The sequence below is a fragment of the Rhodocytophaga aerolata genome, assembly GCF_030503435.1.
Taxonomy (GTDB): domain Bacteria; phylum Bacteroidota; class Bacteroidia; order Cytophagales; family 172606-1; genus Rhodocytophaga; species Rhodocytophaga aerolata.
The window spans coordinates 57,672-113,971 of the sequence record NZ_JAUKPO010000023.1 but is presented as its reverse complement, the minus strand read 5'-3'; the positions used below and the strand labels follow the sequence as shown (position 1 = coordinate 113,971).

At 42.2% G+C, this 56,300-nt stretch carries 54 protein-coding genes and 1 pseudogene (1 of these 55 only partly in view); 41 read left to right on the top strand and 14 right to left on the bottom strand.

Annotation, left to right across the window (positions count from 1 at the left end):
- Positions 1-181 precede the first annotated feature (181 nt).
- From Q0590_RS27015 to Q0590_RS26970, 10 genes are all read right to left on the bottom strand, one after another.
- A complete protein-coding gene (locus Q0590_RS27015) occupies positions 182-1,624 on the bottom strand; it encodes an alginate export family protein (protein WP_302040758.1) in 1,443 nt (480 codons plus the stop codon).
- A gap of 168 nt (positions 1,625-1,792) precedes the next feature.
- On the bottom strand, positions 1,793-3,691 hold the full coding sequence (locus Q0590_RS27010; RefSeq protein WP_302040757.1) for an amidohydrolase: 1,899 nt from the start codon (positions 3,689-3,691) through the stop codon (positions 1,793-1,795).
- 47 nt (positions 3,692-3,738) lie between these two features.
- Complete coding sequence (locus Q0590_RS27005; RefSeq protein WP_302040756.1) at positions 3,739-4,464, bottom strand: hydrolase; 726 nt, start codon at positions 4,462-4,464, stop codon at positions 3,739-3,741.
- A 577-nt stretch (positions 4,465-5,041) separates the two neighbouring features.
- Positions 5,042-5,404 carry a cupin domain-containing protein gene (locus Q0590_RS27000; protein ID WP_302040755.1) on the bottom strand — a complete coding sequence of 121 codons (363 nt, stop codon included), beginning with the start codon at positions 5,402-5,404 and terminating at the stop codon, positions 5,042-5,044.
- Positions 5,405-5,443: 39 nt separating this feature from the next.
- Positions 5,444-6,376 (bottom strand): ring-cleaving dioxygenase, encoded by a 933-nt coding sequence (locus Q0590_RS26995; RefSeq protein ID WP_302040754.1) that lies wholly within the window; start codon positions 6,374-6,376, stop codon positions 5,444-5,446.
- 61 nt (positions 6,377-6,437) lie between these two features.
- Positions 6,438-7,004, bottom strand: a complete 567-nt coding sequence (locus Q0590_RS26990; protein ID WP_302040753.1) for a YceI family protein — start codon at positions 7,002-7,004, stop codon at positions 6,438-6,440.
- Between the two features lie 121 nt (positions 7,005-7,125).
- A complete protein-coding gene (locus Q0590_RS26985) occupies positions 7,126-8,088 on the bottom strand; it encodes a zinc-dependent alcohol dehydrogenase family protein (protein ID WP_302040752.1) in 963 nt (320 codons plus the stop codon).
- A gap of 159 nt (positions 8,089-8,247) precedes the next feature.
- Positions 8,248-8,718, bottom strand: a complete 471-nt coding sequence (locus tag Q0590_RS26980; protein WP_302040751.1) for a hypothetical protein — start codon at positions 8,716-8,718, stop codon at positions 8,248-8,250.
- Positions 8,715-9,362 carry an alpha/beta hydrolase gene (locus tag Q0590_RS26975; protein WP_302040750.1) on the bottom strand — a complete coding sequence of 216 codons (648 nt, stop codon included), beginning with the start codon at positions 9,360-9,362 and terminating at the stop codon, positions 8,715-8,717. Before Q0590_RS26975 ends, Q0590_RS26980 begins: the two co-directional genes overlap by 4 nt.
- Before the next feature lie 112 nt (positions 9,363-9,474).
- A complete protein-coding gene (locus Q0590_RS26970) occupies positions 9,475-9,726 on the bottom strand; it encodes a phosphoribosylpyrophosphate synthetase (protein WP_302040749.1) in 252 nt (83 codons plus the stop codon).
- Positions 9,727-10,399: 673 nt separating this feature from the next.
- On the opposite strand from Q0590_RS26970, the gene Q0590_RS26965 reads away from it, so the two are divergent.
- From Q0590_RS26965 to Q0590_RS26880, 18 genes are all read left to right on the top strand, one after another.
- Complete coding sequence (locus tag Q0590_RS26965) at positions 10,400-10,789, top strand: RidA family protein (protein ID WP_302040748.1); 390 nt, start codon at positions 10,400-10,402, stop codon at positions 10,787-10,789.
- 49 nt (positions 10,790-10,838) lie between these two features.
- The gene (locus Q0590_RS26960; RefSeq protein WP_302040747.1) at positions 10,839-11,768 is read left to right on the top strand and encodes a DUF5996 family protein; all 930 of its coding nucleotides are present in this window, start codon (positions 10,839-10,841) and stop codon (positions 11,766-11,768) included.
- A 101-nt stretch (positions 11,769-11,869) separates the two neighbouring features.
- Positions 11,870-12,370: a GNAT family N-acetyltransferase gene (locus Q0590_RS26955; RefSeq protein WP_302040746.1), complete on the top strand. Its 501-nt coding sequence runs from the start codon at positions 11,870-11,872 to the stop codon at positions 12,368-12,370.
- A 372-nt stretch (positions 12,371-12,742) separates the two neighbouring features.
- Positions 12,743-13,603 (top strand): alpha/beta fold hydrolase, encoded by an 861-nt coding sequence (locus Q0590_RS26950; protein WP_302040745.1) that lies wholly within the window; start codon positions 12,743-12,745, stop codon positions 13,601-13,603.
- A gap of 146 nt (positions 13,604-13,749) precedes the next feature.
- On the top strand, positions 13,750-14,625 hold the full coding sequence (locus Q0590_RS26945) for an alpha/beta fold hydrolase (RefSeq protein ID WP_302040744.1): 876 nt from the start codon (positions 13,750-13,752) through the stop codon (positions 14,623-14,625).
- A gap of 120 nt (positions 14,626-14,745) precedes the next feature.
- Positions 14,746-15,549, top strand: a complete 804-nt coding sequence (locus Q0590_RS26940) for an alpha/beta hydrolase (protein WP_302040743.1) — start codon at positions 14,746-14,748, stop codon at positions 15,547-15,549.
- Between the two features lie 320 nt (positions 15,550-15,869).
- The gene (locus tag Q0590_RS26935) at positions 15,870-17,231 is read left to right on the top strand and encodes an FAD-binding oxidoreductase (RefSeq protein ID WP_302040742.1); all 1,362 of its coding nucleotides are present in this window, start codon (positions 15,870-15,872) and stop codon (positions 17,229-17,231) included.
- A 289-nt stretch (positions 17,232-17,520) separates the two neighbouring features.
- Entirely contained in the window at positions 17,521-18,702 is a 1,182-nt protein-coding gene (locus Q0590_RS26930; RefSeq protein ID WP_302040741.1) for a cation:proton antiporter, read from the top strand.
- Entirely contained in the window at positions 18,695-18,952 is a 258-nt protein-coding gene (locus Q0590_RS26925; protein WP_302040740.1) for a glutaredoxin family protein, read from the top strand. The genes Q0590_RS26930 and Q0590_RS26925 overlap by 8 nt, the downstream gene beginning before the upstream one ends.
- Positions 18,953-19,063: 111 nt before the next feature.
- Positions 19,064-19,801, top strand: coding sequence for an SDR family NAD(P)-dependent oxidoreductase (locus Q0590_RS26920; protein WP_366970523.1), 738 nt, complete (start codon positions 19,064-19,066; stop codon positions 19,799-19,801).
- Positions 19,802-20,016: 215 nt separating this feature from the next.
- Complete coding sequence (locus Q0590_RS26915; RefSeq protein WP_366970522.1) at positions 20,017-21,033, top strand: NAD(P)/FAD-dependent oxidoreductase; 1,017 nt, start codon at positions 20,017-20,019, stop codon at positions 21,031-21,033.
- Between the two features lie 89 nt (positions 21,034-21,122).
- The gene (locus Q0590_RS26910; RefSeq protein ID WP_302040738.1) at positions 21,123-21,287 is read left to right on the top strand and encodes an SDR family oxidoreductase; all 165 of its coding nucleotides are present in this window, start codon (positions 21,123-21,125) and stop codon (positions 21,285-21,287) included.
- Positions 21,288-21,296: 9 nt separating this feature from the next.
- Entirely contained in the window at positions 21,297-21,467 is a 171-nt protein-coding gene (locus Q0590_RS26905) for a hypothetical protein (protein ID WP_302040737.1), read from the top strand.
- A gap of 86 nt (positions 21,468-21,553) precedes the next feature.
- Positions 21,554-21,907 carry a nuclear transport factor 2 family protein gene (locus tag Q0590_RS26900; protein ID WP_302040736.1) on the top strand — a complete coding sequence of 118 codons (354 nt, stop codon included), beginning with the start codon at positions 21,554-21,556 and terminating at the stop codon, positions 21,905-21,907.
- Between the two features lie 52 nt (positions 21,908-21,959).
- On the top strand, positions 21,960-22,325 hold the full coding sequence (locus Q0590_RS26895) for a DUF4260 domain-containing protein (protein WP_302040735.1): 366 nt from the start codon (positions 21,960-21,962) through the stop codon (positions 22,323-22,325).
- Positions 22,326-22,443: 118 nt separating this feature from the next.
- Complete coding sequence (locus tag Q0590_RS26890; RefSeq protein ID WP_302040734.1) at positions 22,444-23,400, top strand: alpha/beta hydrolase; 957 nt, start codon at positions 22,444-22,446, stop codon at positions 23,398-23,400.
- 183 nt (positions 23,401-23,583) lie between these two features.
- Entirely contained in the window at positions 23,584-23,745 is a 162-nt protein-coding gene (locus tag Q0590_RS26885) for an alpha/beta fold hydrolase (protein WP_302040733.1), read from the top strand.
- Positions 23,746-24,453 (top strand): alpha/beta fold hydrolase, encoded by a 708-nt coding sequence (locus tag Q0590_RS26880; protein WP_366970524.1) that lies wholly within the window; start codon positions 23,746-23,748, stop codon positions 24,451-24,453.
- A gap of 93 nt (positions 24,454-24,546) precedes the next feature.
- Here the strand turns inward: Q0590_RS26880 and Q0590_RS26875 are convergent, their stop codons facing one another.
- Positions 24,547-26,535, bottom strand: coding sequence for a sigma 54-interacting transcriptional regulator (locus Q0590_RS26875; protein ID WP_302040732.1), 1,989 nt, complete (start codon positions 26,533-26,535; stop codon positions 24,547-24,549).
- Positions 26,525-28,996, bottom strand: coding sequence for a tetratricopeptide repeat-containing sensor histidine kinase (locus tag Q0590_RS26870; RefSeq protein WP_302040731.1), 2,472 nt, complete (start codon positions 28,994-28,996; stop codon positions 26,525-26,527). The genes Q0590_RS26875 and Q0590_RS26870 overlap by 11 nt, the downstream gene beginning before the upstream one ends.
- Positions 28,997-29,933: 937 nt before the next feature.
- On the opposite strand from Q0590_RS26870, the gene Q0590_RS26865 reads away from it, so the two are divergent.
- Positions 29,934-30,383 (top strand): cupin domain-containing protein, encoded by a 450-nt coding sequence (locus tag Q0590_RS26865; protein ID WP_302040730.1) that lies wholly within the window; start codon positions 29,934-29,936, stop codon positions 30,381-30,383.
- Between the two features lie 137 nt (positions 30,384-30,520).
- A complete protein-coding gene (locus Q0590_RS26860; protein WP_302040729.1) occupies positions 30,521-31,519 on the top strand; it encodes a type I glyceraldehyde-3-phosphate dehydrogenase in 999 nt (332 codons plus the stop codon).
- A 69-nt stretch (positions 31,520-31,588) separates the two neighbouring features.
- Here Q0590_RS26860 and Q0590_RS26855 read toward each other — a convergent pair whose 3' ends face one another.
- Positions 31,589-32,320 (bottom strand): adenylate/guanylate cyclase domain-containing protein, encoded by a 732-nt coding sequence (locus Q0590_RS26855; RefSeq protein ID WP_302040728.1) that lies wholly within the window; start codon positions 32,318-32,320, stop codon positions 31,589-31,591.
- 9 nt (positions 32,321-32,329) lie between these two features.
- The gene (locus tag Q0590_RS26850; RefSeq protein WP_302040727.1) at positions 32,330-32,560 is read right to left on the bottom strand and encodes a 2Fe-2S iron-sulfur cluster-binding protein; all 231 of its coding nucleotides are present in this window, start codon (positions 32,558-32,560) and stop codon (positions 32,330-32,332) included.
- 738 nt (positions 32,561-33,298) lie between these two features.
- Here Q0590_RS26850 and Q0590_RS26845 point away from each other — a divergent pair.
- From Q0590_RS26845 to Q0590_RS26745, 21 genes and pseudogenes are all read left to right on the top strand, one after another.
- Complete coding sequence (locus Q0590_RS26845; protein ID WP_302040726.1) at positions 33,299-33,712, top strand: DUF6157 family protein; 414 nt, start codon at positions 33,299-33,301, stop codon at positions 33,710-33,712.
- A gap of 180 nt (positions 33,713-33,892) precedes the next feature.
- Positions 33,893-34,435 carry a dihydrofolate reductase family protein gene (locus Q0590_RS26840; protein WP_302040725.1) on the top strand — a complete coding sequence of 181 codons (543 nt, stop codon included), beginning with the start codon at positions 33,893-33,895 and terminating at the stop codon, positions 34,433-34,435.
- 605 nt (positions 34,436-35,040) lie between these two features.
- On the top strand, positions 35,041-35,664 hold the full coding sequence (locus Q0590_RS26835; RefSeq protein ID WP_302040724.1) for an RNA polymerase sigma factor: 624 nt from the start codon (positions 35,041-35,043) through the stop codon (positions 35,662-35,664).
- Positions 35,665-35,847: 183 nt separating this feature from the next.
- Entirely contained in the window at positions 35,848-36,894 is a 1,047-nt protein-coding gene (locus Q0590_RS26830) for a FecR family protein (RefSeq protein ID WP_302040723.1), read from the top strand.
- Positions 36,895-36,898: 4 nt separating this feature from the next.
- A complete protein-coding gene (locus Q0590_RS26825; protein ID WP_302040722.1) occupies positions 36,899-40,369 on the top strand; it encodes a SusC/RagA family TonB-linked outer membrane protein in 3,471 nt (1,156 codons plus the stop codon).
- Between the two features lie 77 nt (positions 40,370-40,446).
- Positions 40,447-41,925, top strand: coding sequence for a RagB/SusD family nutrient uptake outer membrane protein (locus Q0590_RS26820; RefSeq protein ID WP_302040721.1), 1,479 nt, complete (start codon positions 40,447-40,449; stop codon positions 41,923-41,925).
- Between the two features lie 24 nt (positions 41,926-41,949).
- Positions 41,950-43,404: a sulfatase family protein gene (locus tag Q0590_RS26815; RefSeq protein ID WP_302040720.1), complete on the top strand. Its 1,455-nt coding sequence runs from the start codon at positions 41,950-41,952 to the stop codon at positions 43,402-43,404.
- A 135-nt stretch (positions 43,405-43,539) separates the two neighbouring features.
- Positions 43,540-44,952, top strand: a complete 1,413-nt coding sequence (locus Q0590_RS26810) for a sulfatase family protein (RefSeq protein ID WP_302040719.1) — start codon at positions 43,540-43,542, stop codon at positions 44,950-44,952.
- Positions 44,953-45,238: 286 nt separating this feature from the next.
- Positions 45,239-45,487, top strand: a complete 249-nt coding sequence (locus tag Q0590_RS26805) for a hypothetical protein (protein ID WP_302040718.1) — start codon at positions 45,239-45,241, stop codon at positions 45,485-45,487.
- A 1,307-nt stretch (positions 45,488-46,794) separates the two neighbouring features.
- Complete coding sequence (locus tag Q0590_RS26800; RefSeq protein WP_302040717.1) at positions 46,795-49,482, top strand: winged helix-turn-helix domain-containing protein; 2,688 nt, start codon at positions 46,795-46,797, stop codon at positions 49,480-49,482.
- Positions 49,483-49,700: 218 nt separating this feature from the next.
- Complete coding sequence (locus Q0590_RS26795) at positions 49,701-49,904, top strand: DUF8691 family protein (protein WP_302040716.1); 204 nt, start codon at positions 49,701-49,703, stop codon at positions 49,902-49,904.
- A gap of 49 nt (positions 49,905-49,953) precedes the next feature.
- A complete protein-coding gene (locus Q0590_RS26790) occupies positions 49,954-50,574 on the top strand; it encodes a hypothetical protein (RefSeq protein ID WP_302040715.1) in 621 nt (206 codons plus the stop codon).
- A gap of 178 nt (positions 50,575-50,752) precedes the next feature.
- Entirely contained in the window at positions 50,753-51,127 is a 375-nt protein-coding gene (locus Q0590_RS26785; protein ID WP_302040714.1) for a DUF6567 family protein, read from the top strand.
- Positions 51,128-51,443: 316 nt separating this feature from the next.
- Positions 51,444-51,923, top strand: a complete 480-nt coding sequence (locus Q0590_RS26780) for a hypothetical protein (RefSeq protein WP_302040713.1) — start codon at positions 51,444-51,446, stop codon at positions 51,921-51,923.
- Between the two features lie 203 nt (positions 51,924-52,126).
- Positions 52,127-52,744: a hypothetical protein gene (locus Q0590_RS26775; protein WP_302040712.1), complete on the top strand. Its 618-nt coding sequence runs from the start codon at positions 52,127-52,129 to the stop codon at positions 52,742-52,744.
- A gap of 93 nt (positions 52,745-52,837) precedes the next feature.
- Positions 52,838-52,951, top strand: a pseudogene (locus Q0590_RS37785) (Crp/Fnr family transcriptional regulator); the annotation flags it as partial.
- Between the two features lie 17 nt (positions 52,952-52,968).
- Positions 52,969-53,658, top strand: a complete 690-nt coding sequence (locus Q0590_RS26765; RefSeq protein ID WP_366970521.1) for a hypothetical protein — start codon at positions 52,969-52,971, stop codon at positions 53,656-53,658.
- 22 nt (positions 53,659-53,680) lie between these two features.
- Positions 53,681-54,322 carry an alpha/beta hydrolase gene (locus tag Q0590_RS26760; protein WP_302040711.1) on the top strand — a complete coding sequence of 214 codons (642 nt, stop codon included), beginning with the start codon at positions 53,681-53,683 and terminating at the stop codon, positions 54,320-54,322.
- Between the two features lie 354 nt (positions 54,323-54,676).
- On the top strand, positions 54,677-55,597 hold the full coding sequence (locus tag Q0590_RS26755) for an NAD(P)-dependent alcohol dehydrogenase (protein WP_302040710.1): 921 nt from the start codon (positions 54,677-54,679) through the stop codon (positions 55,595-55,597).
- Complete coding sequence (locus Q0590_RS26750; RefSeq protein ID WP_302040709.1) at positions 55,590-55,835, top strand: DUF4249 family protein; 246 nt, start codon at positions 55,590-55,592, stop codon at positions 55,833-55,835. The genes Q0590_RS26755 and Q0590_RS26750 overlap by 8 nt, the downstream gene beginning before the upstream one ends.
- 97 nt (positions 55,836-55,932) lie before the next feature.
- Positions 55,933-56,300, top strand: the 5' portion of a protein-coding gene (locus tag Q0590_RS26745) for a hypothetical protein (protein ID WP_302040708.1). It continues 46 nt past the right edge of the window; 368 of the gene's 414 nt are visible here — the first part of the coding sequence; its start codon is at positions 55,933-55,935; its stop codon lies beyond the right edge, outside the window.

The window sequence follows — 56,300 nt, the reverse complement described above, 5'->3', positions numbered from 1 at the left end:
CCTCTGGCCTACTTTTGAATTAATACACTGGCGTATCAATCGACTAATATATACATCCTGAATTTTTTTACTCAACCACTCATGTAAGTAGCCAATACTTCTAAACAGGGGCTACAGAAGATTGATGGTTTTTGATTTACCTGAGAATTGAAATCGTGGGAAAAGAAACTAAAAATTTATATTAGAATTTAACACTCATTCTGGCTGATAAGTAGGTTAAATTTTTGCTAACTCCTGTCTGTTTAAGAAAATCACCTGTCCGGAAAAACGTATAAAATCCTTCTATTTGCAGGTGTCGGTTGAATTGCCACTCAGCCTCAACTGATAATTGATTACCAATGTAGGCTGCTTTGCTTCCACTGCTTTCGCGGATAAGTACATAGGGTACACCATACAATCCGTCATGTACACTTTCCCGCCAGAAGAAATCCCAATCAGTGATAAGCTCCAGATTTTTAACTGGCCGTAGTGTAATGGAGGGGTGCACATCAATCAGGTTGGCTGGACCGATAAGAGCTACCTGGCCGAAGTAGGCACCTTTGGGAAATAGTGGATTGAATGTTTGCAAGTCCGGATTTCCCTTGCTGCGGTCTCCGCTGATGATTTCTGTATTCACCTTCAGGGTAGGTGCTAAGGGTAGTTGGGCTAGTTCATAACTCAGTTCCGCTGAAGAAGTCCATGCCCGGATCTCGCCAATGCCGTACCTGCCCAGCTGATACACCCCTTCCAGATTATAATTCAACCGTGTCTCTTTGCTCCATAGCCGGACGCCTGTTGAGTGGCGTAGTTCCCTTGCCTCTCCTTGTTCAAAGCGAGCTCTTTTATCTTCCAAACCCAAATAGTACAAATCGACATGGCTTTGTAAAATTGACGGGAAATCTCGAGTAGTATATACTCCCCAGAAAAGCACATTCTGATCACTGCCATTGTCAAAAACACCTGTTTTGGTCTCTGCAGGCCTGCTTACAAAAGCATCTGCCTGAAACGCATGTGTTTTATAAATCAGTTTACCAGCATCGAAAGACAGGCGGACGTTGGGGCCTTCTCGTACAGTAACCAGTCTGGAGGAACCATAATTCATTTCCTGTCTGCCTATGCGTAAAATAATCTGGCTTTTCTGATAAGGAAGCGTAAGTTCGGCAAAAGCCTGGTGAACATCTAATACATCTTTATCAGGTAAATCCAGCTCACCCGTTTTTCCCTGAACGATGCCACTTTTCAACTGTCCAAAAATGCGGAAGAGTTTTCCAAAGTGCCAGTCGGTGTGCAGCATATACCGCTGCAACAGATAGCCGTCTTTATCATCTGGTGCTTCCCCCCAATCGATGTGGCGTATGTATTCATATTGATAGCGCAACTCTCCCCCAATTGATAAGTAGTTTTTTTTATGCCGGCTCAATGGTATAAACTTAATCGCATCAAAAAACCCTGGTACTCTTGCAGAGTCACTCTTCAGGTAAGAATAATCTTCCTCCCAGCGAATACTTTTGAATTCCATAGCTGTCGCATCAGAGCTTAACTGAGCTATAGCCTGACTATAGCAGGCACTAAGTAATGATAAAAGTACCGGCAATAGATGAACAGGCGGCCTGGCAAAGAAGCCAAATCTGTAACATACATTCATACAGCATACATTAAGTGTTAAAACCTGCGGATGAGACTAACTCCAATTATCAGAAAGACGCTAAGTAGAACAAGTTCAGAAAAGTAATAGAGGCCGCAACCATAAATTATGAATATGAAACTCTATGGGTTACAAACAAGATTAAATAGAGCACAAGCCTACGATAAATTACAAGCCTTTTTTTGCTCCACCATAGCCATTATAATAAGCTGCCGGAGACCAGGTAGGTATCACAGGTAAGGCAGCCGGAGCAAGCGTTTCATATCTTCCAACGCCATACACTATCTTGCCATCCATTACCGTCAGCAACGATTCTATAGACGGAATTTTTGCTTCTTCTACCGTCATAAAATCATGCGAGAGCAGGGCCATATCAGCGTAGTAACCTGGCTTTATTCGTCCTTTTATTCCCTCTTCCCCGGTTAAGCTTGCACTTCCAAGCGTCATAAGACGAAGTGCTTCGAGGCGGTCCAGCCGGTTTTCTAGGGAATACAATTGCATGTCTCCGGCAGTGCGCCCGCTGATAAGCCAATACAAAGCCATCCATGGATTATAGGAAGACACGCGCGTGGCATCTGTACCTAAGGTAAGGGGTATACCCATTTGGAGAATTTTCTTGACAGGAGGTGCAGAAGTAGCTGCCTCTTTACCATAGCGGGCCACAAAGCTTTCCCCTTGATAAGACATACGATTCTGTATGGCTATGCCCCCACCCAGGGCTTTTACTCTTTGCAGGTTCTTTTCCGATATGGTTTCCGCATGATCAAAATACCAGCGAAGGCCATTAAATGGCGTTTGCTTATCAATCTCCTCAAAAACATCCAGGAAACGGCTGATAGATTCATCATAAGTAGCATGCAGGCGGAAAGGCCAGCGGTTCTCTACCAGTAAGCTTACAACCTTTTTCAATTCTGATTCCATGGAATCTTTCAGCACCGGTCTCTCTTGCCTGAAGTTCTCAAAGTCTGCGGCTGCCATCACTAAATTTTCGCCACCTCCTTCCAGAAAATAGTGATGATGTATTTCTTCATCCATGCTATTCTTTTCTTTAGCTAATTCCACCCAGCGCAGATAATCATTGTATTCCGAACCGGCTTTCTGGGCAAATAAATAGAAGGGAATCCGCAGGTTGAGTTCACCTCTTTGAGAGAGGGTATCCGTAGTCGCATAATCATCCGGGAAATTCTGGAATCCGCCGCCTGGATCTACCACACTGGTAATGCCAAAGCGGTTGAGTTCACGTACATATTGCTTGGTGGAGTTGAGCTGTTCTTCAAAGGAGAGCATTGGTGCTTTGGCAATAGTAGAATACAGAATAAAAGCATTAGGAGCGGCAATCAACCGGCCGGTAGGTGTACCACTTTCATCCCGCTCAATAATGCTTCCCGGAGGATTGGGTGTATTTTTATCAATACCTGCTGCTTTTAAGGCGGCTTCGTTCATAAGAGCTTCTCCATACAGATAAAGTACAAGCACTGGCCGGTGAGGGGCTACCTCTCTGATTTCTTTTATGGTTGGCATGCGCTTTTCTTCAAACTGCCTTTCAGACCATCCGCCTACCACTTTTACCCACTGGCCTTCCGGTGTGCGGTCTGCCTGTTCACGAATCATTTGCAGGCCTTGTTTCAAACTCTTTACACCGTCCCAGCGGAGTTCAGTGTTATAAAACCTGCCACCTCTGATTACATGACTGTGTGAGTCGTTAAGCCCCGGAATCAGGGTTTTGCCTTCCCCATCAATGAGTTTTGTGGAGGAGCTTGCATATTTTTCTATTTCCTCATTTGTACCGACAGCTACCACTTTTCCCTCCTTGATCGCCACTGCCTCTGCCATAGGATTTTGCTCATCCAGGGTGATTACTTTGGCATTTCTAATAATCAGGTGCGCTTTTATATCCCTTTCCTTATCCTTCGTTTGTTGAGGTTGGCAAGCGGCCAGAATTAAACTCATGTACAGTAAGATGTTTTTAAAATACAGGCTTATACTCGTTTTCCTGTGAAGAAAGCTTTCTTTCCTGTAAATAAGGTTGAACATTACTATAGAAGATGGATTGATTAATTTTTTCATAGATAGGTAAGTTTAAGGAAGGGGTTGTTAATGTTTGCAGCTATACTTTATTCATTCCCTCTACTACTGGATTTACCTTCATTTGCTTTACTTCCCAGTATTTTGCGTGCGTAAATAACCCCCAAGCCGTAGTTCCCTGTGTGTTGCATGACAATTTGATTTACGCCCTCATAGGTTTCTTTGCGGGCCCAGTCACGTTGCCATTCCAGCATTACCTGCAACCAGTTTACTGGTATGGTACCGGCCTGTAACATCCGTTGTATAGCATTGTCATGAATCTCCTGGCTTACATCTCCGGATGCATCAGTGACAAAGTATACTTCATAGCCTTCATTGAGTGCAGAAAGTGCGACAAATGCCCCACATACCTGTGTCCATAAGCCCGCTAAAACAATCTTTTTACGCCCTGTTTTCCGGATTGCTTCCACCACACGGGGATCTTCCCAGGAGTTCATCGTAGTGCGTTCTATAATGGTATTATTCGGGAAAACATTTTTTATTTCCGGCCAGAGAGCTCCTGCAAATTCTTCAGATACCGTGGTAAGCACGACAGGCACTTTAAATAACTGGGTGGCTTTGGATAATCCGGCCAGGTTATTTCTGAGTGTGGCTACTTCTATGTTTTTTACGGAAAAACCCATTTGAGGCTGATGGTCAATGAGAAGTACCACACAGTTATCTGGGGTAAGCAGCATAGGACTCGGTTTTTGAGCCAATAAGGGCATAGACAGGACAATTGCTAGAAGGATGAGTAGAATGGTTAGTTTTTTCATACTAATGAGGGTTGAAAAGAAAAGTGTTGTGGAAAGATGTGTGAAGAATGATTGTCTCACACACTGTTTCAAGTGTTGTACCAGAGGTGTAAAATAAAGTTAAAAACACCTAAAACAGCTGTAATTCGCTATTAATGAGGTTTATAGTTCTGCATACTCCAGAGCAGGAGATACAAATAGTTAGCACAGACTCCACGGGCTTGGGGATTTATATCATTACCCTCTAAAGTGATGGAGATCGTGCTACATAGAGCTTTCTATGAATTATTAATGCTTCTGGCTTTGATAGAATACACCAATGAAGGTGAACGTTTCTTTGAATTATGTCTACATTTATCCCGTGGAGAAATGAGTATAATAAAACGAATTCAAAAACCCAACCAACATTGAATGCTGCTAGGAGCTTTACGAGTTCACCTACAAGTTGAAAGAACAACAAATTACCTTATCATACATATAAGTCAAACAGATATTAAAAAGCCTCAGCAAAATGAAATCGCCATTCTGCTGATGCATATATCCATCTACTGTATTTGTCCTTTGACTACTTAGGTATATGTAAGGCTTTATCGGAATCTCACAGACCAAGAACTATGAAAAGAGAATTTCGCATTACAGGTGTCAAATTCCGTGTTTTGTGGCCTTTGCCGGTGGTGTGTTCTAATAATACTACCTGTCCGCCTTTAAATTGTCTTTTTTCTCCCAGAGACGTTTCTATTTCAATCTCACCATCGAGCAGCACAATGTACTGGCGCCTGGGAGCGGTATGGAAATCATAGTCATAACAGGGTAATACTTGCCGGAAAATAACAGATTCTACCGGGTGTGCCCCGGACAGAAAACCAATGGTGCCCGACTCTTCCAAAGGAATAGCTACCTGTCCAAAGTGACTTTCCCCCTGCTCATTTGCATATATGCGGGTGATGGTAAGCTCTTTCATGGAAGTGGATAAAAGGCGTTAAAGTATGGGTATAGATTACTACAATGCCGGCAGCTGCATCATGATTTTTTTACGCAAGGGCTCATGCTGCTGTGGCAACATCAGGTTCTGCCCTAGTTGCTCTAATGGCTCATCTACCATAAAGCCCGGATTATCTGTAGCAATCTCAAATAATACACCCCCGGGTTCACGGAAGTATAGGGAATGGAAATAATTACGGTCTATTTGTTGGGTAATATTAAGTCCTTTTCCTTCTATCAGTTGCCTGAACTTTAGCTGGGTAGCATCATCTTTTACCCGGAATGCCACATGGTGAATTGTCCCTCCCGCTACTATGCCATTTCTTTCACCTGGAACTTCTACCAGATCTACAATGGCGGCATTATCCACCGCTTGGGTAGCAAAACGGTATACGTTGCCATGTTGGGCGATCAAGATATATCCAAATATACCGGTAAGTATATCAGCTGTCGATTTTATTTTACCAAGGGTTAAGGTAATGCTGTGAAATCCTCTGGTAGCTACCTCTGCCTTTACTTCTCCATTCTCCCAGGACTTACGACCATCGGGTGTTTTTGAAATAATTAACTCCAACGTCAGCCCATCCGGATCTTGAAAAGTCAAACTTGGTTCACCAAACTTTTCGGAGGGTTTTGTATAGGGCACTTTGTATTTTTCAAAACGGTTGATCCAGAAGTCGAAGCTGCCTTCCGGAACAGAATAGCCGATTTCTGTAGCCATACCTTTGCCAATTCTTCCTTGCTGTACCCCTTCCCAGGGAAAAAACGTAAGAATGGTACCGGCTGAACCTACCTCGTCTCCAAAATAAAAGTGATAGGTAAATGGATCATCAAAATTGACTGTCTTTTTGACAAAGCGTAATCCGAGCACGTTTGTATAAAAATCATAATTGCGTTTGGCATTGCCGGCTATAGCCGTAATATGGTGCAAGCCCAGAATAGTTTCTTCCATAATGTAGTATAGGTTTAAATGAGGAGTGAATACTGTAAGAATACTAGTTACAAGGGTTTTTTTACCCTTGTTTTACTAACTGCACTTCACAGTGAATTTTAATTTCATCGCTTACTACCACACTGCCGGCTTCTGTTACTGCATTCCATGTTAAACCAAATTCTTTGCGGCTAATTTTTCCTTCTACTGTAAATCCGGCCTTGGTTTGCCCGTAAGGATCTTTCACAATGCCTCCAAATTCGACTTGCAAAGTAACAGGTTTGGTAACGGTGCGGATAGTAAGATTTCCATGTAAGCGGTAGTTACCAGAAGCTTTTTCCAACGTAGTACCGGTGTATTCAATCTGGCTATGGTTAGTAGCATCAAAGAAATCAGGGGACTTTAAATGTGTATCCCGCTGTTCATTATTCGTGTTGATAGAATTGATATCTGCTCTGAAAACGATAGAAGAAGCTTTCGTAAAATCCTCTCCTTCGGTTTCCACATCTAAGCTAAACTTACTAAAATAGCCGGTTACCGTAGTGATCATCAGGTGTTTTACTTTAAATTGAATTTCACTGTGGGCAGGATCGATCAGCCATTTAGTAGCAGATTGCGTACCTGAATTTATTTGTTGGATAGTTGTCATCGTAGTAACATTTATAGTACTAAATAATTGGTTTTTTAAAAAGAGGTGGTTTATTTTTAGATGTGTATAAGAGTAGGGATGCTTTAGCAAATATACTTGCAAAGATTAGAATCAGACTTACTCACAACTCAATTACAATCTTGCCAAATAAGTCTTTTACTCGGTTCTTACCTTCCAGGCGTTTATGCGCTTCACTGATTTCTTCCAGGCTGAACACAGAGTCAATTACCGGCTTCACTAAACCTTGTTCTGCCAGTCTGGTAATAGAGTCTAGTTTACCCCGGTTTTGGCGGGTAAATACGAAATGATAGGTTGCATTTTTTCCCCAGGCATGAATCAGATTCTGAGGCGTTGCTATATCTACTATGCTAACAATTCGTCCAAGCTGAGCCAGAATTGTTGGGCTCTCCGCTAAAGTCTGCCCGCCGATAGAGTCAATGATCACATCTACTCCTCTTCCTTGCATTAAGGTGTCTACCGCTGACAAATACTCTTCATTCTGGTAGTCAATCACATAATCGGCACCCAGATTCTTTAAGGCTTGCGTATGGGCACGTTTGCCAGTGGTGTAAACGGTAGCGCCCATTGATTTAGCCAGTTGAATGGCAATGGAGCCTACCCCACCTGCTCCGCCATGTATAAGAACAGTTTCTCCAATACTCAGACGGGCACGGGTTACTAACATCTCCCAGGCTGTGCCTGCAGCCAGTGGTAAACTGGCTGCTTCCGTATAGGTCAGGTTAGCAGGCTTTAAGGAAACAATAGATTCATCTACTGTGTGAAATTCTGCATAACTACCCTGGCCGTGAAATATTTTTGAGCAATAATATACAGCATCTCCCACCTTAAAATCTTTCACAGCAGAACCAATAGCCACTACATCGCCTGCAACGTCCTGCCCTATGATAGCCGGAAGCGGCACCTCCTCAGGATAATCCCCCCGCCGGATCTGATAATCAAGCGGATTAACTGAAGTAGCCCGGACACGTACGAGTACTTCGGTTGGTGTTGGAATGGGCTCATCCACATAAGCTACCCTTAGGACTTCAGGCCCTCCGAACTGACTGATGACAACTGCTTTCATAGACGGTTTTGTTTGATACTAAAATGAAATTTGATTTATGTAATAACTAACTGAAGCCGAAAGGAGCAATTTTCTAAATTCCATAGTGTGCCCAAACCACTACTTGTACCTGCTATTTTACGCTGAAAGGAGAGCCTTACTTTTTACTTGATACTTGTTTTAGATGATATCGAAAATAATGTACTCTATTTCACCGAGGTGAAACTCTGTATGTTCTTTGAGTCCATCCATCTTCTTGTAAAGAGATGAGTTTGTTGTAATTCCTAAAACTTTCTGCTCACCAAACACAAAAGACCAAGAAGCAACACCTACCAGAATAAATCCTATATTGGCCCGTATCAAAGCTCCATGCGCCACATGCGTATAAGCTTTAGTAAGATCAATCCGTTTTAACGTATCAATGTCTGCTTTCACCCCATCTACCCTGGTGGCCTGTAACTCTATTTCAGCCATCATTTGCTGCCTGGGGCTTTCCAACAGATCCCCTTTATCTATATCTTCAAGGTTAGCATTTTCCAGTTTTTCCTTCTGCTCCAGCATCAGCCGTTGAAACTGCTCTTGTTTAAGGCGAATAAGTTCATTGACAATGTCTTTCTTAACAATCATGTCGAGTGCAAATACTGTTTTCATGTTTTTGGGCCTAGTTGATTGTTTAATATAAGACTGGCCATCATCAACTCATCATGATTGATCGTATGTCCTAAGCCTGGGTAGATTTTTTTGATAACATTTGCCCCCATACTTTCCAAAATAACCTGCGATTCCTCTATTCTGCTCTCCGGAACATGTGGATCATGTTCGCTTGACCCTATGAAAATGGGAGTACCTTCAAAATTTCCTTTATAATTTGTCCTTGTTAGACTCTCCCCAATAAGTCCGCCGGTAAAAGCAATAACTCCACCATATCTTTTCGCATGCCGTGCACAAAACTCTAGTGTAAGACAGGCTCCTTGAGAAAATGCAAGGAAATATATTTGTGATGTGCTAAAACGTAGACCCATCAGGTCGTCGAGTAGTTCAGAGACTGCTGAAAGACTCAAAGACAGATTTGGTTCATTTTGATTGACAGGTGCAAGAAAACTATACGGGTACCACGTATTTTGTATTGCCTGTATTGCCAGAAAGGCAAATTCATCAACCGAGGCATTTAGCTCGCTAGATAGCCCGATAAAAGATTTGGCACTGTCGCCTCTTCCATGGACCATAATAAGCACTTTTCTGGCAACAGATAAAGGGTTTCCGGCGTGTTGTACGGGTTGGTTATGAATAATCATGTCTATTTAATTTATATGGAGAAAGGCTCTGTTGTATGATAAATTTACCAAGAGAAAAAGCTGAAATAGGTTAGGTATAGTAAGCTTTTGCTCCATGGCCACAGTTAGCGTATCAGCATATAGTCCATATGCATTTACTAAAGGCCCCCTTCAGTTTATATTTAGTTGAGGAAATAGCAAATAGAATTTCCTCGTCACCGGGGTCATACATTCCCTCGAACCGGTATACAGCATCTACCTGGAAGGCGTCTGGCTCTATATCAATCTGGCGGGTAACACAATGCAAGCTATCGGGTTTAAGATTGAAATCTTCAACATATCCCTTCCCTTGTAGAAAGCTCATCGCTTGTGAAAGTGTCTCCATATTTCCCATTATTGAAAGTATTTGATAATGAATAAATCTGCTTTTAGCAAAGGTGCACTATATGCGTAACTGTAGTAACTTATGGACTAGGGTCTTTAAGCTATTCCTCTTTCACATTGCTACACTTATCACACGATGTTGATAGTTGTTTATCCTAATCCTCATGTTACACTCATGCCAAACTCCAGACCATTTTATTCAAACACACAAAAATGGGAATACAACTATCTGAGGGGGGTATCTGTAGTTATATGCTTTGTATTTTCCTCCACATGAATGGATATTCCATTTACAACCTCCATTCATGTGGAGAAAAGAAATTACTTATTGGGTAAGGCTTTGAGAGCTTATTTACTACTAAATGATCGTGTTGGGCTATTCCTTTACAGAGTAAGGCATGATGCCAACGCTGTATTGGGCTTCTCTATGGGTGGGTGCTGCTGTTCTTGAAATAGTTTTTCAAACAGTTGGGAATACATTTATCGAAGATATCCATTGGGTTGGAGTTTCTGGACGAAACTCCACTGCTTTGGGGATAATCTTGAGTATGTTGATTGCCTGATTTTTAACAAGTTGCTGATATTCAAACAAATACATCAAGAAATTTCATTTGTCTTTTGCCTGGCACTGGTTTTGGCAATAGCACACTGAAATTAGTTTAATAAATAAACCCATGGAAAAAAGAATCATTAATCCCTGGCAATGGCAAGATGAACGCAGCTATGTGCAAGCCGTTGAGGTAACAAATGTAAGGGGCACACTTTACGTGTCAGGGCAGGCCGCTGTGCTACCCAATGGGCAATCCAGTACGGCTGATATGAAAACACAACTGCTTCAGGCCATACAAAATCTGGAACAGGTAATCAGCGAGGCTGGATACGAACACCGGAATATTGTACGCTTGACTGTCTATACCACTTCTACAGCCGAGCTTTGGCCGCACTTTCCTATTCTTGGGGAATGGATAGCAAAACATGGCATCAAGCAAGCACTAACTTTTATGGAAGTAAAAAGCCTTTTTGAAACCTTAACTGTAGAACTGGAAGCCACTGTTGTGAAATAACTACTTGATATTAGGAATACTAAACAAGCAGACAATAAGACTAATTCCGATGAATCATTCAGCCAAACTACCACCCCTGACTTACAGAGGGAATGAGCAAAAGAAAATGACCTTGCATTTGTTTTTACAGATCATGGGAAAGATTCGCTTAAAATCAACGCCCCGCAAAAATCATTGGTGGTACGTTACCCAATATGTGTCTACAAAAGGAATCACAACCGGTTCCATTCCCTACAACGAAGGCATGGATAAATTTGACATTACGATAAATGTACCAGGGCACCAGTTGGAAGTAAGCACCAGCAAAGGGGAATCCGCAAGTTTCCCGTTGTTCAATGGGCTAAGCGTTGCACATTTCTACCGGCAACTTTATGAAATGCTTGAGCGGTTGAACATTTCAATTTCAATTGTAGACAAACCCTATGACTTAAAGATTGAGAAACCTTTTGGCGAGATTACAGAGTACCACCACTACGACAAAGCGTACACCCAAGACTTCTGGCGCACGCTACTTTGGGTAGATGAGGTGTTGAAAGAGTTCAGCGGTCGGTTTTACGGAAAAACCTGTCCTGTCCATTTGTATTGGCATTCTATGGATCTGGCTGTAACCCGGTTCTCCGGCAACAGAGCACCAGCTATGGCCGAGGGAGCAAGACTATCGGACAAAGATGCCTATTCACATGAGTGTATAAGTTTTGGTTTCTGGGGAGGCGATGAAAATATGCCCGAACCCGCGTTCTACTCTTATACCTACCCTTCCCCCAAAGGATTAGACAAAGAGCCTTTAGAGCCCTCCACGGCCCAATGGATTGACAATAGAGGAAGTCCAATGGCTCTATTAACGTACAATAATTTGTTAAAAGCGGTTGACCCACGTTCTGCGCTACTTGATTTTTTAGAATCTGCCTATACCGCCGGAGCTAAAAAAGCCAACTGGGATATTGAGACACTGAAAGTACTGAAACTGGAAGATATATAAAGTTTCAAGCAGATTGAAACTTGAAAATAAGAAGCCTTTTAGTTGTGTTTTATCCCTTTATAAAGAAAGACATAAAAATTAAAAAATTAAAAGAGTAATCCATGGCAAACAAAGAATATTCAGAAGGTGAAGTAACCATTTTATGGCAACCCGAAAAATGCATCCATGCAGGGATATGTGTAAAAACATTACCAAATGTGTACAATCCCAAAGAAAAACCCTGGATAAGGATTGAAAACGCAAGCCCGGAAGAATTGATCAATCAAGTTGCCAAATGCCCATCGGGAGCCTTGAGCATTAAACAGGATCATCAAATGCCGATAAAAATTGAAAGAGAAGACAACGGAAGAAAAGGGCGTTTTGTGATTTATGCCAATGGTGAATTTGCCGGTGAAATGACCTATGTGTGGGCCGGAACATCAAAATTAATCATTGACCATACCGGAGTGGAGGAAAATTTTAGCGGAAAAGGGCTGGGCAGGCAATTGGTCATGAAAGCAGTAGAATATGCCCGTAACAACTCTGTAAAAATCCTACCACTCTGCCCTTTCGCAAAAAAGGTATTTGACAAAGAGGATGGAATTGGGGATGTCCGCGCATAAACACTAATAGGTTATTGCAAGTCCGTGCGTGGCAATATTGGCTCTTTTCACATGGAGCATCATATAGATATATGCCCATTGTTGAGGGTATTTGTGGGATAGTACAATAAAATGGGTGTACGTGTTTTTGATAAAAAATTTAAAACGATGAAAAAGAAGACCAGTTTCTCAACCAAAGGTCAAAGAGTGGATATAGGCGACTTGACCATTAAATGAAGTGATACTCCAACATCAAAGCGGCTTTTTTGTAGGCTCAGTGATTGTGTTTAATTTCTAATAGTGTTTTTCTTACCTAAATGTAAAGTTTAAAACAGCTTCAGTAATACGGCCTGTGCCGTGTAGTAGTTGTCATATACTCAACTTAATCAAACCATGACTAATCACTCACTAGGCTTTCTCTTTGTTCATGGTGCCTGGCACGACCGGCACACTTGGGATTTGATCTTACCCCTGTTGCATGCCCAGGGCTATGTAGCCGAAGCACTCGACTTGCCCGGAGCAGGCGTTAATGCTAAAAACCCAGTCTCTTACGACCAGCGCCCGCTAGACCCAGTGGCCTTTGCCAACGAACCCTCACCCAATGTGGACATCACCCAGGCGCAATTCAATGTGGCGATCAGCAATAAGGTGGTCAGCATGGCAGCCAGGACAAACGGCAAAGTGGTATTGGTAGGGCATTCTAAAGGTGGCCTCGCAATTTCAGCGGTCACCGAAATGGGTTTTGAACAGATTGCAGCCGTTGTATATATCAGTGGGATACTCGTGTCCAATGGGGTTTCGGCACTCACTTACGGCCAAGACCCGAACATGGCTCAAGGAGAGTATTCAGACCTCCTGATGGCAGATCCCGCCGTGGTTGGCGCAGCTCGTATAGACTGGCAATCCACCGATTTTGCTTATTCGTCTCGGTTAAAGGCTGTGTTTTATGACGATGTACATGAGGATACTTACCAGCTGTTTAAGGCGCATCTGCACCCTGACGAACCGATGGATGGTGTATTGCAGCCCTCCCCCATCACGCCGGTGCGATTCGGAACCGTACCACGCCATTACATACGCACCTCAGCCGACCGGGTGTTTCCCCCGGCTGCGCAGGATTATATGATTGCTCGTGTTGATGCCACCATGCCTACAACGACGATTGTGCACAAGATTGACAGTAGCCATTCGCCGTTTGCCTCCCAGCCAATCGCATTGGTAGATATTCTGATAAACATTGCGACTCAGTCATGACTATTAACCAAAGTTATGCAATTGAAAGAAAAAAAATGAATAACAAAGTAGTATTTATCACAGGAACCAACAGTGGATTTAGATGGCTAACCGCTCTGTATTTTTTACCTAAAACTTCATTTTCCACACGTTAAACAAGTAATCTTATGACAACTATTCTTCAGGATGCACCCAACACCCACACCTCCCGTAAAAAGGCAGCTTTCGGCAGGAAAGAGTTCATTAAAGTAGAAAAGAATGTAAAACTGCATGTAACCAACCTGGGAGAAGGCAAACCGGTGGTGCTGATTCATGGCTGGCCACTCAGCAATGCCATGTATGAGTACCAGTACCAGGAGCTTGTGGAGAAAGGCTTTCAGGTGATAGGAATTACGATGAGAGGATTCGGCAAATCTGACAAGCCCTATGGTGCATACAACTATGATGTATTTGCAGACGACATTAAAGTTGTACTCGAAACCTTAGACATTAAAGACGCTACCCTGGGAGGCTTCTCTATGGGTGGCGCCATTGCTACCCATTACGTAGTGCGACATCATGCGGCACATGTGGCCAAACTGGCTTTATTTGGGGCTGCTTCCCCCAAATGGATCAGCGGAGCGGATTATCCGTATGGCTTTAAGGCAGAAGAAGTAAACGGCATGATTGAGCAAAGCAAAACAAACCGGGCCGCTTTATACCAAACCTTTGGCAGTATTTTTACGGCTTCTCCTACCTCTTTGCCTGCAGGATTGGATGTCTGGCTGGGTAATATCAACTGGGAAGCTTCTCCCTATGCCGCTACCCAATGTTTAATTGCTCTCCGCGATGAAGATTTGCGCTCTGAGATAGGCCGGATACAACTACCAGTGGCTATTTTTCATGGTGTACACGATAAGATTGTTCCTTTAGCGATTGGCCAGCAAGCCCTGCAACTGCTAAAGAATGCGTATCTGGTGCGGTTCGAAAACAGTGGACACGGCTTGTTTGTAGAGGAGCGGGAGAAGTTTAATAGGGAATTACTGGCCTTCCTGCAAAAGTAGTAGTGCCCTAAATAGAGAGTACTTGAAACTTCATGTGCATACATACCGCTCCAGCGCACTTTAAGCATGAACCATACGGGCTATACGCCCATCTTCTTACACATTTTAAACCATACAATAATGAACTATCTAAATACTGAAGGTATGATTGCCGGTCTGGCAATCACCTGTATGATAATTGCCGGTGTTACCTTATCTACAAGCTCTGGGAAAGCTCAAACGAATTCTAAGGTTAAAAACATTATCCTGGTCCACGGTGCGTTTATCGATGGCTCTGGTTGGCAGGGCGTGTATGAGATCCTTACCCAAAAGGGCTATAACGTAACGGTAACTCAAAATCCTCTTTCGTCGCTGCAAGCTGATGTGGAAACGTTGAATCGCGCCATTGAGCGCCAGGATGGGCCGGTGATATTGGTAGGGCATTCCTACGGCGGCTCTATCATTACCGAGGGCGGAAACTCCGGTAAAGTAGCCGGATTGGTCTACGTTGCTGCCTTTCAGCCCGATGAGAAAGAGTCGGCCCTGGACCTGGCGAAATCGGCACCTGATCTGTCCAATGGGGGTATCTTACCTCCCGATGCGCACGGTATGCTGTATTACGATAAGGCCAAATTCCACCAGGGCTTTGCTGCCGATTTGAGTAAAAAGCAGGCGGAGTTCATGTGGGCCTCGCAGGGAGCTTTCGCTGCAGGGGCAATAGCTGCTCCTATGAGCAAGGTAGCCTGGAAAACTAAACCCTCCTGGTCGGTAATTGCTACGGAAGACAATGCGATTAATCCCGTACTTCAACGGCGGATGAGCGAGAGGTCGGGAGCAACAGTTACGGAGGTAAAAGCCAGCCATGCGGTATTTATTTCTCAACCCAAAGCAGTGGCACAGGTAATTGAGGCTGCCGCCCAGGGAGCACTTACAGCTAAAAAATAGGTCTGCTCGACCCTGCAAACAGGTAAGAAAATGTAGAGGTACGGGATACAATGTCTGATAGTATTCGCAAGGGAATTTGCCTGTTTACCATGCGCTCAAACCATATATAAAAATGGATCATTACGACAATTTTTCAACGTTTAGCGCCCAGTAATGCACTTAAATAGGCTTGAGCTAGCTATAAATCCGTGAGACTGTCAGTATGTTCAGGACTTATGCTCAGATCCCGCGTTAGCATTGCTTCCCGTAATTATTTGAACAAACTAAAAGAAGACAATCCTATTCAATTATTTCATTTTACAACCTAATACCAAAAAACTTTGACACTGACTGATTTAAAAGCCGACATTGGGCGCTTGAAAGCCGACCTTACTGGTGAAGTACTCACGGTTGAAGATACGCACTTTGAAGGTGCCCGCGCCGTGTGGAACGCGGCCGTAACTGAGCAACCACTCCTGATCGTTCTCCCCAAGAACACCCGGGATGTAGTAAAGACTGTACAGTTTGCCCAACAGCATACCTTACCGCTATCCGTCCGGGGCGGCGGCCACGACTGGGCAGGCCGGGCCATTACCGCCAACGGCATCCTGATCAACCTGCGTCGAATGAGCCAAGTAGAGGTGAATGCCGGACAAAAAACGGCCTTGGTACAGGGAGGCGCCACGGGCATCGAAGTGAGCCGGGCTACGGAAAAGTATAAATTGGTGGCCGTTACTCCTACGCTGGGGGAGGTGGGTTTTACCGGCTGGACCCTGGGCGGAGGCTACGGCCCGCTCAGCCCCTCGCTGGGCCTAGGCGTTGACAATGTGATCAGCGCCGAACTGGTGCTGGCCGACGGCACGATCCGTACGGCCAGTGCGCAAGAAAACCCCGAGTTGTTCTGGGCTATTCGGGGCGGAGGCGGTAACTTCGGCGTAGTGACCTCGCTACAGGTACGCCTGCACGAGGCCAAACCGCTGCTATCCGGGATGATTCTCTTCAGAGAGTCAGATGCACAAGTCGTGCTGCAAAAGCATAATCAACTAATGGCTACGGCCCCAAATGAATTAGCCGTGAGCGCGGGCATGATGTTTGGCCCGGATGGCCAGCCGGTCGTTTTCCTGATGCCTTTCTGGTTTGGTGAGCAGTCAGTCGGTAAGCGGTATCTGGAGCATATGAAGCAGTTTGCCGAGCCAGTGCAGGCGCAGGTGGGTTTAATGACCTACAGTGACATGTTGGATTTCCAGAGTTCGTTTAACCAGCAGGGTCTGCACTGGGTCATTCAAACCCGCTGGCTGCCTTCGCTGGAAGAGGATCAGATCCGGATCCTCATCCAGGCGGTGAATCAAGCCACCTCGCCGCGGTTGTTCATCAACATGCACCATTTCCACGGCGCTCCTACAACCGTGGGCGAAAACGAAACCCCTTTCCCAATGCGCAAACCGCACTACATGGTCGAAATCATTGCCTGGGAGGAGACCAAAGAGGCACATAACAGTCAGCATTATCAGCAGTGGGCCAGCCGGGTATCCGAGAAACTGAAAAACGGGGCTTATCCGGGCGGGTATGCTAACTTGTTAGGACCAGCCGAAACCGAACAGATCAGTCAGGCCTACGGGCAAAATCTGGCCCGGTTGCAACAGGCCAAACGGACCTATGACCCGGGTAAAGTATTTAACGGCATAGCCATTCCTAGCAGGTAGCGCTTTTCCGGCGGATTTAGTGTCACTCCTGATCACTCACCAGCCGGGTGAATTGGAGCCGAACCGTTTAATCGTGCTTCAGCGGCGGATGAGCGAACGGTAGGGAGCGGCAGTTACGGAGGTAAAAGCCAGCCATGCGGTATTTATTTCTCAACCCAAAGCGGTAGCGGGGTAACTGAGTCTGCCGCCCAAGGAGCACTTACGGCTAAAAATTAGGTCTGCTCAACCCTACAAACAGGTAAGAGGATGTAGAAATACTGGACTTACCGGAAATCTTAAACCAAATTTTATGCAACACCATATTCTTATAAACATCTGTGCCATTTTTGGTGTAGCTACAGCGGTTATCATTATTTGCCGATTGCTGAACATCCGCTACATCATTGGCTATCTGATTACTGGTGTGCTACTCAGCCCCAATACCTCTGCCTATTTCGCCGATATGGAAGAGGTGGATGTGTATGCAGAAATAGGCATCATCCTGCTTTTATTTACCATTGGCCTGGAGTTTTCATTTACCAACCTGAAAAAAATTCAAAGATATGTGTTAGGGGGTGGCAGCGCACAGGTATTTTTTACCATTGTGCTTACCGCAGTGATTATCTGGCTGATGATGCGGCCTGGCTGGGAAGAAAGTATATTCTGGGGCTTTTTGTATGCCTTGAGTAGCACAGCCATTGTGATAAAAACACTGCAGGATTCCAATAAAATAGCAACACCCCACGGTAAGTTTATACTGGCGGTATTGCTCTTTCAGGATATCATGATTGTACCGTTAATGCTATTCACACCCATTATCGCTGGTGTAGGAGGTAACTTACTGCCAGCCCTTGGTTGGTTACTGGGCAAACTGATACTCATGGGCGGTATCGCCTACATACTGGCCCGCTTTGTCATTCCGTATCTTTTAAAAACGGTCATGAAGGTGCAGAGCCAGGAAGTGTTTTTAATTGCCACTATGTTTATAATCACCGGTGTTGCTTTGCTGACCGAACAGTTAGGGTTGTCCCTAGCTTTAGGCGCTTTTATCGCCGGTCTGATTATCGCTGAAACCGAATATAACCATATGGCGGTATCCTGCTTTTTGCCGTTCCGGTATGTATTTATGAGCTTCTTTTTCATTTCTATGGGAATGCTGCTCAACTACGAGATATTTCTGACCGACTTTGGCTGGATTGTGTTCTGGACAGTATTTGCTTTTGCCGTAAAAGCAGCCGCAGGCACACTGGCCGTAAAAGTGATGGGGCTGGCATGGAAAACAGCCCTTACCGTAGGATTCTCCATTGCACAAATCGGGGAGTTTTCTTTTGTGCTCGCACAAAGCGGTTTGCAATATGAACTCATAAGCGCCAATAACTATCAAATCTTTCTGGCGGTGTCTATCATCCTGATGTCTCTCACACCATTTGTAGTGAGCAATGCAGAAAGAATATATCCAATATTTAAAAAATATAAAACTAGCAATGCCTAAACCAACACTACAGTTATACGGAACCGATTGGTGCCCCAAGTCATCAGCCCTGCGCAATTACATGCAGAGCAAATGGATAGAGTTTGAAGACTTCAATGTGGAAACCAATCCCGAAGCAGCTACCAGGGTACGTGCCCTATATAACGGAAAAATAAAATTCCCTACGGTAATGGCCGGTAACGATTTTATTAAAGATCCTACCATACCACAGCTCAATGAATTCCTAAAAAAGCACAATATCGATGAATGATGATGGAAACGTTGATGATAGATTACTCAATTCTCAAATCCACATCCATCAAAGAGTTAAAAGTGATTTTATAACATAAAATACGCTACAATGACAACAAATAAAATTGCCTTGGTTACCGGTGCTAGCCGTGGTATCGGCAAAGACATCGCCTTGAGTCTGGCTAGAAAAGGAACAGACGTGATCCTTACCTACCGTAGTCAGCACGCCGAAGCAGAATCGGTGGTCGCCCAAATAAAAGCCCTTGGCCGCAAAGCGGCAGCCTTGCCTCTCAATGCAGCAGATACAAAAAGCTTTGATGCTTTTTACGGGCATCTCGCATCTGTCCTAAAGAACACATTTGATACTACTCATTTTGATTTTCTCATCAACAATGCCGGTACGACTCTGGATTCATTTATTACCGTTGACAGCCTTACAGAAGCACAGTTCGAGGAAATGTATCACATTCACCTGAAAGGTGTCTTCTTTTTGACTCAGAAAGCGCTGCCCCTGCTCAACAATGGCGGCCGGATCATCAACCTTTCTTCTATAGCAGCACGGATAAGTTATCAAGGAAATTCAGCCTATAGTATGATGAAAGGGGGAGTTGATGTATTTACACGGAATCTGGCACTTGAACTTGGTCCAAGAGGTATTACCGTCAACTCCATTGCGCCGGGAGCGGTCTTTGGAGGAAGCACCATGCCCGATACCCCACAAATGAGAGACTATGCTGCTGGGATTGCTGCACTTGGCCGGATAGCAACTCCTGAGGATATAGGAGGCATTGCCGCCTTTCTCTGTAGTGAAGATGCCGGCTGGATCAACGGCCAGCGTATTGAGGCAACAGGTGGCGTAGGACTCTAGCAGAAAGCATTTAAAGAATGCTTACAAACATTCCCATCATTGAATTTTGATTTAAGTGAAAACAAACAGCCTTGCCCTTGTGGACATACAGTTAGACGCGTTGAAGGCAATACAATAAATGCAGAAAATATAATATCAACCATAAATCGGTTGGGGTTCATCTGTGATATTTTAAAAGATAAGGTTTGCAGATAAGTAACAAATCACCGACAAATATGAACAATAAAATTGCACGAAGAGAAATCATAAAACGAGGTGGGCTTACTTTAACCGCACTGGCACTACAGTTTCCTTCTGCATCATTTACAAAATTCAACCTTATGGCAGGCAACAAAAATTTTGACACAATAATCATTGGCGGAAGTTATGCCGGGCTTTCGGCAGCAATGGCTTTAGGACGTGCATTGCGAAACGTTTTAATCATTGATAGCGGTTTACCCTGTAACAGACAGACTCCATATTCGCACAATTTCATTACGCAAGACGGAGAAAAACCAAGCGTAATAGCGGAAAAAGCCAAAACACAAGTTCTGAATTACAATACGGTAAAATTTCATCATGGTCTTGCTGTTAGCGGGAAGAAAACCGATAACGGTTTTGCGATCACTACTCACTCAGATGAAGAATTTAAAGCTAAGAAACTCATTTTCGCCACTGGTGTAAAAGACATTATGCCTACTATAAATGGCTTTGCAGAATGCTGGGGCATATCCCTTATACATTGTCCATATTGCCATGGTTACGAAGTAAAGAATGAAAGAACAGGCATTCTAGCTAATGGAAATTTTGCTTTTCATTATGCTCAACTTATTCGTAACTGGACAAAAGACCTAACCATTTTTACTAACGGAAAGTCACTTTTGACACCTGAACAAACCGACAAAATCACCAAACACAACATTCCTATAATTGAGAAAGAAATTGCTTACTTGAAACACGAAAAGGGCAAGGTTGAGCAAATCGTTTTCAAAGATAATTCAACCTTTGGACTGAGAGCAATCTACTCACGGCCTGACTTTGAACAACATTGCAAGATCCCTGAAACACTCGGTTGCGAACTGACAGAACAAGGCCTACTCAAAGTAGATATGTTTCAAAAAACAACAGTAGCAAATGTTTTTGCCTGTGGCGACAATGCAAGTCCAATGCGTTCGATTGCTTATGCAACAGCAACAGGAAATATTACAGGATCTATAGTAAACGGTACAATGGCAGAAGAAGAATTTCATTAAACAACCACCTTCTGAGATGGTGGATTTGGTAAAAGGATGAAGGCATAGCCTTCAATAGTTCACCAGGAGCGCTCTTTGGAGGAAGCACCATGCCGGATAAATCCGAAATGCGGGCCTATGCTACGCAGATAGCTGCCCTAGGTCGGATAGCGGCTCCTGATGATATAGGAGGTATTGCAGCTTTTCTCTGTAGTGAAGAGGCCCGTTGGATCAACGGCCAGCGCATTGAGGCAACCGGAGGCGTAGGCCTGTAACAGCATTGTTTGGCAGGTATTGAAAAGAGGTGGATTGGATTTAAGGATTTCAATGTGGTAACCCATACTGAAGCAGAGGCCAGGGTACGTGCCCTGTACGACGGAAACTTAAAATTCCCTACGGTAATAGCTGGTACCGATTTTATTAAGAACCCTACTGTACCACAGCTCAGTGAATGAGGGTTGAAACGTTGATGATTATTCAATATTTCAAACCACATCCATCAGAGAGTTGAAAGTGATTTCACAACATAACATACTGTACAATGACAGAAAACAATAAAATGCTTTTAATGAAAGCAAATGAAGCTATTTCCAAAGGGGACTATGAAGGTTTTCTGCAATACTGCACAGAAGATACGAAATGGACATTTGTAGGAGACCAGGTTCTGGAAGGAAAAGATGAAGTGCGAAAATGGATGTTAACTGAGTATATAGTACCACCAAAATTTGATGTTACAAATTTAATCGCCGAGAACGAGTATGTTACTGCACTTGGCCAACTCACATTGATGAACGAGAAGGGAGTAAGCATTCAGTACTGGTACTGCGATGTATGGAAATTCCGGGACGGAAAAATGGCCCAACTGACAGCTTTTGTAATAGAGCCAATGAATTAGAAGCAGACGAATACTAGCCAGTACCAATCAAAAATCAGCATAAATAACTACTATGAGAAGAGTCATTGCCCTTGAAGAAATCGCCAAAGTTATCCTTTGCTATATCCTGAGTTTACAACTAGGGTATGCCTGGTGGGTGTACCTGGTACTGCTGCTCACGCCTGATCTGAGTATGCTGGGGTATCTGCTAAACAACAAAACCGGCGCTTTGCTTTACAATATCTTTCACCACCAGGGGATTGCCATTGTAGTGGGCCTTGCCGGGCTGTGGCTGGCAAGCCAGGAATGGATGCTGGCGGGACTGGTTCTTTTTGGGCACAGTGGCATGGACAGAGCGTTGGGTTACGGATTAAAGTATCCAGATCATTTTAAGCATACACATTTGGGCTGGATTGGCAAAGCAGATGAAGTTGTCTAAAGTTTTAAAGGGATTGTAAATGGTGCCGTCATGCCTGTCTTAGCTAAGCCTCTGTTTAGTCAGAAATAAAGCTAATAGCGGCAGATTAAAAGGTACCAACTTCATTATATCCAGAAATATGAACTTAATAAAAATTTTCAAAGCTTTACTTTTCATCGTACTTGCTCTGGTTGGTGCGGCATTCATTTTAGCCTATTACCCGGTTGCGGATAAAACAAATCATGCTGGGGTTTCCCAAGAAAGGGCCACAGAACTTAGAAACACATTTACAGGTCCACATCATCTGATCACTACGGCTGATGGTGCGATACTTTTTCTGCGAAGATGGAACCCGGATTGTACTCAGTCTGAAAAAACAGCCATCCTTATTCTGCATGGAATTACTGCATACAGCGGTCCGTATGAAATGGCAGGTATTCCGTTTGCTGAGAATGGCTATACAACGTTTGGCCTGGATTACCGGGGGCATGGCTTGTCTTCGGGCAACAGGGGCGATACACCAGGCACGGAACGGTGGATTACGGATATGGCTGAGACGGTAGCATACATCAAAGAGCTTGGGTTTTCTGAGGTGGTTGTTTTGGGGCATAGCCTGGGAGTCGCAGCTGCCTTTTCGGTGGCCAATGCCATTCCTAATGAGATTGCAGGTTTGGTTTTGCTATCTGGTGCCTACGAGGGCAGGGAAGGTTTATCCAAACCACCATCATTTGTAGAAAAGGCACGGTTTTTCGCCAGTGCCGTGCTGCGTCCTTCCTATCAGGTTTACCAGTATTACAGAGAAGGGATGACTGTAAGTAAGGATAGTCTTTTTAATTTCCGGTATACGCCAAGGTTCCTGCTGATGCTCGACACCAAAACCCTCAGGTTACCGGCAGATATGAATATTCCTGTTTTGGTGGGTGTGGGCGATGAGGATGAATTGTTCTCCGTGGAAAAAGTGAGAGAGCTATATGATCTGATCCCTGGTGATAAAAAAGAGTTTTTGGCAATGAAAAACGCCACTCATGCGAAGATTCCACGCGAAAGCTGGATGCAGGTCGTGGACTGGCTGGATCGTACCTATACAGTAAAATAAAAATATACTCGGAAAATGGAATTTTAAGTATTGGGATGTCACATAGATTTTAAATCAATTAATTAGAAATAAAGCTCTCAAAGAAGAGCTTGTTTGATTATTTATGACCAGATGCCCGGAGATAAAAAAGGAGTTTATATCCAATTTTTAACGTATAAATATATTAAACTTAAATGAGTAAAAATGACAAAGATAAAATATAAAACCCTTGAAGTACATGGCTTACATATAGCCTATCGTGAAGCCGGGAACACCGATAAGCCAACCATTGTGTTACTACATGGGTATCCGTCATCTTCCCATCAATATAGAAAAGTATTAAATCAGCTATCTGATGAATACTAACTGATTGCCCCTGATTACCCCGGTTTTGGAAATAGCGATTTCCCTTCTGCTGATGCGTATGAATATACGTTTGACAACATCGCTACAACGATAGATGCATTCTTAGAAAAGAAAGAAATCACAAGGTATGCTTTAATGATGCAGGATTATGGTGCCCCGGTTGGATTCAGAATTGCAACCAGGCATCCGGAAAGGGTAACTGCCATCATTAATCAAAATGGGAATGCATATAAGGAAGGGCTTGGAGAAGCATGGGCCTCTATCCGGGCACTTTGGGACAATAGAAATGAAAGTACTGAAAAAGCTTTGCTGCCTGCCTTTACATTAGAAGGTCTAAAATGGCAATATACCCACGGAACCAGAGATCCTGAAAATGTAAATCCCGATACCTGGCATTTGGATTATTTCAGGATGAGCAGGCCTAATGCCCATAAAGTAAATATCGATTTATGGTATGATTACCAGAATAATCTAACATTATACCCACAATGGCATCAATATTTGAGAAAACATCAACCACCCATGTTAATTGTATGGGGAAAAAATGATGAATACTTTCCCCAAAGCGGAGCAGAAGCTTTTAAGCAAGATGTCCATACTATTGACTATATTATATATGATACAGGGCATTTTGCTTTGGAAGAAGATGGGTATGAGATCATTGAAAAAATAAGAGCCTTTATGGCGAAGGTTGGGAGTGTAAAGTGAACTGTGTCAGGTGTTGTCGTTAACTGTGGGTATACAGACTAAATTTGCCTCATTTATATCAATATTGATACTTTTTGCTTACTGATTGATAGTTTACCTGTCCCGGTGAATACCCATCCTTGCCATTTTAGCCTCTAACGTAGTTGGCTTTAAATTTAGCAATTGAGCTGCCCCGTTTTTTCCACGGATGCGGAAATTAGCTACTTTCAAAGCTTCCACAATATTGTCTTTTTCCGCCTGTTCATGGGGCTTTATATTATGTATAGACGGTTTTGCACTGATAGCCAGGTCTGGAATAGACGAGGGCTCGTGTACTAATGGCTCCACCAGTGAAATTACTGGAGAGGTAGCCATAATGGCCGCGCGCTCCAGTAAGTGTTCCAGTTCGCGAATGTTACCCGGCCAGTGATAGCTCATTATCTGCTGCCTGGAAGATTCGGAGATGCCGGTCAAACATTTTCCTAATTTCTTTGAGATTTTTTCCAGAAAATGCATAGCCAGTGGCATCAGGTCTTCAGTACGTTCCCGCAAAGGGGGTAGTTTAATGGGAAATACATTCAGCCGATAGTACAGATCAGAGCGGAAACGGCCTGTTGAAATCTCAGCCTGCAGATCGCGGTTGGTAGCCGCAATAATCCGTACATCCACAGGGATCGGGCCTTTACCCCCAACCCGCTCTATTTCTCTTTCCTGTAATACCCGGAGCAACTTAGGCTGAAGTTCAATAGGCAACTCACCAATTTCGTCCAGGAAAATAGTGCCTCCATGTGATAATTCAAATTTGCCAATCCGTTTTTCAGTGGCTCCGGTAAAACTGCCCTTCTCATGACCGAATAATTCACTCTCAATCAGCTGAGGAGGCAAGGCTGCACAATTTACTTTAATCAACGCTTTGCCTTTGCGGGAAGAACGGTTATGCACTGCTCTGGCAATGAGCTCCTTACCGGTACCGGTTTCTCCCAGGATTAGTACGGTATAATCGGTAGGCGCTACTTGGCTGATACTTTTAAACACATGTACCAATGCAGAACTTTCTCCGATCATCTCTTCAAAATTGGCCCCTGTTTTCACTTCCTCCAGCAGATATTTATTCTCCTGATCTAATTGCTCACTCAGCCGCTGAATCTGGTCAAAAGCCAGCAGTCTATCCACTGTTAAGGTAAGCGAAGGTCTGAGGCATTCCAGTGTATGGAGGTGTGCTTTCAGGTAGATAGCAGGCTGGCGGCTGAAAAAGGATAGGAAGAAAGTACCGTTTGTTGCCGTTGTAAGGGGCATAATCAAATTTGACTGCAAGCTGAACGTTCTGGCAATTAATTGTTTGAGTGGGTTACGTCGGCATATTTCTTCAAAGTCTTTACCATTATAAATAGCTTCTGATGTATCAGGTACCCCTGCCCGTATGGCATGGTACTTTTCTATCGTAAGGCCAGTCATTTGCAGGAAGTTTTCGGCCCAGATCGTCTGGTACTCGTCTTTCCCCATCCGGAAGAAGCTGCAGGAACGGTAGGCATTAACCAACTGATCTTTTTCCAGGCCGATGATGAAATAATCAAAGGGTATATGGGGCTGAAAAAGCCTGGCTACTTTCAGTAAGCGTTGCTCCCAGGGGTCGTTCCCGGAAAGTGCATCCGTTAGCGCAATCTGCAAGGCATGCTCTTGCCTTACACGCATTTCAATACTATGCGCATGGCGGTAATGGGCAATCTCCAGGGCAACCAGTACGTCTTTCTCCCGGAAAGGCTTTACTATGAATCCATACGGCTGGGTGGTTTTAACTTCTTCGAGAATAGAAGAATTTGTATTAGCCGACACATAGATAAATGGGATATTCTCTTCTGCCAGTATCCTGGCCAGGTCAATGCCAGTTTGTTCATCCTGGAGGAGAATATCGAGTAGCACCAGATCTGGCTTCTGCTGATTTTTCAGTTCAATGGCTTTATCTACCGTAAAGGCAATGCCGCTTACCCGGTAGCCGGCTTTTTCGAGAATCAGCCGTAAATTATTGGCAACTGCAAACTCGTCTTCCACGATCAAAATGGTTTGCCCGGATGGCTGTATGTGGTTTGTGGGATTAATAGACATAATCTGCTTTCTTATGAATAGAACTTAGTTTCTTATCAGTAAATAAAAGGGATAGTTTTACTCCCCTGCTAGTTTCTATAGTTAACTCCCCGCCCAGTTGTGCACTAAATCCATGGATCAGCGTCATCCCTAACGAACGGCTTTGCGAAGGATCATATCCCTGGGGTAAACCTACCCCATCATCTTCAATGGTTAACTCATAGCGCGTATCCACTTGTTTCAGCAAACTTACTCCTACCACACCGGAGCGTTCTTGCGGAAAAGCATACTTGAATGCATTGGTAATAGCTTCATTGATGATCAGGCCCAAGGGAACAGCCAGATTCACATCCAGTTCTATGGGTTCTATATTCAGCTTAAAATCTACCTGCTGGGAAAGAGCGTAGGTGTCTTGCAGGTAAGCCACTACTTCCTCCACATACGTATCCATGGGGATACGGGCTACGCCTTCTGCCTGATAGAGTTTCTGATGAATGAGCGCCATGGCCTGTACCCGGTTCTGGCTATCCTGGATGGCAGACAGCGCGGCTTTATCTTGCAGGGAAGCTACCTGGGAATCGAGCAGGCTCATCACAATCTGCAAATTGTTTTTCACCCGGTGGTGGATCTCTTTGAGCAAGCGTTCTTTCTCTACTAACAACCCTTCCAATGCCTGGTTCTTCTCCTGAATCTGTTGCTGTTGTTCCTGTAGAGCGGCCTGCTGGGTTTGTAGTTCTTCGTGTTGCTCCTGTAATTTACTTTGTTGGGCTTGTAGTAGCCTGTTGCTTTGTTGTTTTAACCGGTAACGGTTGTAGACCGCACCCAGCAATAAAAGCAGCAGAATAGCCCCCCCGACAATTCCATTGCGGATGACTCTATCCTGTTTTATTTGCTGCTCTTGCAATAGTCTCTCTTTTGTTAAAGCCTTGATGTTTTGCTCTTTGAGTTGAATATCTTTTTCTTTCTTTTCTGTGTCATGGAGCACTTCCAGGCTGGCGATCTGGCGGCTTTTGGTTTCATTCAATAGTGAATCTTCCAGCTGCTTGTATTGTTGATAATGATGTATAGCCGAAGGGTAGTTGGTCTGCATGGAGTCGAGCTTGAACTTGTATAACTCTACTCGGGATGCCCCTTGCAGGTAATTTGTATTGCTGCAGAATTCTTCATATTCAGTTAAGTAATTTTGCGCTAGTGCATACTGTTTACTCTCTACAAGAAAAGGCATTACATTGTTGTAAATAATCTTACGAATGCTCTCATTCTTGCCTAACGTCCCGGAAAGAGAGAGTAACTGCTTGTAGTATGGTTGGGCAAGGGTGTATTGTTTCAATCGGGTGTAACTGCCCAGTAAGCGGGATGCTGATTCTATACTATCATTCTTATTTCGAGGTGGGTACTGCTCGACCGTACTGATGAGCATCTGTACTGTTTCTCTTAGTTGGCCAAGTTTATTTAAGACGTTCACCAGGTTGTAGGTCACAATCATGATTGAAGGCCGGTGATTGTACTTTTGGGCAATACGCATTGCTTTATTAAAGTAAATATAGGCTTTTTGGTGTTGTTTTAGATTATAATAAGTCAATCCAAGGCGGTTGTAAATGGTAGACAACTGCAAGGTGCTGTCTTTTAACATCTCAGCCGTCTGGACGGCTAGTAGTCCATACTTAAGTCCTTCCTGGTAATCGCCTAATTCGGAAGAAAGATTTCCTAATAAATCGTAAACACCTTGTACATGGAGATAGCCAACAGAACGGTACAAGGCTAGTGCTTTACGGAGTTCGAGCAAAGCCAGAGCCTTGCTTCCCTGCAACTGGTACAAATCTCCTAAGTCCTTTCCTAGGTCGGCTTGCCTTTGTGTGCTACCTGCTTGGGCAAAAGCTTGCTTGGCCAGCTGAAAATACTTGATTTTCTCCATGAGTTCCTCGCCGTGGTTATCGTAGGTTTTGCCCTGCTCCAGGTAAGCTTCAGCCGCTTGCTGAAAAAAGCCGTTGTTAACAGAAAGGGCAATGCCCTTTTGGGCTTGCTTTCGGGCTTCTGCAATGTCGCCTTTGTGGCGCAGTGCATTAGCTAACCACCAGTAACTCTCTGCTTCTGCTTGTAAGTCTTTGTAGTTCTTACTCAGGTTGATGGCCGCCTGCTGGAAGGCAATGGCCAATTGAAAATCTTTTGATTCCAGGTTGATATAGCCCAGTAGGTTAAGACTTTTGGCTTCCATCCGGTAGTCGCTCAGTTTATGGCTCAAGTCCCGTGCCTGTTCGGCATAGGTGCGGGCAGAGTCCAGATCAGCTTTAAACTCACCGGGTTTGTAGACCTGGTACTCGCCTAGTCTTAGCCATATTTTTACCCGGTTGGTGTCTGCTTGGATAGTTTGGAGAACGCCTAACAGGCTATCAGCTTCACTTTGTGGGATTTGTTGTGATTGTAAGAGATAGGGAATTAGCAACAAACACAGATGCAAAAGTATACGCTGGCAGTAGCTCATAACAAGATAGTTTAGCAATCAGAGGACCAAAAGGTCAAAAATGAAGAAACCTGCCGGAAGTTAATTGGAGCCAGAAAACTCAAAAGAGTAAAATGATCTGCCTATTACCCTCTCAGCTTCGTTAGTGCCTTGATTTTACTGTTGATTATTGATAATCTATATAGCATCCGGTTATAGATTGGTAGCGTTTTAGCAGATGTATTGTACATCCATTCACGAAAGCTATCACTCCTCATAACTCGTTACTCCAATACAATGGAGAATGTTACGTGGAGCCTCCAACACAATGGAGTTTTAATACGTATTCTTACGAAAGAGATGCAGGAAAAATTACGCACATTCAGCCCTGCTACCTTCCTGCCCTTGCGGCATACTGGCAAATATAGAACTTATTTCTGATTCCGGCGGGCTACTTATCAATAACCTGCCGCATAGGTATGCACTGCAGCCATGGTTCACGATTATTGGAATAGCAATACAAGAGCAATCAGGAAATAATACGGACTACAAAGCACTAGCTGCACAATAGCCTTGTGATCATATTTTACTATCACTTTTGCTTCTGCGTGTATAGCATAGAAATGATAGAAATCTACGCCGCTTTTTCCATAATACATTTACCTTATTTTCAAGAGCAACTGTTCATAATTATGCTCTTGTAAAAATCCATGTGTGTGGAGTAACCTCCAAACAACTCTACTGTACTGGAGTTAAGGCAAAATAAAAATGGAACATAAAAAATAACTACTGTTTCACAAAACATTAGTTTTGAAGCTATTAAAAGCATCTTACTCTGCTTATACACGTTTTCTTATGGACTGGCACTTTTTTTAATACGTTTATTCAAAAATAAATAATAGCATTTTCAATTGTATTTTTTTCTGTTCTTGCTGGAACAGCCCGCATTGTTGTATTACTCCACATATAAAAAAAGCATATGTCTCAAACATTTTGGTTATTTGGCGCTTACCTCCGTATTCTGGCAGATGAGCATCAAACAAATTCGACTTATGATCTGATAGAAGGCCAATTTCCGGCCAATATAGAAACTCCACTACATCTGCATTCAAAATATTCTGAACAGATCTATGTTCTGGAAGGGGAATTCACCGTCTTTACCAATAAAGAGAAAATTATTCTCATCCCAGGCCAACATCTCTTTATCTTCCCCAATACGCCTCATGTGGTGGCGGCTTCCGGTAAACAGGTAAATCGTGCGCTCACCATTGCATCTCCCAGTGGGTTTGCAAAACTGATCCGTACCGTGGGAATTCCTGGCTCAGATGCCACCCGGCCACCAGATACACCTAACGATATGGGATTGTTTATTGAATTTTCTAATGAAACCGGTGACGTAATTTTAGGTTCGCCTGGTGCCAGGCCTTAGCTTGCTACACACACTACTAAATCCAAACCTACTGCCGGAAAATCATCCTTCACCCAGTGTATGACTCCTGCTCCCTGGGTGGAAAAGCTAAATTGTCTATGTTATATCTAAAATAGCAACTAAACTTACCACATACGATGAAAAAAATTGCCATTTATGGGTTTGGCCGCATTGGCCGCCAATGTCTGAAGGTAGCACTACAAAATCAATTATTCATTCCAGAAGCTATCGCTGATGTAAAAGATGAATCTACGTTGGCTGCTCTTTTTGAAGTAGATACGGTATATGGCCGTTGGAAGAATCATGTAAAAGGAACACCGGGATCTATTATAATTGGAGAAAGAGCCATTTCTTATTACAATTCAGCTCAGGAAATACCTGACTGGGCAAACCTGGGAGTAGAACTGGTCATTGATTGCAGCGGAAGATCTACCACCCGTACAGGCGCAAATTTACATTTGGAAAGGGGAGCAAAACTGGTACTGATGAGTGCGCCGCCCAAATCCCTGGAAGATTGTGATGCTGTACTGCTGAAAGGAATTAATCTGGAAAATTTCGACCCTGCTACACACCAGATTGTGAGCACCGGCAGTTGTACAACCAATGGTCTGGCACCGGTGGTAAAAGTAGTACATAAAAATTTTGGTATTCAATATGGCCTATTCTCTACGGTACATTCTTATACCAACAGCCAGTCGCTCACTGACCAGCCGATGAAGGACAGGCGTGACTCATGGGCAGCAGCTGAAAACATTATCCCCTCTTCTTCCGGAGCTGCCAGGGCATTAGGCTTTATCTGGAAAGATCTGCAAATCTCCGGCAAGGCTTACCGGGTTCCTACCCGCACAGGCAGTATTGCCGAACTGAACCTGGTGACTGAAAAACCCTGCACCGTGGAAGAAGTAAACCATGCTTTCCGCAATGCTGCTTCAGAAGCCCCACTCAAAGGCGTGATGGATGTGCTGGAGGAAGCCTGGTCATCTGCCAGGATTGTGGGCGACTCCCATTCGTCTATCATTGATTTGCCCCTTACCCAAAAGCAGGGAGGTATCCTGTCTGTTGCTGCCTGGTATGATAATGAATGGGGCTTTGCCAATCGCCTGGCAGAAGTAGCAGCTTTTATGGCTTCAAAGTAATCTCACAAAGATACGTATCAGGTTGCAAGTCAAAAGGAATACGTATGCCTCTTACTTTTCATGCTAAGATTACCTTTTATCATGAGCCCAATAGGGTTTACCCAGCAGGTACACCTGCATGGGTTTGCTGATCCCTTTCAGTTGGATAGAAGTAGTCGGATATTCGGCTAGTGTGGTCTGCAACAGATGAAACACGCAAGCGGAGATGATGAAATTATTGTTGAGTTCTTTGGTCGCATTTTGCAGCCGGGAAGCAACATTTACCGCGTGGCCCATGACCACCATATGATTTTCGCTGCCTAGGCGAATATTTCCTCCTACAGCAGGTCCTGCATGTACACCTATGCCAATTTGAATATAATGCTCAAAATACTTGCTAAAATAGCTCTCATTCATCTTTTCTAAATCTGACAATATATCAAAACCTGCTTTCACAGCTGAGGTGACTGCTACGTTTAATTCCCTCTCAAACCCAAATACGGCATAAAATCCATCTCCTGCTGTTTCTATGATTTTTCCTCCATGCAATTCAATACTTTTTTGAAAAGTGGTAAAAAGCTTCCGGATGATATGAATCACATCAAAAGGCGGATGCGACTCTACAAAGGTTGTAAAGTTGCGAATGTCTAGAAAAAACATCACCAACTCCTTTTCTTCCCCCAATTGCTGGGTAGCTTCCCCGGCATCTATGCCTACATACAAATTGATATCACTTTCATCCCGGATGATGCGGGATAAGTCTACACCTTCACGCTCAACTTGTGTCTGGCAAGCCAGGCGTACATTGGGAGGAAACCGCATGTTCTTTTTTTACATTTTTTCTTTTTCAGTTGGTATTGATAATGAGTGATAACCTTTTAACACCAGCACCCGGCAGGTAGAACACTTAGCTTGTCCACCACAGGCATGCAACATGGGTATGCCTGCAACAAGAGTTGCTTCCAATAAAGATTGTCTTTCAGCGACCATAATCAAGCCCTCTCCTGCAAACTTTACTAAATAGTTTTCTTTTTTGCCTATTGTACGGGTTTGTTTTAACATAAGAATCCAACCTGCAATACGGGTAACTTATCGTCCCTGGTAATATTGTACATGAAACAAACAACAGCCCCGCTGAAGTGAGCCATCCATTTGCCTCCTCTCCCACTTCTGTGCCGGATCTGGGAATCTTTTCCAGTATGCCAAACTCTCTATATTATGTAAACTCAATAGCCCAAACTTTATATATGTTCTTAAATAAGGAGGTTAGTTTTTGCATAGCTGTTAATGGCTTCTTGATAGCCGGACTCAGTCTCTTAGGCTCATTGTTGTTAGCTTTTGGAGGGCCATTTTTGCCCATATCCTTAGGCAGTGCAGTACTTTTTCATCTATGGGTGTTCTGCTGTAGTTATAGTATATTTGGTAACAGAAAGCAGTTCTCTGAAACTTTGTCCTCTACACAGGTAAGCAGCTATGCTTGAAAAGAACAATGTACGAGGAACTGTACAGTTCAGTTCTAGCATGTTTCATAGCTTAGTTACAATCTATGAAACGTGCTTGGACAAGTAATCAGCGATTTGGAAACTATTTTCAAAGAGATTGTAACATTATATACCCCTTTCGGGTAACTGATAAAACTCTTAAAATAATACAACAGTATCATTTTCTAGTCAGACAATGACCAATGCCGCACTAGAGACAGCAAATTTTATATTTCTTCTTATCTTACCTGCAATTAAATAACATGCTGACATAGGCTTGTCATACTCCTATGTCAATTTGCACCTAAAATCTTATCATATGAAGATTCACACGACCAATTACCAAAACACGTTTATACAAATTGCCGATGACTGCCCGGCACTAGGGGGTGAAAAACCACCAGTAAAAGCAGAAGCTAAAACGGTTGCTGCTATTCAATTCGAATTAGTGAGCAAAAATCCTTATAGGTTTACTTCTGATGAAGTGTTTTTTCAAGTTTTTGCTGAAAGAAATGATTTAACAGAAGTTGAACTTGCGGCGGCAAAAGAACAATTTTTTTCAAAAGGGCAACCCTGTTTTCGTGCCTCCCCTTTAACCAAGCGATATGGATGGGGAATACACTGTGATCAAGCGGGAAAAGTAGCTGTGTATGGCTGTGAAACATCAGAATACCAAAAGTTTTCAGCAGACAAAAATCTGAAAGTACTGAAAGCTATGAAGGCAAGTAAATAACAAATATGCCTTTTCTGTCGACAAGCAAACAGGTCTGTCAAGAAAAAGGAAGCAGAAAACCAAGTGCGTATGAGAGCCAAATGACAGGCAAGGGTGGATAAGAGGACATGGTGAGCTATATTCTTAAAATGCCAGCCCAAGGGTAAGCAAAACTTCTTCTAACAATAAAAAATTAAGGAAATGACAAAAATAGTGTACTATGTGGCAAGCTCCATTGATGGGTTTATTGCAGGAATAAATGAGGATGTGAGTGGATTTATATATGATGGGCAAGGGGTAGAAAAGTATCTGGAAGATTTAAAATCTTATCAAACCGTGATCATGGGAAGAAGCACCTATGAATTTGGATACAAATTTGGTGCACAGGCCGGACAACCCTCGCCAGCTTATCCTCATATGAAACACTATATCTTTTCTAACCGATTAGAACTGCAAAATCAAAGTCAACAAGTAGAAGTTAAAAAAATGGATATTGAGCAAATCCGGCTAATAAAAAAAGAATCACCCACAGATATTTATTTATGTGGCGGGGGAAAATTTGCAGGGTGGCTTCTGGAAAACAAACAGATCGATGCCTTAAAGATAAAGCTCAATCCCATCATTATGGGCAATGGGATAAAATTATTTGAAAACTTAACGACAACGTATCAACTTCAATTAACCCAATGTCAAACCTATGAGAATGGCCTTCAAATAATTTCTTACACTATTATATATCCATGATATATCATGGATATAACAGCGAAGGAAGTATAACTAAATGTCGGATTCAGCACCAAAGGATAGCAATTAACTTCTTTTTGGTTTGACTATTAAACTGTCTTAATTTTTGAGAGCAGCTCAGTTACCTTATTAAGTAGTTACCTGAAAGGGGGAAGTTCCTTTAACAGTCGGTAACACAGAAGCTGTTATTATCTAATGGGATTACGCAGTAATGACCTTGCCCCTCTGTTTTTGGAGACTCATTAGAGTGCCACACTCCTAAATTTATCATAATCGCATTTGAGCTTGCCTGACATCATCATTAGACTATACTTTCAGATAATAAAGAAAAAAACAGCTAATGCTCCATTACAAGCTTTCCCTTGCCACCTTACTCTTTTGCGTTTCCCTGCTTGATTCCTTTTATCCACGTGTTATCGAATCATTTTTGATATCCTTTTGAAAAGTAATCTATCAACTAATATATACAGTATTCAGCTTCAATCTTATCTACCGGATATTGAATGGTGTCATTATAATGCATATATTTTTTTATTTATTTGATTATACTAATAATTTTTTTAACTTTTATTAGTATTTCTCGCTATTAAGCATTCATCTTTCCATTGAAACAGATAGCTTCCACTGATCTTACGTTGCAGGAAAATTGGGTATCCTTTACGAAAGGGGATCAGAAGGCATTCACAGCTATTTATCATGCGTGTTTTAAAGATTTGTTCCGGTACGGCATGCATTTTCACCCTGATAAATCCTTAATAAAGGAATGTATTCAGGATTTGTTTGTAAAATTATGGAATAACCGCCTTCAACTGCTTAAAGTTGAGCAGATTCGCTATTATTTGCTCAAAAGTTTACGCAATACAATTCTAACTAAACTTTCTGCCCTTACCAGATCTAATTTCTACGAGCTTGATGAAGAAAGGTATGATTTTGAAATAAGCTATCCACAGGAACATCATTTAATAGCCACTGAAGACCAAGCTGAATCTTACCGGCAGTTCAGAGTGGCTATGAATAAACTCACTTCCAGGCAGCGGGAGATTATCTATTTACGATACATAAAAGGATTAGAATATGATGAAGTTGCCGCCATTATGGATATTACTGTGAAGGCAGCCTATAAATTAGTAGCCCGATCCCTGGATACTTTAAAGCAAAACATGCCGCACAGCTCCCATGCTTGGCCACAACTTTTTGGTTTGTTCTCCTTACTATCTCTCTTCAATTAAGCGCTACTCCATACACTCCCCTCAATCATTTTGTGGTCCATTCTGCTAAAAACAGTAAACAAGATCATGTTCTACCTGATGTTTTGTTTAGCTGCAAAAATTTGCAAAAAAATTTCTACCTGTGGGGTGATTGGGCAAACACGATAGTCTTTTATATGTGAGGCAATACAATGCTTCTTTTTCATGAGAAAAGACTATACACAGTATCGGGTAAAAGATCTATTAGAAGATGAAGATTTTCTGCATTGGATGAAATATAACGAGGAAGCATCTGCCCAATTCTGGCAATCCTGGTTAGTACAATATCCTCAAAAAGCAGAAATATTACAACAGGCACGTCAGCTTTACAACTTTCTGCACTTACAACAAGAGCCTGAAAGTACCCGGCAGGATGAACTGGACGTGTTACAAGGAATTCAGGAAAAAATTGCTGCCCCACAAGCACCTAAATCAGCCAAAATACGCAGTCTGTATGGCACGCTCGCCCGTTGGGCAGCAATCTTAGTGTTGATGGCAGGTGTCAGCTTTTATGTATATAAAACCTTGAATAAGCATCAGGAAAAAGCATCATGGTTTACTTACCAATCCGAAGGCACCGTCCGCCGGCTCACCTTGCCAGATGGAACGCTTATTACACTCAATAAAAATAGCTTTTGCCGCTATTCCCCGTTGCTGTCAGAGTCTGATACCCGGGAAGTATGGATAGAAGGAGAAGCTTTTCTGGAAGTAAGCCATCAGACAACAAAAGAAGGCAGGCGCAAAGCCTTTGTGGTACACATGCAATCCATGGACGTGGAAGTGTTAGGCACCCGCTTTAATGTGATAAATGCACCGGCCAGGCAAAATGTAGTTTTGGAGAAGGGGAGTGTACGAGTAAATCAAAAAGGGCAGGCAATCCTGTTAAAACCAGGAGAAATTATCCATATAGCGGACTCCAGACTCATTAAAAACCAGGTGAATCCAAAACTATATACAGGCTGGCTCAATGGCACACTCCAGTTAGAGAACACCTCGCTGGAAGAAATTCTTCAACTGCTGGAGTATAAATATGGCTATTCAATAGACTATCCTCAGCAGCCTTCCATTCTACAGCAGAAAATGAGCGGCAGCCTCGATGTCAGAAGCCAACAGGTTTTATTTCACACCCTTTCTCTCGCCTACAACATCCAAATCACTCATCAGGATCAGCATATAATCATTACTCTGGAAAAACCTGCCTCTAATCCATAAATCTATGAGAACAACCCTTTTACTACACCTCAACCCCAAATTCTTGGTGGCTATTCTAATGATGGTCTGCACACCCTTCCTTACTGGCTATGCCCAGCAGAAGCTCGTAGCAAAGCTCAGTAAGCCCGAAGCCAATACGCATGTACCCTTGCAAAATGGAGAAGAAAAATTATCTGTTCAGCATTGGTTACATGGCATCAGCAACAGGCGAGACATCCATTTTATCTACGATCCTTTGTTACTGGAAAACAAATGGATTACAAGCGCACAGGCAAAAGATGCTAAAAATCTGGAGGCTATCAAGCGTACCTTAGACGCCTTAGGACTAAAATTAATCAAATCTTCTGCTAACCAGTACATCATTAAGCAGGCAGAGGAAAAAACAGACAAGCCTGTTCCGGCAACTAGTCTGCTTCAGAAAGCTCTGAAGGCGATTACACTTTCAGGAAGAGTGATTGATTCGGATACTAAAGAAGGCTTGCCTGGAGTGAATGTGCTGCTGAAAGGATCTTCTAATGGAACAGTAACGGATGGAAATGGAGCCTATACGCTTTCTGTACCAGATGGCAATGGCATATTGGTGTTTTCTTATATCGGCTATATGCCTCAGGAAGTAGCCATTAACAACCAGGCGGAAATAAACATCACCTTACTTCCGGATATAAAATCGCTGACAGAAGTAGTGGTTGTCGGCTATGGTACGCAGCGAGCCCAGGATGTAACCGGAGCCGTAGCCACAATCGATCAAAAGGCGATCCGGAATGTACCCGTTTCAACCATTGACCAGAAGATGGTGGGACAAGTAGCTGGTGTGCAGATACAACAACTATCCGGCGCACCTGGCGCAGGCACGTCTGTAAAAATACGTGGAAGCGGCTCGCTGGGTGCCGGAAATGAGCCCTTATATGTGGTGGACGGAATGCCCTATTCCGCCGGGCTCAACCAGAATCTAAATCCTCTAGTATTTATCAGCCCTAATGATATTGAATCGGTCACCGTGTTGAAAGATGCATCCTCTACAGCCATTTACGGGTCACGCGGAGCCAATGGTGTTGTGATGATTACGACCAAAAAAGGCGACTATGAGCAAATGCAGGTAAATGTATCTTCCATGCGGGGCATACAGCAGGTGCCACAAAGAGGCCGTCCCAACCTGATGAACCAACGCGAGTTTGCCGAGTTGCAGCGCGATAAAATCAATATCGTGGTGCGGCAACGGGAAAAAAGAGAAGCTACCTTGGAGGACTATCCGGAAGAGTACCGCTATCCGGAACAAATGATAGGAAATGGTACCGACTGGTATGATCTGCTCCTGCAAACAGCGGTTATTCAAGATCACAACATCAATATACTCAAAGGAACCAAGGAATCGCGTATCAACTTTAGCCTTGGCTATTTTAACCAGGAAGGCACCTTGAAGTACACAGGTTTAGAAAGATTTAGCAGTAAGCTGGGCATGGACGTTAATATCGGCAAATCCATCAAAGTGGGTGCCTCCCTTCAGCCGACCTATATCCAGCAAAGCCGCACCAACACCAATACCAACCGGGAAGATGTTTTGGGCGTAAGTAACTGGGCTAATCCGGTAACCTCACCCTATGATGAGAATGGGCAATTAAAACCCTATATAATTTCTCCTCAGAGTAAATACCATTCTGCCTGGAGTTTTGCCAATCCCTTATTTGTCCTCAGGGAAACTACACAAGCTCAGAAAGACTTCCAGAACCTGGGCCTTGCCTTTGTGGAATGGGCTATTATCCCCGAGTTGAAGCTGCGTACATCCTTAAATACGATTTGGTCCACCTCCAAGTACAGTCAATTTGTTCCTAGTACCGTGGGTGCTTCCAACAGGCCACCCGCTGCAGGTACTGCACGATCTACTAACAACAGAGGCGAAAGCTTCGATTGGCTGATTGAAAATACCCTTACCTACGATAAAACGTTTGGCAATCACCGTATTAATGCACTGGTAGGCTATACCACCCAGAAAAGTACCGCGAGTGTAATTAACCTAAGTGCCGATCCCTATGCCAATGATCTGATCCAGACAATCAATGCTGCACAAGCCATCCGTACCTGGGGAGAAGGAGTTAATCAGTGGAGCATGATCTCATACCTGGGTAGAGTTAACTATGGTTTTAAAGACCGGTATTTGTTAACAGCTACCTTTCGCTCGGATGGTTCTTCCAGGTTCGGCTCCGAAAACCGCTATGCCCTTTTCCCGTCTGTAGCAGGTGCCTGGCGGATTTCTGAAGAAGGGTTTTTGAAAAACAATCCCCTGCTCAATGAGTTAAAGTTACGGGCGAGTTATGGAAAAAGTGGGAACAACAACATTGGAAATTATGCCCACTTAGCTTCTATCAATGCGGGGTCTTATGTTTTCGGAAACAGGCAGGTAACAGCATCCAGTGTGGGTTTATCCAATCCTTTCTTAACCTGGGAAGAATCCAATCAGATAGATGCTGGCGTGGATGTTGGCTTATTTAATAACCGGTTAACGCTGGCAGTAGATTATTATCACCGCAAAAGCATGAACATGCTGCTCAACAATGTAATTCCGGCCATCACCGGGTTTAATTCGCAGACGGTGAATCAAGGCAATATCCGCAACCAGGGTGTGGAGATAGCTCTGGGTGCCACACCGTTAGCAGGCAAATTTACCTGGGACCTGAATATGAACGTAGCCTTTAACCGGAATAAAATTCTTTCCCTTAATGAAAATGGAGCCCAGATCTTAGCTGGAAACAATGACAGCAATCCTACCCACATCTCAGTTGTGGGAAAGCCCATTGGCCAGTTTTTCGGATATGTATTTGAAGGATTGTATACAGCCGAGGACATGGAGAATCCGACTATCGTTAAAACACCGCAGGTATACGAAGGCAATGTAAAGTACAAAGACATCAATGGAGATGGTATTATTAACGATCTGCTGGATTACACCATCATTGGAAGTCCACATCCTGACTTTATTTTCGGATTCACCAATAGTTTTTCTTATAAAGGATTTAACCTGAATGTGATTCTCAATGGGCAGTCTGGTGGCCAGGTAATGAATGGCTTACGTCAAAGCATAGATAATTTGCAAGGATTCTTTAATGTTAGCCAGGAATGGACCAACCGCTGGCGCACGCCGGATCAGCCGGGAGATGGCAGGCATTATGGGGTTCCCATCCTTACCCCTAGTTTAGGTCATCGGGTTTCCAACCTGTGGGTAGAAGATGCCTCCTACCTGCGGATTGCTAATCTTACGCTGGGATATACACTACCCGAAAAATGGATGGCAACTACCAGGTTTGTCAAAAACTGCCGGCTATACCTGACGGTTCAGAATTTAGCCATGTTTACCAGCTATGGAGGAGCTAATCCGGAAGCACAAAGTGCTAATGTAAGCAATACCCTGGCTCCAGGATTTGACATATCTTCTTATCCACTGGCCAGAACCAGTTCTCTGGGAATCAATTTGTCTTTTTAAAATTTAGTGGTTTCCTATGAAATCTGTCTATTAACCTGCATTTATTCCATTAAATATTCAAGTTAACTCCCCAACCAATGAAAAAAATACTTTATATACTAGCCCTTTATTTCCTTACAGCCTGTTCAGATGACTTTCTGGAAATATATCCGGAGTCAACCTTAAGCGAAGGTAATTTTTATCAGTCAGAAGCCGAATTTATTCTGCTGGCCAATGGCTGTTATGTACCTATGCGTGATTATGAAAAAGTAGAACACTGGGTAATGGCTGAACTTCCTTCAGATAATGCCAGCTTCCAATACAACACGGCTACTGGTGAAGCCTCAAAAGGCGTCATTGATCAGTTTATTCTGGCCTCTAACAATGTAGCTTATGCTAATTTCTGGAACTTGTCCTATAACGGAATTACCCGGTGCAATAAACTGCTCAGTGAAATTGAGCGGCCTGGCGTAAGCTGGTCTAAGGAATCTTATAAGGCACGTAGTAGTGGAGAAGCATTGTTTCTACGGGCCTTGTATTATTTTAACTTAGTTCGCCAGTTTGGTGGGGTGCCCTTGGTATTAAAACCAATTACAGCCCAAGAAGCGATAGATATAAAAAGATCGACTGAAGAAGAGGTATATGAAAGTATCATCCGTGATTTAAATGAGGCGGTTACTCAATTTGCCAGTGCAGCAGATGTAGCCGAAGAAGGTAGGGCTAGTATAGGGGCTGCACAGGCTTTGTTAGGAAAAGTATACCTGACCACACAACGGTACGCGGAAGCTGAGCAGGCACTAAAACCGGTGATGGCCTCTGGAAAGTATGCCCTGTTATCTGATTATGCCAGTCTTTTCAATCCGGCGAGTAAAGATTTTAAAGAAACTATCTTTGCTATTCAATACTCAGAAAATAGCGTAGAACTTGCCAACCGGTTTATTTTCTGGTTTGCTCCCTGGACCTCAGGTGGCGCAGTTACCACCCGTCCCAATATAAACCTGGTAGGCGGCGGGTGGAACCAGCCTACGGAAGATTTGATTAATGCCTTTGAGCCAGGAGATTTACGCAAAGATGTCTCTATCAAATACTGGAATGGCAGGGATTGGGATGCCGTGGTACGCCCTATTCCCTATTGTGGCAAGTACCAGCCCCCGCAAACAGCCACCGACGACCGCACCGGCGATAATTTGCCAGTATTGCGCTATTCAGACGTACTGCTCATGTATGCAGAAGCGCTCAACCAACAAGGCCGTACAGGTGAAGCCATTGGGTATGTGCAGCAAGTTCGAGACAGGGCGGGCTTAACTGTACCTTTAACTGGGTATGACCAGACATCCCTCCAAAGCCTGATTGCCAAGGAACGCCAAGTGGAATTTTGTTTTGAAAATCAGCGCTGGTATGATCTGAAACGGACAGGGAAAGCCTTGGAAGTACTAGCCGCTCATGGTGCACGAGAGAAAGCAAAAAAATCCTTTCTCTATGCTGCTTCCTATGAAATGGCACCTTTTAAACTCTTAGCGCCCATTCCACAAGAACAAATTCTAATCAATCAATTGGCGCAGAATCCGGGATATTAAGTTTTTAATTTTAAAGAAATACATATGAAGAAGAGACATATAATTCTTGCCGGTTTATTATTCATCACCCCTATGTTGCTTTACGCAGGTATGTGGCAGAACCCACAAAGGCCGAATGTTGTGGTGATTATCGTAGACCAATGGCGGGCACAAGCCACCGGCTATTCAGGAGATAAAAATGCCATCACCCCTAATTTGGACCGGCTAGCGGAAAGAAGCGTCAATATTAAAAATGCGGTTTCAGGTATGCCCGTATGCACGCCTTTCCGGGCTTCCTTAATGACAGGCAAGTATCCGCTGACAACTGGCGTATTCATGAATGATGTCATGCTGGATACCTCCCAAACAACCATTGCCAAAGTGTATAAGAATAATGGATATACTACCGGTTTTATTGGAAAGTGGCACATCGATGGACATGGCCGGAGCAGCTATATTCCGAAAAACCGCAGGCAGGGGTTTGAGTACTGGAAAGCCCTGGAATGTAGCCATAACTACAACCAATCGGCTTATTACAGCGGAGACTCGGATAAAAAACTATTTTGGGAGGGATATGATGTAATTGCCCAGAGCAACGATGCTTGCCAATACATTAGCGGGCAGGCGAAAAGTGACAGGCCCTTTACCTTGTTTCTTTCTCTGGGGCCTCCACATGATCCCTATCATTCAGCCCCAGAAAAGTACCGCAAAATGTATGAAAACAAGAGTATGGAGATCAATCCCAATGTACCTGCTGAAAACCGGGAAAAAGTAAAAAAAGACCTGATTGGGTATTATTCCCACATGAGCGCTATTGATGAGTATATCGGGAAAATATGGCAAACTATACAAGACGCTGGCATAGAAAAAAATACCATCCTTGTCTTCACGGCTGACCATGGCGATTTACTGGGAGCCCATGGTTCCTGGAATAAACAGCAACCCTATGCCGAAAGCATCCGGGTGCCCTTTTTAATTCATTACCCGGCAGTGTTTGGTAATGGCCCCAAAACTTCCTCCATCTTGTTAAACTCACCAGATATTATGCCGACCTTACTAAGCTTGTCTGGTTTATCTATTCCTCCTTCTGTGGAAGGAGTAGATTTTTCAGAGGTGTTAAAAGGTACTAAAAAAGACCAGGTTACCCATACTCTCATATCGTGCGTGCAACCTTTTGGCCAGTGGAACCGGGGAAAAGGAGGCCGGGAATATAGGGGCATTGTAACCACTCAGTACACCTATGTAAAAGATCTGAAAGGGGCATGGCTCTTATTTGATAATATCAAAGATCCCTTTCAGTTAACCAACCTGATTGGAAATCCAGCACATGCACAAACCCAAAAGAAGCTGGAGAAAATGTTAACAGAAACCCTAAAACAACGCAAAGATGAATTCAGGCCGGGAATGGAGTATGTAAAAAAATGGAAGTATGTGGTGGATGAAACAGAAACCGTTCCCTATCAAACGGTTAATTACGAAGGCAAGAAGATAGTTGAGTGAGCCCTTTCTCTAGCCAGGTAAGTAATCCTTATCTTAAAGGAGAAGAAATTGAAATCCTATATCAATAATCTATTAAACCTGTGATTTTAGTAATCGATTACTTACTAAAATTTACTCATTCAAAACTTACAGCTTGTGAAAATAATTAAACGACCAATAGCAGCCCTAGTAATTCTATCATTCATCCTGATGATACCAAGGGCCTGTTTTTCTTACCAACAGAAAAAGCCTGAGAAGCCCAACATCATTTTTATTCTTACCGATGATCATCGCTGGGATGCGCTGGGAGCGATGGGTAACAAGATCATTCAAACGCCCCATTTAGATAAATTAGCAGGCGATGGGATTATGTTTCGCAATGCCTATGTGACAACAGCCATTTGCGCGGTAAGCAGGGCTAGCTTATTAAGCGGGCAGTACCAATCCAGGCATAAGATCGAAGATTTTGCTACCAGCTTTAGCTCCGAGGCATTAAAGAAAACCTACCCTATGTTATTAAAAGAGGCAGGATACAAAGTAGGCTTTATAGGCAAATATGGCGTAGGCAATCCTAAAGACCAACCCAACGAGCAATACGATTTCTGGGCATGTACCAATAAAGGTCAGCCAGACTATGAAATGATTGATGAAGAAGGAAATTTTATTCATCATACCGATAAAGTGGCTAAAGATGTAAGCATGTTTCTTACTCAGTTTGCTGGGAAAGCAGATAGTCCTTTTTGCCTGTCAGTAAGCTTTAAAGCACCCCATGAGCAAGATGGAGATCCACCCAGGTTTATTGTGCAGGAACGGTTTAAGGAATTATATGCAAAAGAAACCATGCCCGTACCCGAAACGGCTGATCCCAAATACTGGAATAGCTTCCCTGAGTTTTTTCGCACAGATACCAACATTGCTAGAAAACGGTGGAAGCCGCTTTTTTCTACCCCTGAGCTGCATCAGGCAACGGTGAAAAATTATTACAGGCTCATTACGGGTGTAGACGAAGTAGTGGGAAAAATACGGGAACAATTAAAGAAGCAAGGAATAGTCGACAATACAATTATCATCTTTACAGGCGATAATGGCTTTTACCTAGGCGAACACGGCATGGAAGGTAAATGGTATGGCCATGAAGAATCTATCCGGGTTCCCTTACTTATATATGATCCAAGGAAAGGAAAAACAATGAAAGGAAAAACACCTGAACAGATAGCATTAAATGTAGATATAGCCCCTACTATTCTTAGCATGGCCGGAGTTAGCGCTCCGAAAGACATGCAGGGTATCGATCTGATGCAATTAGTAAACCAAAGAGATGAAACAGTAGCCCGTAAGGATTTCTTCTATGAGCACACCTTCATGGGAAGCCCCGGTATCCCACAAGTAGAAGGTGTCGTTAGTATAGATCTAAAATATATGAAGTTTATTGAACATGGGTATGAAGAACTGTATGATTTAAAAAAAGATCCTTATGAAAAACAAAATCTAGCAGAAAACCAGGCGTATGCTGTAAAGCTAAAAAAGATGCAAAGTCGCTATCAAGAACTTAAGAAAAAAGTAAAATAAAGTAAAAAGGACAAACTTAACTTTAGGCCCTTTGCATGCTTTGCCAAGCCTGCCTACATTAGGTGATGTATTTAACCATTGTATGGATTTTATCAGTAAAAAAAACACTAAATTTATTGACATCTTGTAAAAAAAGACTCCTGCAGAGGAGTCTTTTTTTTAAGGAGCGTTAGCTGGTTTTACTTATAATTGAAAAATGTAAGTCAATTTTTTCGCCTGTTTTCATAACAGATATGCAGGCTAAAGCTATGCTAAAAGGAGGCATATTAGTAAAACCTTAACCTCTATGAACCAAGCCCATAAACGTGATTTGATCCTGAAAAGACTTTATCAGCATCAGAAAGCCGCAAAAACCCCAATCATCTTAAAATACCTCATGCAAGCGCTTCATATTTACAGGAAGCAGGGAGAGGATATGAAATTTATTCATTTGCTTAGTCCTTACATTAGCATAAATGAGCTTAAAGAAGGGATCCATATCAGCCTTACAGCTACTGGGATGGCTTACGTTGAAAATCATTTATTAGTAGGATAGAGCGGATGCATAGCGGAGGTGCTTCGCCTTTCCTTCCTATGCAGATAGGTAGCATAGGGATAGAGTAGCTACCACAAGGACTATCTGAATTGGGACTGGCAGCATAACTGGGAGCCGTTGCTCATCCTTTGCAAGACGCCTCAGCGATCCTAGTTGCTCCTTTTCTTTCTCAAGATTTATCATGATAGAAGTAGTAGAAACAATTGGTCTTATCCTACTTATCTTAGCAGTCATTATGAGCAGCCTTGATGAATCCGGTGAACTCCTTGAGAACTGAATAGCGAGCAAACTATTTTTGAAGATGATTGACAGGCTCTTAATGTTGGGCCAGATGCAAAGCAGAATCACATAATTAAAAGAGCTTGCTATTAGGTTAAAGAGAAGGGGAATTTACCTTCCCTCAACAGGTATTGACTATTTTTTCGCTTTCATAAACTCCTGCCAAAAACAATGGGAAGGAAAAGGGAGTTAACCTTCTAAAAAGGAACTACCTCATACTCTACTACCCATGGCTCATCCTATCCATCCTGATACAGCGTTAGTAACTAGACTCAGTCCTGATGAACTCTTTAGGCAAGAATACCAAATTTGCATTCAGCAAATAGTCAACTCCCTCAACAAGTTTAGCTCAGCTGTTGGGCAGATGAGCAAACAAGAGTTAATTTTGTCCAAGCAGCTTCTTCTAGGCCAGCTACAAGCACAAAAACTGCACCCGCTGTTCTACACATCTATGAGTGAAGAGATTAATAACAGGCTGCAGAGATGTAACTGATAGCCACTTGGAGGAAGCAATAGCTTTCTAGTACATGCGAGTGATCACAATTCTGTTATGGAATGCCAGAGATAATCTTACCAACCAAAAAGAGATTATAGAAAGTAAAAAAGTAAATACTCTAACTTCAATATCTCAAACTTAAGGAACAGGCTACTACCTTAACTCTTTTTCCATGCTGTAGAATTTTAGAGGATGTCCAGTTGGACTTTCATCCTAAAGATGGCCATTGGGTAAAGCTATTTTGTATAAGTCTAAACATAGCATTTAACCATAAAGTAAACGGGTGGTTAAAATGACTCCCCCTTTCTTGATACTGAACAAATGGGGCGGGAGGGAAAATAAAATATGTGAAGGATAAGACTCATAAATGGTTATTTTCATCCTTCAAGCCCTTTGATTTTAAAACACGATTATAGGATGAATTTTGTCAACCTATATCAATACAAGACCGGGAAATAGGTTTCTGTAGAAAAGAGGCTATGGTCTATATAAAAGAGTGGTAAACATTGGGTGCCTTTGTTATATTGCATATGTGCTTCTAACTAAACTACATATACCTACTCCAGGAAAAAATTTAATTCATCGGCCAGATCTTTTTGAAAAGTTAAACGAAGGGCTCAACCGTAAATTAATTCTTATTTCTGCACCTGCCGGATTTGGCAAGACCACCCTTATAAGCGATTGGATCAACCAATACAAGATCCAGACAGCTTGGGTTTCGCTGGACAAAGGAGATATTGATTCTGTAGAATTTTTGAGCTATATGATTGCAGGTATTCAACGTATTAGTTCCGAATTTGGACAAAATGCGCTCAGGCTTATAAAATCTCCGGACAAACCCAATTCTATTTCTATTAGCGGTTTGCTGATAAACGATATGCTCCAAATTAAGGAGGATGTTTTATTAGTACTTGACGATTTTCATCTGACAGATTCAAACGAAATTTCAACAATAGTAACTTTTTTATTGGAGCACATTCCTGATACTATTCATGTTGCAATTTCAACCCGGTCTGACCCTGCCTTGCCTTTAGCACGGTTAAGAAGTCAGCATCAGCTTGTTGAATTGCGATCAGCAGATCTTAGGTTTTCGGCCCATGACATTTCTGTTTTATTTAATAAAAAATTAAAAATAGGTTTATCCATTGATGATGCGTATGCACTTGAAACCAAAACCGAAGGCTGGATAGCTGGCCTGCAACTCACGGCGTTATCAATACATGACCGGAAGAATGTTTCTGAATTTATTCAAAACTTAAGAGGAGATAACCGCTATATTATGGATTATCTGATTGAGGAAGTACTAAAAATTCAATCAGATGGGATCAGGGAATTCTTGTTGCAAACATCCATAGTAGAGAGATTCTCCGCCTCCTTGTGTAATGCTATTTTACATAGAAATGACAGTCAGATAATTATTGAGCAGCTTGAAAAAAATAACCTTTTTGTTATCCCACTGGACTCAGAAAGGAAATGGTACCGGTATCATCATCTCTTTGCGGATCTTTTAAAGCAAAGACTTTTACTAAAAGAGAAACCGTTAATTGAAGATCTTCATAAAAAAGCCGGAAAATGGTTTGAAAATAAAAAGATGTATGGCTTAGCCATAGAACATACGTTGGTTATTGAAGATTACGTAAAAAGTATTCAATTACTTGAAGAAGTAGTGGAGGATATGTGGAAAAATGGCCTTCATTCTGCTATTTCAAGATATGGTGATTTAATTCCTGAAGATCTCGTGAAAGGTAATCCTGCGTTTTGTTTATATTATTCATGGATATTAATTAATACCGGACAAATTCAACATGCTGAACCTCTTTTGGAATCCGCTCAAAAAACAACCAATGAAAAAATACTTGATAAAAAAACCAACAAACCTGAAATTGAGAATTATAGAATTCTGCTTGGTAAAATTGCGGTTGCCTTTGCCCATTTAAATTCAAATCAAGGGCAACCAGACAAAGTATTAGAGTATTGCCAAACAGCCTTTGAAAAACTTTCTAAAAAAGATCCCTTATGGCTGGGTTTTGCCTGGAATGCTAAAGGGAATGCAGAATTACATAAAGGAAATACCAGGCAGGGAATAGAAGCATTAACCATTGCTTTAGAATACGGAAAAACATCGGGTAATTTTTATCTTATTTCATCAGCAGCTTCCTCTTTATCCTATCAGGAGTCAGTTTTTGGTCAGTATAAATCGGCCTATAAACGATCTTCCGATCTTTTAACTTTTATGAAAGAAAAAGGATATTCGGAGTTTGCAAAAGCAGAATGGACCTACGCTGGAATATATACGATGATGTCTGTTACAGAATGTTATTGGGCAGATTTTGATAAAGCTTTAGAAAGTGTAGAAACGGCTTATCAATTAACTAAAGATGAAAAGAATATCTTTCAAAAAATAATAGCCTTACTGGCTTATTCATACATTTTACATGCCCGTGAAGATAAAATTGGAGCTGTAAATAAATTGACGGAATTAGAGGGAGTAATGAAGCATTTTAAAATCTCCCCTTACATCGTAACCACTTATGTTGGATGGAAAATATACTTGTTCATTGAAGCATCTCAACTTGAACAGGCAAATGATTTTGTTAAAGAATACGGAATAAAAACAGATGGGATAATCTCCTACCAAAATGAGCACATCTATATAAATTTTGCCCGTTTGTTGATTGTGCAATATAAATTTGATGAAGCAACAGCTGTCCTCTCCAAAATTTTCGCATTGGCAAGCGCTAGTGGCAGGAGAGAGACGCTGGTTCAGGTTGAAATTTTATATGCTATCCTCCATAGTATGACCGGTTTTCAGCAGAAAGCGGTTAAAAATTTATTGGCAGCTATGGAATATGCCGCTGAGGAGGATTTAATAAATTATTTTCTGTTTGACTTACCTACTACAAGTAATCTATTGCTTGAAGCGTATAAAATACAAGCAACCACCAAAACAAAAATTTCGAAGGCATTTGTAGATAAACTTAAATCTGCCATTAATAAAAAGCAAAACCGCGTTAAAATTCTTTCAAATTTTGAGTTAAGCAACCGCGAACTGGATACACTCAAGCTTATTGCTGATAACTTAACCAACCTTGAAATTGCAGATAAGCTTTTCGTTTCTGTTAACACGGTTAAAACTCATTTAAAGAATATCTACCTTAAACTTAATGTTAAAAGCCGCAGCAAAGCGGTTGCGAAAGCAAAAGAATTCCAATTGATTTAGGAAACTGCCCCTCACCAACGCCTCAAACACAATTATCTTCACCCGATTTTTTGTTTATAAAATCACCCGAATGGGTGACTGATACCCAATGGGTGCTCTATACCTTTGTCTTGTCGTAATTCATTTAACTATGAAACCATCATGTGCCAAGCATTGCAAAAAAGGATGAAAATGATAGATGGTTCCATACGCTCCATTAAAATTAAACTCATTTGCGTATGAAAAACATAACAAAAATAAAGGTCGGAGGGCATCTTGATAAAAAATGGAAAAATTACTTTGATGGGATGGATTTCAAATATGATGGAGACAATACGATCCTTTACGGAAATATGAAAGATGAAGCCTATATGCATGGAATTCTAAACCGGATAAGAGATTTAAATCTCAAACTGATTTCAGTGGATACATCTGTAGAATAGTACTAATAAATCAGTTAACGAATCATTAAAAACAAGTAGTAGTATTGATATGCAAAAGAAAATTCTATTAGTCGCCTTGACCTTACTGATGGCAAGCGCATTACAAGTTAAAGCTCAAGATGCCAAACAAGACAGTACTTATAAACGGTGGTTCGTTGGCAGCACGCTATATTTATTGGGTAATTTAGATAAAACAAACAATCCTGAGTATGTACAATTAAATGTTGGATACAGGATAACCCCTAAAGATGTTGTTTCCTTTAGATTCAAAAGATCCATTTATTCCTGGCCTATAGGTATCCCTTTTGGATCATCCTCATTTGATGCACCGGGAGAAAACTATCCCGGACATGCACGCATACTTGCACCTACAGTAGGATACCAGCGGTTTTGGTGGAAAGGAGTTTATACATCCGTTCAGGCGTTGAATGCTTTTGAAAAATATCTGGATGAGGATAATAAAAAGATTGGAAATGGATACACGTTATATCTGGACTTCTATTTGGGTTACCAGTTTACGTTTTTTAAAAACCGGTTCTTTTTTGAACCAGCTATTGGAATTAGTTCTTGGCCTGTAAGAACGAATGTTCCACAATCTTTTAAAGCAGTAGAACAAAAATGGCCTACCTACTTTATTCAACCTGGGTTTGATTTTGGGTTTAACTTTTAGCACCCTCCTCGAGAAGTTAACCGGATACCTTTCAACCTAATAAAACTCCCAACCGCAGCTTCCTACTCTCAAGAATAGGTTTTTATAGAACCTTCCCTCGCGGCCACTTTCTGTCCGGTGAGCCGGGCCTGCCTTTCAGATTTAAGTTTTAATACATATATCACAACAAATAATCACTATGATGAAAAAGACCGGCAGTTATTCCGTGTTGTTATTGCTCGCGGCATTTCTTAGTTCATGTGGCATCGGCACCGCCCTTGTTACTAACCACAATCAAAACGCCACTGAAGTACACTTAAGTGCAAACAACTTCAAAGTAATTGATCAGGTAAGCGGAAGTTCGGAAGTGTCTTATGTATTGGCAATTGGAGGTATGAACAAAAGGCAATTGTACGAAAATGCGTATGCAACGATGATGAAGAAAGCCAACTTGCTCAGTGGTTCCAAAGCCATCATCAACGTGACGACAGAGGAACACTTGGGTGGTTTTGCCCCATTCTTTGTCAGAAGAACTATAACGGTGAGTGCCCAGGTAGTTGAATTTACAAGGTAAGTTTAAAGAAATGGGCTGTGTATTAGTTTAGGATTGACACTTGGGGCTTATGAGGTACCACTTAACTTGAATAGATTAAGAGCAGGGATTTTCATTTGGAAAAAATGGAAGTATTTGCCAATAAATTTCCCCGCCGCAAGCAGCGGGGTTTTTTGATAGAATTTGTTTATCTATCGCCACAAGTGGCGGGGAATTTACCCTTAGAGATTAAATAAATAATTATTTCAAAACTTCTACAAACGAACCTCTGACAATAAGCGAATAATTGAGTTTTTAAAATCCTGTTTCATTTATTAACATAACAAATACACATTTTATGAAAGCAAAAGTTTTTGTCCCGCTATTGATTGTTTTGATGACTTCTTTTTTTGCCTGCAAACAAGAGGACGATAGCCCCACACCGGGCGGCGTGACTGAAGTGGGTACGTATGCCGGCAGCATTCAGGTATCTGATGACCCGACAACCAAGGTGGGATACATTTACAATGCGAAAGTGAAAGTGACCACTAACGGCTCCAACGCCACACTTAAAATCACCGGCGACCCTGGGTTTGACCGGGAATACACAGGTACGTTCACCACACAACAAGGCTTGTATGACATTGTGATAAAGAAACAAACCAAACCCACCGAAAGGATTGCCGGTGACCGGGCGGTAATTAGCAACAACAAGCTGACTTTTTTAGTGGATGTTGCCAACGAAAGCGTAACTGCAAGAGATAGTCCTACCACTACAACAACTTTAACTATATCCGGTAAGCTGAAAATGATTGGCACGGATATGCTAAAAGAGTAATTATCAATCTTATACATTCCAACGGCTTTGTTGCATAGATTCTGTGTTTCAAGCAACAAGGCATAAAACACACCAGCCCAAAAAACTGTTTTGGCAAAATGGAGATTCGGTTCTCCGATATAATTCTGTGGTTAAATTCCCACCAATTTACCCAAGCCACTGAACCCGTCTAAGGCTTCACCCTAAAAGACAAATAATAAAAAATGACAAAAAACAAAATTCATTATTTATCCGGACTAACTATAACAGTTTTTGTTGGCATGCATTTATTGAATCACACTTTAAGCATTTTTGGTGCACACAGGCATATTTCAGTAATGCATACGCTGAGAATATTTTATCGTAACATCTTCATTGAAACAATTTTATTATTTGCTGTACTCGTACAAATTATTTCAGGTTTGAAACTTTTCAAAACTAACATAAAAACAGCTACTACTCAATTTGACAAAGTTCATATTTGTACAGGATTTTACTTGGCGATATTTTTCATAATTCATTTAAGTGCAGTTTTTGGTGGAAGACTTTTTCTGCACCTTGACACAAATTTTTATTTTGGAGTTGCCGGACTGAATTCGTTTCCTTTCAATTTATTTTTTATACCATATTACGGACTTGCAATTCTTTCGTTTTTCGGACACATTGCCTCAATTCACAGCAAAAAAATGAAGCAAAATATTTTTGGTTTGTCACCAAACTCACAATCAATGGCAATCCTTACTTTCGGACTTGTTTTGACAATTGCCATATTCTACGGACTGACAAACCATTTTAATGGAGTAACAATACCAAAAGAATACGAAGTGTTAATTGGAAAATAAAAACAACGAACCGCTAACATCTAAGCCTTCGTGGTGGCTGAAGTGCTTCTATAAAGCATTTGTGCTTCGCAGGAACTTTACTAAAACCCTATAAGACTGAACTTTGTTCAACGTGTGCCTCAGCACCTATTAGCAAGTTTTTTAAGTATAAAACCACAATCATTAAGCAGACTACGAGCAAGAATTTTGGAAAAAAGCAAAGCGTAAATCATTTCTTAACTTAAGTGAAAGATGCTAAGGCTATTGCCAATCCATCTTTGCCACATCGTTTTACATCAAATAAAAAACAAATGCAAAAGAAAATTTTACTCATTGGTTTTGTCATACTGATGACAAGCACGCTCCAACTCAAAGCACAATATGCAAAAACAGACACCACGTACAAACGGTGGTTCGTTGGTAGTACTTTGTTTTTGTTAGGTAATTTAGATCGCGTAAATACCCCCGGCTTCGCTCAACTCAATGTAGGCTATCGGATTACAGGTAAAGATGTAATGTCTCTCGAACTAATCACCTGGAAACATGCCTGGCCACTTGGCATTAACCCTTTTTATAATAAGGCATACGGAACCCCTGAAGAGAAATATCCTGGGTATATCAGAGAATATGGTTTTGGCCTTGCGTATCAAAGGTATTTTTGGAAAGGTCTTTACGTAGCAGTACATGTAATGCCTATGTGGCAAACATTTAAGAATGAAAACGGTAATAAGGTGGGTAATGGGTTCATTATCTTCAACACTTACCGAGCTGGCTATCACGTTAAACTCTTTAAGGATAGGTTTTTTGTAGAACCATCTCTTGGTGTTGCCGGCCGTCCTTATTTCACCCAAATGCCTGATGGTTTTAAACAAAAAGATGACAAGTGGCCAAAATGGACACCTGAACCGGGACTGCATGTTGGGTATAACTTCTAATCATTAAAAATCAAATTTATGTATGAAATTATTGCACAAATCAATTGCTATCCTTTGCGTTAGTTTTTGCTTATTCTCTTGTGACAAGGAAAAACTGATTACCCAACCCGGTATTCTGGTGCCAAAAACAGTGATAGAATACCCAATGCTTCTATCCATTACTATAAATGGTACATTTCATGCACAGGCATTTGGACCAGCAGATGGTACGCTGATAGTATGTATTGATGGCGGACCCGGGGCAAACTTCCGCTATATGCTCAACTGCAAAAGTCTGGCAGACAAAGGCTACAGAGTTGTTTTTTATGGCCAAAGAGGTTCAGGGCTTTCTGAAAGATTCCCGAAACAATGGTATCTCAACCATGGCGTTAATGCGGTTGAAAAAGCCTTTTATAATGAGCTGAAAGGTTTCATTAACCGATACAGAACCCATCCTACACAAAAAGTAGGGTTACTAACACAATTATGGGGCTCGATGCTTGGAACCAGGTATGCAGGTAAATATCCCGATGATTTTGACGGATTGATTTTGGCTGAACCCGTAGGCTTACAATGGAAAGAGGTGCTGAAGTATGTGGGCAAATCACAGGCATTTGGATTATTCAGCGAAGCACATGATAAATGCCTGTTTCGGTTTAGACTATTTGGCGTCATTATGGGATAGGCTATGGCTATAAGCTGAACACAAAGCTCCCTATTGTCATAAATGCTCAGTTTTCCATACTCTCTGTAGTGGATGGATGTTACGAACTAACACTAGGGGTAATTTTTACTTTGGCCTACAAGCGGGCTATTCTCTTAAAAAAGCTGACTTAACACTTAATCTTGGCAGGGTGACAACACAAGATTTTACAACAGCTCCTTTCATTCCTTTCTATCTGAAACAAGGGTTCAATTATAGACTGTGGAATAGGAATTAAAAAAGAACATTCCTCCATTGTTTAGTGCATGCTGAAAGTTTAGTGCAATACAAGATGTAAGCAGAAACGCAATGATTACAGGCAAAATAAGTCAGTCTATGAAAGCAGTAATTTGTACAAAATATGGTTCGCCAGAAGTTTTGCAAATTCAGGAAGTTGCCAAACCTGAACCTAATGAAAACCAAATATTGGTTAAAGTTTTCGCAACGGCTGTAAACTCAGGTGATGTCAGGGTAAGAGGGCTTGCAGTAAAGGGATTCATGAAGGTCTTAATGCGATTGGTTTTAGGATTTTCAAAGCCAAGAAAACCCATATTAGGTACTGTTTTTTCCGGGCTTGTTGAGCGTGTGGGAAATAATGTATCAAGATTCAACATGGGAGACAAGGTATTTGGTATGACTGGTTTTAATTTTGGTACCTATGCAGAATATATTGCTATTCATCAAAACAGTAACGTGATTAAAATGCCCGAAAATGCTACTTATGAAGAGGCTGCCGCTATCATTTTTGGCGGACAAACGGCCATTTATTTTTTGGAAAAAGCAAAGATAGCCGCAAAGCCAAACCCAAAAATCCTGATTATTGGTGCCACCGGTTCGGTGGGTGTAGCAGCCACACAAATATGTACATATTATGGCGCACAAATCAGTGTGGTTTGTAGCTCAGCCGGTAGTCAGTTAATAAAGGATTTAGGTGTGTCAGATATCATTTTATATGACAAAGCAGATTTTACTTCACATACAAATAAATTCGATATCATCTTTGATGCGGTTGGGAAAACAACAAAAAAACAATGTAAAAAACTTTTAGTAAACGGAGGTATTTACAAAACGGTGAGTGGAACAGAATATGCTTCCGAGTCTAAAAACCAGTTAGCATTAATTAAGGAGCTTTTTGAGAATGGCAACCTCAAAGCCGTAATTGATAAGACCTTTTCAATGGAGAACATAGTAGATGCACACAGTTACGTGGACAGGGGAAGAAAAAAAGGAAATGTTGTTATCAGAATTAGTGAATAAAAAGCACACCAGCCACCAACAGGCGTTTAACAAAAAAGCGGGTTCAGGGCTTACAGGAAGTTTTGTATTGATGAACTTTACACTTTATGGCATTTGCCAGACCTATCATAACTACAGAAGGATACTTTTGGCAAATTCAAATGGAGGCAGTGCTTTTGAGCCATCACCAACGAAGGTGAAAGGCAACATCATCAAAGGGAGTAACCTGGAGAATTATGCATTGGGTTATTTCCAATGATGAGCGCATTTGCTGGTCATTAACTATACTAAAATAAAAGTACTGAAGATGTCTGTGACACTAAACTGTACGCTTAATCATCGCTAAAATAAATCATATGAACTTTACAAAAACGCTTAAAGCACTTTCTATTTTCGCTATCTCTTTCTTTGTACTCGCCTGCAGTAAAGATGACCCAAAGCCAGCTAAAAGCCGTGGCATAAAATTTGAGGTAAGCGGAAGTTTCGCAAGTACGCTGAGTGCTACTTATATTAACGCCAGTGGCGGTGGTACTGTCGAATCCATTACCTCTTTACCCTGGAATAAAAATATAACCTATACTCCTTCCGTGCCTAGCATGGCCATTTCCATAGGGGCCACCGGAGGTACAGCAGGGCAAACAGTCAGGATCAAAGTCTTTGCCGGAGGAACATTGGTCTCATATACCCCGGGAGTGGCAGATGGCTCTGGTATGGTAGTAATTAC

Excerpts from the sequence above, each read along its gene's own strand:
- Q0590_RS26790 (WP_302040715.1), top strand. The coding sequence starts at position 49,954 with ATGCAAAAGAAAATTCTATTAGTCGCCTTGACCTTACTGATGGCAAGC.
- Q0590_RS26950 (WP_302040745.1), top strand. The coding sequence starts at position 12,743 with ATGACTAATCACTCACTAGGCTTTCTCTTTGTTCATGGTGCCTGGCAC.
- Q0590_RS26945 (WP_302040744.1), top strand. The coding sequence starts at position 13,750 with ATGACAACTATTCTTCAGGATGCACCCAACACCCACACCTCCCGTAAA.
- Q0590_RS26755 (WP_302040710.1), top strand. The coding sequence starts at position 54,677 with ATGAAAGCAGTAATTTGTACAAAATATGGTTCGCCAGAAGTTTTGCAA.
- Q0590_RS27015 (WP_302040758.1), bottom strand. The coding sequence starts at position 1,624 with ATGAATGTATGTTACAGATTTGGCTTCTTTGCCAGGCCGCCTGTTCAT.
- Q0590_RS26900 (WP_302040736.1), top strand. The coding sequence starts at position 21,554 with ATGACAGAAAACAATAAAATGCTTTTAATGAAAGCAAATGAAGCTATT.
- Q0590_RS26985 (WP_302040752.1), bottom strand. The coding sequence starts at position 8,088 with ATGAAAGCAGTTGTCATCAGTCAGTTCGGAGGGCCTGAAGTCCTAAGG.
- Q0590_RS26820 (WP_302040721.1), top strand. The coding sequence starts at position 40,447 with ATGAAAAAAATACTTTATATACTAGCCCTTTATTTCCTTACAGCCTGT.
- Q0590_RS26890 (WP_302040734.1), top strand. The coding sequence starts at position 22,444 with ATGAACTTAATAAAAATTTTCAAAGCTTTACTTTTCATCGTACTTGCT.
- Q0590_RS26825 (WP_302040722.1), top strand. The coding sequence starts at position 36,899 with ATGAGAACAACCCTTTTACTACACCTCAACCCCAAATTCTTGGTGGCT.
- Q0590_RS26875 (WP_302040732.1), bottom strand. The coding sequence starts at position 26,535 with ATGTCTATTAATCCCACAAACCACATACAGCCATCCGGGCAAACCATT.
- Q0590_RS26885 (WP_302040733.1), top strand. The coding sequence starts at position 23,584 with ATGACAAAGATAAAATATAAAACCCTTGAAGTACATGGCTTACATATA.
- Q0590_RS26780 (WP_302040713.1), top strand. The coding sequence starts at position 51,444 with ATGAAAGCAAAAGTTTTTGTCCCGCTATTGATTGTTTTGATGACTTCT.
- Q0590_RS26930 (WP_302040741.1), top strand. The coding sequence starts at position 17,521 with ATGCAACACCATATTCTTATAAACATCTGTGCCATTTTTGGTGTAGCT.
- Q0590_RS26980 (WP_302040751.1), bottom strand. The coding sequence starts at position 8,718 with ATGAAAACAGTATTTGCACTCGACATGATTGTTAAGAAAGACATTGTC.
- Q0590_RS26815 (WP_302040720.1), top strand. The coding sequence starts at position 41,950 with ATGAAGAAGAGACATATAATTCTTGCCGGTTTATTATTCATCACCCCT.
- Q0590_RS26830 (WP_302040723.1), top strand. The coding sequence starts at position 35,848 with ATGAGAAAAGACTATACACAGTATCGGGTAAAAGATCTATTAGAAGAT.
- Q0590_RS26995 (WP_302040754.1), bottom strand. The coding sequence starts at position 6,376 with ATGGAAGAAACTATTCTGGGCTTGCACCATATTACGGCTATAGCCGGC.
- Q0590_RS26860 (WP_302040729.1), top strand. The coding sequence starts at position 30,521 with ATGAAAAAAATTGCCATTTATGGGTTTGGCCGCATTGGCCGCCAATGT.
- Q0590_RS26910 (WP_302040738.1), top strand. The coding sequence starts at position 21,123 with ATGCCGGATAAATCCGAAATGCGGGCCTATGCTACGCAGATAGCTGCC.
- Q0590_RS26975 (WP_302040750.1), bottom strand. The coding sequence starts at position 9,362 with ATGATTATTCATAACCAACCCGTACAACACGCCGGAAACCCTTTATCT.
- Q0590_RS26805 (WP_302040718.1), top strand. The coding sequence starts at position 45,239 with ATGAACCAAGCCCATAAACGTGATTTGATCCTGAAAAGACTTTATCAG.
- Q0590_RS26840 (WP_302040725.1), top strand. The coding sequence starts at position 33,893 with ATGACAAAAATAGTGTACTATGTGGCAAGCTCCATTGATGGGTTTATT.
- Q0590_RS26955 (WP_302040746.1), top strand. The coding sequence starts at position 11,870 with ATGGCAAACAAAGAATATTCAGAAGGTGAAGTAACCATTTTATGGCAA.
- Q0590_RS26915 (WP_366970522.1), top strand. The coding sequence starts at position 20,017 with ATGAACAATAAAATTGCACGAAGAGAAATCATAAAACGAGGTGGGCTT.
- Q0590_RS26870 (WP_302040731.1), bottom strand. The coding sequence starts at position 28,996 with ATGAGCTACTGCCAGCGTATACTTTTGCATCTGTGTTTGTTGCTAATT.
- Q0590_RS26965 (WP_302040748.1), top strand. The coding sequence starts at position 10,400 with ATGGAAAAAAGAATCATTAATCCCTGGCAATGGCAAGATGAACGCAGC.
- Q0590_RS26850 (WP_302040727.1), bottom strand. The coding sequence starts at position 32,560 with ATGTTAAAACAAACCCGTACAATAGGCAAAAAAGAAAACTATTTAGTA.
- Q0590_RS26760 (WP_302040711.1), top strand. The coding sequence starts at position 53,681 with ATGAAATTATTGCACAAATCAATTGCTATCCTTTGCGTTAGTTTTTGC.
- Q0590_RS26775 (WP_302040712.1), top strand. The coding sequence starts at position 52,127 with ATGACAAAAAACAAAATTCATTATTTATCCGGACTAACTATAACAGTT.
- Q0590_RS27010 (WP_302040757.1), bottom strand. The coding sequence starts at position 3,691 with ATGAAAAAATTAATCAATCCATCTTCTATAGTAATGTTCAACCTTATT.
- Q0590_RS27005 (WP_302040756.1), bottom strand. The coding sequence starts at position 4,464 with ATGAAAAAACTAACCATTCTACTCATCCTTCTAGCAATTGTCCTGTCT.
- Q0590_RS26925 (WP_302040740.1), top strand. The coding sequence starts at position 18,695 with ATGCCTAAACCAACACTACAGTTATACGGAACCGATTGGTGCCCCAAG.
- Q0590_RS26895 (WP_302040735.1), top strand. The coding sequence starts at position 21,960 with ATGAGAAGAGTCATTGCCCTTGAAGAAATCGCCAAAGTTATCCTTTGC.
- Q0590_RS27000 (WP_302040755.1), bottom strand. The coding sequence starts at position 5,404 with ATGAAAGAGCTTACCATCACCCGCATATATGCAAATGAGCAGGGGGAA.
- Q0590_RS26990 (WP_302040753.1), bottom strand. The coding sequence starts at position 7,004 with ATGACAACTATCCAACAAATAAATTCAGGTACGCAATCTGCTACTAAA.
- Q0590_RS26960 (WP_302040747.1), top strand. The coding sequence starts at position 10,839 with ATGAATCATTCAGCCAAACTACCACCCCTGACTTACAGAGGGAATGAG.
- Q0590_RS26865 (WP_302040730.1), top strand. The coding sequence starts at position 29,934 with ATGTCTCAAACATTTTGGTTATTTGGCGCTTACCTCCGTATTCTGGCA.
- Q0590_RS26795 (WP_302040716.1), top strand. The coding sequence starts at position 49,701 with ATGAAAAACATAACAAAAATAAAGGTCGGAGGGCATCTTGATAAAAAA.
- Q0590_RS26785 (WP_302040714.1), top strand. The coding sequence starts at position 50,753 with ATGATGAAAAAGACCGGCAGTTATTCCGTGTTGTTATTGCTCGCGGCA.
- Q0590_RS26940 (WP_302040743.1), top strand. The coding sequence starts at position 14,746 with ATGAACTATCTAAATACTGAAGGTATGATTGCCGGTCTGGCAATCACC.
- Q0590_RS26845 (WP_302040726.1), top strand. The coding sequence starts at position 33,299 with ATGAAGATTCACACGACCAATTACCAAAACACGTTTATACAAATTGCC.
- Q0590_RS26970 (WP_302040749.1), bottom strand. The coding sequence starts at position 9,726 with ATGGAGACACTTTCACAAGCGATGAGCTTTCTACAAGGGAAGGGATAT.
- Q0590_RS26855 (WP_302040728.1), bottom strand. The coding sequence starts at position 32,320 with ATGCGGTTTCCTCCCAATGTACGCCTGGCTTGCCAGACACAAGTTGAG.